The sequence below is a fragment of the Moraxella tetraodonis genome (assembly GCF_022359095.1).
GTDB lineage: Bacteria > Pseudomonadota > Gammaproteobacteria > Pseudomonadales > Moraxellaceae > Faucicola > Faucicola tetraodonis.
Map to the genome: position 1 here is coordinate 922,747 of NZ_JACSYB010000001.1, position 57,671 is coordinate 980,417.

Here is a 57,671-nt window from a genome sequence, read left to right on the forward strand (position 1 = left end):
CCCAAGCTGAAGTCGATGCCCTCAACCAATTTTATGAGACCCCAATGGGACAACGCATCTTGAGTAAACAATCGCAAGTTTCCAGTGAGTTTGTGCAGGTGATGATGCCGACCTTGATAGGTGACACAAGCCAATTTGAAAAAGCGATGCCAAGCTTGCAAAAAGATATCGAAAAAATCTTTAAATAACTAGTTGACAATCCATGACAAGTCTATATAATACGCGTCACTTCGATGATATTGAAGCAACTTGATTGGCTTATAGATTGCCTATCAGGGTCGTTAGCTCAGTTGGTAGAGCGTCTGCCTTACACGCAGAATGTCGGCGGTTCGAATCCGTCACGACCCACCAACCTATATCATCGCTATCAGCTACCGTGCAGTGGTAGTTCAGTTGGTTAGAATACCGGCCTGTCACGCCGGGGGTCGCGGGTTCGAGTCCCGTCCGCTGCGCCACTTATTTTAGTGGATTTAAAAACGAAATTTTTAAAGTTTTATACCTCAAATCTCCCCTGATTTGAGGTTTTTTTCGTCTTGGTATTTAGTTAAGTGATTGAATATAAAAAATATTATTTTTTCGATAAATCTTTTACTTATCAACTGTGTCTTGACTGACTGATTGTTAAATTACCAAACATGTTCTGAAAGATAGGTTAGTAAAACTAACATGACCAAATGCTTGTGACCAAAACGTGACCATTTTGTGACCAAAAATTTTGGCTGACGGCTTGCAAGGTCACAAGACTTTGTGAAAACACAAGATGCTTGGATGGGCTATTTTTACGTATTCTGTGAGGCGTGCATATACTTGAACAGTCGTCTTAAGTCATTGGTTTCCCCAAATAATACTAAAACCGTATCAGGCTCAATGACAAAATCTGGATGTACAATGCCATCAATTTTGGACTTAGTTTGATTTCGACCAAAACCAAATTGGGTTTGGTGAAATGAAATGGTGGTTAACAGCATCACATTAAACTGATTGATTAAATCAAGCGCGTGAACTGTTTTACCGTAAAATGTAGGCGGCGTCTGTATTTGAACAATACTATAATCATTATCAAGCTCAAACGAATCAATTAAGCCATTTAAGGAGAGTTTCTTTGCCCAGTGGGTTGCCGCCTCGTTTTCAGGTTGGATGATATCATCAACCCCCAATGCTTGTAGCACTTTTTCATGCAGTGGGTTAATCGCTCGGCTAATGATATATTTGGCATTAAGATTTTTGAATAGGGCAGTGACCATCACGTTTTGCCCTTGGTCTTCGCCAATGGTAATGAGCACTACATCTGTCTGGGCGATGGGTAACCCTGAGACGGCGTTTTCGCTGGTAGAATCGATACAAATCGTGTGCGAAATGGATTCTTTGTAGCGCTCAACTTTATCCATGTCGATATCAATACCAATGACCTCATGCCCTTGACTGGTGAGTTTGGTGGCAAGTGATGAGCCAAAATTGCCTAGACCGACGATGATGTATTTCATATCTATACCTTATCAATTTATTTTTAGGTGATAATAATCTCTTCGCTGGGATAGCGATAGCTTTGATGCCTTGGGCGATTTAATAAGGCAATTAAGATGGTCAACGCCCCAACTCGTCCACAAAACATCAGCCCAATCAGGACGGATTTGCTAAACGCACTTAAATGCGGGGTGATGCCTAAGCTTAACCCTGTGGTAGTGTAAGCAGAAACACTTTCAAATAACACTTCTGTCATACTCATGTTGGGCTCTGCCCAGCGTATTAACGTACAACCAAACGCAATGATAATCACTGACAAACAGATAATCGCAAATGCCCGTTTCACTGAGATATCCGCAATTTCACGACGAAATACTTCGATACGAGAATAGCCGCGTGCCAGTGACACAATATTGAGCACAGCGACCGCAAAGGTCGTGGTTTTGATACCACCGCCTGTAGAGTTTGGGGCTGCCCCGACCCACATCAGTGCAATGGTAAGCATCACAGTCGGTGGCGCTAGCTGTGCCATGTCTACCACGTTGATTCCTGATGAGCGCGGTGAAGCCGCCACAAAAAACCCTGTCACAAGTTTGCCTATGACACTGGTATGCTCAGTTAATGTGCCTTGCCACTCAAATACAAGCACACTGACAAAGGCAAGCACTAGCAAGGACAGGGTCGTCACTAAACTAATGCGACTATTGATACTCAGTAGCCACGGCTTGGCACCATATCGTGAGCGGTTAGGAAACAACAGGCGCATCACCTGATGGCGCAAATATTCCACGACATTGGCAACTATCGCAAACCCCAATCCCCCAAACAAAAATGTCACCGCCACAACCATTTGTAACGGATAATTAAAGCGCAGTTGTAACTCATATAAGCTATCACTCATCGTTGAAAAACCTGCATTACAAAATGCAGAGATGGCATGAAAAACCGAAAAAAAGATGCGGCGATGGATACTCATAGGGACATCAAGCATACTGAGATAAATCGCTATGGCTGCCACGGACTCCACCGCAAACGTGACTGCAAAAATTACTTTGAGCGTCTTTAGCACATCACTCATACGATTGGCTGAGGTCACATGCCCAATCTGTAGCTGTGTCTGATAACTGATGCGCCCTCGAAAAAAATAGCTAAAATAGGTAGCAAAAGTTAAAATCCCTAAGCCGCCCAATTGAAACAAACACATGATAATGATTTGACCCAATGGGGTAAAAAAAGCGCCGGTATCTTTTACCGCCAGACCTGTGATACACACCGCACTCGTGGCAGTAAATAAAGCATCAACAAACGCAATATGACCATACGTGGCATTTGGCATCATCAGCAAAAACGTGCCGAGCAAAATAAGCAATAAAAAACTTAAAATAAACAATTGGGCAGGATGGGCAACGACTATCTTAAAGCTAAACTCCATCACCAATAACTGACGAATAAAAGAAACCAACAACGCAATTTTTATCAGCGATTTTTCAAACAAGAATTTGTATAAAAAAGAACTATTATCGGCAAAAAAATGTGTCACCAATAACGCAATGACTAATAAAGCAATGGACAAATCAAACGTTAGCACAAGCTTTGAACGTATACCTTTTTGCACATATTGACTCAATAATTCAATAAAATTAAGCCCAAGCACGATTAAATAAAACGTCGAAGCCACGCCATGCAACCAAACTTTAAAATCAAATCCCGTCTCAATAACCGCAAGCAATACAGCGAATAAACTGCTATAAAATACCAGTTTATTAAACACACCCGATGGCTTGTCATGCAGTGAGTCCAGCGCATTTTTTTTATTTTTTTTCAATATAAAATCAAACATCGTAAAATTGACTTCCGTTTTACCCAAGCATAGTTGTTGTACTTTATACCGCAATTATACGTTTGAGAAAACTAGATTGAACAATGATTTAAAAAAGCAGCGATGATTTGACAAAATTACGTTGTTTTTGAGGCAGACTAAAACACCAAGGTTACCGTTAAGCCTTGGGTGGTGGCAGTGGTTTGGGCGTTGTTGTCAATCACTTGCGTAGGACTCAGATAAATATCGATATTGGCTTGTTGGCAGATTTGATAAACAATCGATAAACCCAATCCCGTACCACCAATCACCGTCAAACCTGAATGGGCGCTTGTGTCTTTGGTAGGAAAAGATTTTTTGGCAGTATCGCTATGGGTTTGTGTGCTACTTGTTTGTCCTTGTGCTAGTGACGCGCTAGACGCATTTTGATTGACGCGGTAAAAGGGTTGAAAGACGTCTTGATAATGGGCTGCATCAATGCCAATGCCGGTATCAGCAACTTGGACGATGAGTCGTTTTGCGCGATGATTAATTGCGTTGCTAGCGTTGTTAACCAACACAGGGGTCGGGGTCAATGCGTTGGCTAAATCGGTATGGGTGTTGCTTGATGGCTGCGTTAAGTCATCGATAGTCATCTGGTCAATAACAACAGCGATATTGCCTGTGGTTGGGGTGTATAAAATCGCATTTTGCAGTAAATTTTTGAGGAGGATAAACAAGGCGGTTTCATCTACACTGACCTGCGTCGCGGACGCCCCCAGCGCGGCGAGATGGTTGTCAACCGACAGGGTTTGGTCTTTGCTATCGGCAATCGGAAATAGCAGTTTGATGGCTTCTCGTAGCACTGCGATTAAATCGGTGGGCGTGTTGGTGCGCTCGGTCAGCTGTGATTGCTGGGCTTCCATACGGGCAAGGGTGAGTAGCTGTTCGACCAAATGTTGATTGTGTTCCACTCTCACAGCGAGCTTATGAATATTTTGTTTGAATTTTGCTTGCCTTGCAGGGTCGCTATACATCGCCGCGTCTTGACTGTATTTTTGCAGTTGTTGCACTTGCAGTGAGATTGCGGTCAATGGCGATCGTAGCTCATGTGCTGCATCCGCGATGAAGCGGTTTTGGTTTTGGATATGCGTGTCAACCCGTTGTAACAACGCATTGATTTCAATGACCAAGGGCATCAGCTCGCTAGGCAGAATTGAGCGATGTTGGCTGTCAGTGGGTAGCTCGATCAAGCTGAGATCTTGACCATGACGTTTTGCCATTTGCTTTGCTAATAACTGAATCGGACGCAATACGCGCTTTAATACCCAAGGCAATAGTGCAAGCAGCAATAGGGTGGTTAGTAAAATTGGAATAATGGATTGCCAAGCCGATTTTAAGGCAATTTTTTTCTGCCATTCGACAGGTTGACGCACAAAAATCGCCCGCCTTGGGGTGTCTTTACGAAAGACTTTCCAGATTTCACCATCAAGGGTTAATTCACTAAAACCGATAGGGGTGTTAACCAATTGCGGGTGAGCCACTGGTTCAATAAAATTGGTGTCAATTTTGCCAAAACGGGCTGGGAAAATATCAACTTGCACACCGTCTTTAACGCCTTGATACTGTAGTACGTTGCTTTCATCATTGGGCGAGAAAACAGTGGTCGGCGTGCTACTGCTAGGGGCAGAAGCTATCATAGCTGGTATAGACGGTATAGGCGGTGGTAAGTCATGCGGTAAAAGATTGTTATCTAGGTTTCGCCTATTGGGAATTAGTTCATGCGGGGGTGGTCGCACCGTTGAGCGCGAGCTAACCAGCTCAGCAAGATAGCTAAGATTGGTTTCTTGTGAGGTGTTAAACTCTTGATAGGTATAGCAAAATACCGCAATTTGTACCAAAATGCCAATCGATAATAACGTGCCAAGTATCCAAACCAGCAATTGTTTTTGTAGTGATTTTTGCAACGATTTTTGCAAGGGTAGGGCGGTTTTTGTAGGGTTAGCCATGGTCATTTTCGTGGGTACTTGGCGGTCATTGTCTGGATATTTTTGAGCCTTTTTTCTATCGCTTTTTGTTAGTCTTGGGATTCGGCGCTGATATACCAGCCCAAACCACGGATGTTTTTAATCCGTTTTTGACCAATTTTTTTGCGCAGTCCATAGATTAAAAATTCAATGGCATTGCTCTCAGTCCTTTCACGCGGTCTTTGATTTGGTCTCGGGCGGTCAGCACCAGTACAGGCGTATCGATTTTGGCACTGCGAAGCGTCTCTAACACGCTCATGCCGTCAATTTCTGGCAAGCCCAAATCTAGCAAAATCACGTCATACGATTCGACTTTGAGGGTCAAAATCGCTTCTCGCCCATCTTTTGCCCAGTCTACCGCATAGGCTTCTTCTTCTAGACTATCAATCAGACTGTCGGCAATGAATACGTCATCTTCGACGAGTAATACTCTCATTGGGTTACCTTTATACACGAATACTGTTCAATAAATAGACTATAACACAAAAAACCGCCATTCTAAGAATGACGGTGTTGCTCATAAGCAAGGTTGCCATTTGGCACTCAATTATGGCTGAGTAGGCGCACGACGGTTGAAGTCTTTGAATGATTTGACATCGCTCACGGCACCTGTTTGGGCATCAACTTTGACATGATAGACTTCTTGACCTTTCACCACTTCAATCTGATAGCTTGGAGTTCTAGGTGGTTGATTTTGCGCAGGGTTTGGTGCAGGCGGCATGCCTGTATTGTCCATTTGTGGGTCTCTGTTAGGGCGGCGGTGACCGTCACGAGAACCATGACCACCCATTTTACCCCCTTTATCCCCACCCAAATGGGCGCCAATGGCTTCACCACCCACTTGGTTCGCTGCCAATTGCATGGCGCGTTCTAGGCTGATATTGGTGGCAGGCGGCGCAGTTAGTTGATTGTTGGGGTTGCCGATGTTGTTGGGGCTATTAGGGTTATTGGGGGTATTGGGTTGTGGCGGACGCGCTGTGCGTGATGGCCGTGATGGCCGTGATGGCATAGTTGCTTGGCTCACTTGACCATTAGACGCATTGACGATATACAGTTGTGGCTGACCATTCGCACTGAGGGTCATGACCCGGTAGCCGACAATGTTGTCATCGGCGTTGTTGCTGGTACGCGCAGGGTTTGGGTTGGGTCGGTTGCTACTGTCATGATAGCGTACGCCAACGATGCGTGTGTTCGCGGTTTGTTTTTGTACCAAGGCGATCGCTTGAGAGGCACTGATGCTGGCATTGGCGGCTGCTTGGGCGTTGGCTTGCATGGCTTGTAAGCGTTGCTCAAAGTTCTTGGCATTGGCTGGATGGCGTTTTTGCATTTTTTGCGCTTGTGGTGCCGCTGAGGTGCTCGCACAGGCGGTGACTGTCGCACCTGTAACGACACTAAGCAGGGCTACACTAAGCCCAGTGGCTAAAAATGAGGGGTTAAATTTTGCTAAGTTCATAGGTTTTCCTGCGGTTGTTAATATAGTTGTTGATAACCCTTGATTGGATAGTACTATCATACAAAAATTAAGACAGCAGAAACTTAGCGATAACGCAGAATCAGGCTAGGTAGGTTATAGCAATCGGATTAAACAATCTGCTTTGCATAAACGCCTGCAGCAATGTTCAAAAATGTTTGTTTCAATTTTTTCGGATATCGAATCATTTTTTTAAATGAAAACATCAGGCTCAGGTAATTGCACAATATTAATTGGTTGGTCAATTTGCCAAAGATGGTGGGTGACAATGATTAAAATGCCTTGCTGCTGATGCTGTACCAGCATTTGCCACAGTGCTTCACGGCTTTTTTTATCAAGTCCCGCAAACGGCTCATCTAGCAGCAAGATTTTTTTTGGGCTAAGTAATAGCCGTGCCAAGGCAATGCGTCTGGCTTGTCCACCGGAAATAGCTTGCCCGTATTCCCCTAGCGGGGTCTGTAATTGTAGCGGCTGACTGCGCGCCCAGTCTTTGAGTCCAACCTTACCCAGCACTTGCCAAAGCTGTTCATCACTGGCATCGGCGTTGCCCAATCTTAAATTGGTCGCCAAGGTCTGGTCAAAAATATCAATCTGCTGCCCCAGATAACCTGTGAGCGCGGGCGTATCGTGTAACGCTAGCCAATCCCTACCATTGAGCTCTATGCTGCCTTGTTGCGGTGCTAGTTCACGAGCCAGCACTTGTAACAGTGTTGATTTGCCCGCGCCCGAGCGCCCAGTAATCAATACAGGGATGCCTTGGGTGGCAGTCAAGCTGATAGCTTTGAAACCGACAATCGCCTGCGGCATTTTGGCAGCTAGCTGATGGATGGTGAGTGTGAGTGGTGCACTTAGGCGCGCAACATCGATGGGTAAAGGGGCTAAATCATGGTTTAAGTGATTGGTTAAATCAGGCGTTAAATGATGGCTAGGTTGTAGCGAAGGATTGAGTAATTCATTGAGTTGGTGTTTTGCTGCCAAACTATTGCCAAGGGCTAGCGAATGGGTGACTAACGGTGTTAGCAAGTCAGTCATGCCCATGATACCGAGGGATAGCGCAAGCAACATCGGCACACTGATGACAAGGGGCGTGTGATAAAAACCCACTAACAAGCCGACCAAAACCGCTGCAATCAGCCACTGCATGATTAGCATGACCAATGATTGGGCGCGCTGGATGCGCTTTTGCTGATGCGTATGTTGAGTGTCGACGCTGTTAAAAGCAGTCAATTCGGATTGCCAGCGCTGCCAAATCAATAAATGGGTAAGCGCCGATAGTGGATTGAGCAAACTGACACGCCTAGACTCTGCCAATGCCTGATGAGCGCGGGCGTGCTTGATACTGCGCCATGTCAGCATGGCAGGCAGCATCAAACCTGCGATTAAAAATATGGCAATCAGCATGGGGTTAACCTCATACTGATAAAGTAAGGTGGCTACTAGCAAGCTCGCGGTGGTAGCGACTAGCCAAGGCGATACCACGCGCAGTGGCAACTCATTGAGTACCTCAATATCATGGGTTAAACGGTGCATGACATGGGTAGATTGTAGGGTGCTTGATAAATTTGCCAGTGGCAGGCGTGCAAACTGGTTAAAAAACCGCACTCGCAGCCGCTGCAACAAACCAAACACCGCATGGTGGGACACCATCATTTCACCATAGCGTCCTGCGGTACGTACCATCGCCATCACACGGATAATCGCTGCCGGTACCAGATAATTAAAACTGTGTGAGCCTAGCGCCACCATCCCCGCCATTGCTGCCGCAGAAATAAACCACCCTGACGTCATCAACAGCCCAATCACCGATAACGCAGTCATTATGCCTAATAAGGCAGCAATGAGCCATTTATCTAGCTGCGTGCTAAACAGCTGGGATAAACGGAAGGTTTGATGACTGTTTGCTCTTTTTTGCGGGTGAGTTTTGACAAGGCTATTTTGATTAATAAGCCTATTTTCACTAGCAAGTTTATTTTCACTATTGTTTTCACTATTAGGGGCTGTCATACCGTTACGCCTTCGCCAAAGTAGATGCAATATCAAGGCTTATTTGCCGATCCAGCCAAGGCAGGTTTGTGGCATCGTGCGTCACCCATAACACGGTTTTACCCCTCGTCACTTGTTGTAATAGCGCATTAATCTCGGCTGCGGTATCACTATCTAAATGCTCAGTGGGTTCATCGAGTAGCCAAAGCTGCGCGTCTTGCAACAGTAACTGGGCTATTGCCAGTCGTCGCTGCTGTCCACCCGACAAGCCGCTACCACGCTCACCTAACTGAGTATCTAGCTGATTTGGCAGTGCCTTTATCAAAGGTTTTAACCCCACTTGCGCAAGAATTTGCCATAGTTTGTCATTACTGGCGGTTGGGTTTGGCAGGCGCAAATTATCGGCGATACTCATCGGCAGTAGCATGGTTTGCTGTGACAAATAGGCGATTTGGTGGCGAAATTGCGTGGAATTGATGGTGTTAAAATTTTGGTTGTCAATAAAAATATCGCCTTGGTAGGCACAAAAACCCAAAAAAATTTGCAATAGGGTGGATTTGCCGCTGCCACTTTGACCGACAATCGCTAATCGTTCCCCTGCGGCAATAGCGAAACTTAACGGCGCGAGCCGTGTGCGCTGCTGATGATTGACCCAAATATTATCTGCGTCAATGGCAGGGGGCGCAGTTAATATAAAGGGGTTAGCTTTTGTTTTTTCCGCTGACGCAAACGCTAACAACGGTGATAATTCAGCAATCGCACCTTCCGCTTGCGCTTTAACATGATAATCCGCGCCCAACTGACGTAGCGGGGCATAAAATTCGGGTGCCAACAGCAGCAAAAATAGCGCCGACTGGTAAGGCACAGGCACCGTGTTTTTTTGCCAGGGTAAAATACCGATTAAACCAAAACCCAAATACACGGCAAGTAGCGCAATCGACAGCGCGGCTAACAGTTCTAGCGCTGCGGTGTTTAAAAACGCAATTTTGAGCACCGACATGGTGCGCATACGGTAGGCTTCGGCTGAAGCATCGATATCTTGACTGGCGTGCCCAACAGCATCCAGCCGTTGCAGTGTCGCTGTACCACGTAACCAATCCAAAAATCGCCCGCTTAGCTGTGCCATCGCGGCAAATTGTTGCCGACTTTTACGGGCGGTGGCATGACCAATTAATACCATAAATACAGGGACTAGCGGTGCAGTTAGTAGTAAAATCAGCGTCGCTATCCAGCTTTGGGTCGCAGCGGCGACTAATAGCATGATAGGCGTGGTCACCACAATCAGTCGCTGCAGATAAAAACGGCTGACATAGCCCGTTAAGGCGTCACATTGCTCAATCACCATACTGGCAAGCCCACCATCACTGCCATACTGGTCGCGCGCTGCACCTACTTGTGCCAGTTTTTCAAGTAGCGTTTTTCGCAGGATGCTGGCTACTTGTAGCCCTGCGTCTAAGGCCAGCTGGTCTTTGCAAAAATGCAGTAAAGGACGTAGCAACAGACACCCTATGAGCCACGGCAGATAATCAAAAAATACGTCAGTGGCAGGGCGGTGATGGGCGATTTGCGTTAACCAATTTGCAAAGATGACCGCAATCAGCCAAGACTGCACAATCAATACCAGCGTGGACACAACTGACAGTCCCCATGCCATATAAATCGGTCGCTTTGCCATAGCGGCATAGTGACGAAGGGTTTGGTTGACAGCAGAAGTTTCAGACATGGTTGGTTAACAGTAATGACAAGATCAGTGGACATATCATAGCGTATCAAACGCAGGTTAGGTATTACAAATCATGTTCATCAAGGCAATGAGACAAAAAAGTGTAAACACCGTGCCCACCAATGAGGGTTGATAAAACCTTGATAAAGGCATATAAAAAGCCATATAAAAGACAATTAAATAAGTAAAGCGATGAACGACCGAGCCACTTTAAACGATTACCTTCAAAAGACACATAAACTATCACTTATTCAATTATCACCATTTTTGACAGGGTATGAGAAAATGGTAGCAGCAACGCCATACTAATCCTAGTATTTTGTAGTCAGGTGCGACATTATGCCGCATGACAAATAATTTATAGATTTATATAATGTTTGTAAATAAAAACATTACCCTTTTTTAACCACGCATGAGGGTAATTGACATCTGAATTGGTTGTCAAACCAAGGAGTCAACATGATAACAGAACATCTCGTCGATATTTCCCGTCTGCAGTTTGCAGTCACGGCGTTATATCATTTTTTATTTGTGCCACTCACACTGGGCATGGTGTGGCTGCTGGTCATCATGGAATCCATGTACGTGATGACAGGCAAAGAAGTGTGGAAGGACATGACGCGTTTTTGGGGCAAACTGTTTGGCATCAACTTTGCCTTGGGCGTCACCACAGGCATCACCATGGAATTCCAGTTTGGTACCAACTGGGCATATTACTCACAATATGTCGGCGATATTTTTGGGGCGCCGCTTGCCATTGAAGGCTTGATGGCATTTTTTTTAGAATCAACCATGGTTGGACTGTTTTTCTTTGGTTGGGATAGACTGTCACGCGGACAGCATTTACTGGTGACTATGTTGATGGCGCTGGGTACCAATCTATCCGCGTTGTGGATTTTGATTGCCAATGGGTGGATGCAAAATCCGGTTGGCGCGGAGTTTAATTACCAAACCATGCGCATGGAAATGACCGATTTTGCGGCAGTATTATTTAACCCTGAGGCGCAAAACAAATTTGTGCATACCGTCTCTGCCGGCTATACGGTGGGGGCGACCTTTGTGCTTGCCATCTCAGCGTGGTATCTGCTCAAAAAACGCGATGTCGAATTTGCCAAACGCAGCTTTCAAGTCGCGGCGGCATTTGGTTTTGCGTCAATTTGTAGCACCATCGTGCTGGGTGATGAGTCGGGTTATTCTATTGGCTTGGCACAGCAAACCAAAATGGCAGCGATAGAGGCGATGTGGGAAACCGAGCCTGCGCCTGCCAGTTTTAATTTGATTGCAGATATCAACCAAGCCGAGCAAAAAAATAACTGGGCAGTACAAATTCCGTATGTGATGGGCTTGATTGGGACGCGCTCACTAGATACCCCGATTTTGGGCATCCATGACATCAAAATCATCAATGAAAAACGCATCATTAATGGTCAAAAAGCGGTGGTACTACTGGATCAATTACGCAGTGCGCCCCCAGGTTCAACCCCAAATCCTGTCACAGTGGCGGAGTTTGAAAAGGTAAAAAAAGACTTGGGCTTTGGGTTATTGCTCAAACGCTATTCGCCAGATGTCAGCAAAGCCACGCCTGCAATGATTAAACAGGCCACCGATGCCACTATTCCACCTATTATTCCGATGTTTTGGTCATTTCGTGCCATGGTGGGCTTGGGTTTTTTATTGTTGGCATTGTTTACTATTAGTCTTTGGTCAAGTGTCAAAGGCAACTTTATCCAAAAACCTTGGCTGTTACGTTGGGCATTATTGATGCTGCCTGCGCCTTGGCTTGCTGCGGAATTTGGTTGGTTTGTTGCCGAGTATGGGCGTCAACCTTGGACGATTTATGGCATGTTACCGACCTATTTTTCAGTCTCCAACATTAGCGTGGCGAATGTGTATGCCTCGCTGGCGGGATTTGTTGGTTTTTATACGGTGCTGCTGATGATTGAAATGTACTTGATGGTGAAATATGCCCGTAAAGGACCCGCAAGTCTAGGTACAGGCAAATACTACGGCGAAGATACTCACAAGGTTCATGTGAGTCCTGCATTAAATTTGCCCCATGATACAGCCGAGGTGAATCATGTTGTTTGATTATGAAACACTCAAAATTATTTGGTGGTTATTAGTCGGTGCGCTGCTCATTGGGTTTGCTATCATGGATGGGCATGATATGGGCGTGTGTTCGTTACTGCCTTTTGTCGGCAAAGATGATGAAGAGCGGCGGGTGATTATCAATACCATTGGTCCGCACTGGGAGGGTAACCAAGTATGGTTTATCACGGCAGGTGGCGCGATTTTTGCGGCATGGCCGATGGTGTACGCCACTGCCTTTAGCGGTTTTTATTGGGCGTTGATGGCAGTGTTATGGGCGTTATTTTTCCGCCCGGTGGGGTTTAAATATCGCAGTATGATACACAATCCAACCTGGCGCAAAGCGTGGGACTGGGGGTTGTTTGTCGGTTCATTTATCCCGGCTGTGGTGTTTGGCGTGGCATTTGGTAATTTGTTTTTAGGCGTCCCCTTTAGTTTTAACAACCATTTGGTATCGACTTACACAGGCTCATTTTGGGCATTGCTTAATCCATTTGCCCTACTGTGTGGCTTAATCAGTGCGTCTATGTTGATTATGCAAGGGGGAGCGTATTTGGCGCATCGCACCCTTGATGAGGTACAAAATCGTACCCTTAACTACGCTGCTATCAGTAGTATGGTGATGGCGGTGCTGTTTGTGCTCGCGGGAGTATGGATACAATCGATTGACGGCTATCATATCACCAGCCACATTGACCCCCAAGCCTTGCCAAATGTGCTCAATAAAGAGGTGACGCGTCAAGCGGGCGCATGGATGGCAAATTATCATCAGTATCCGCTTGCATGGGCATTCCCTGTGCTTGGTGTCATCATGCCGCTTGTCACGGCGATATTGTTAAAAGCGCGTAAAACCTTGACCGCATTTATTGCCTCCAGTATTGCTGTGCTTAGTGTGATTATGACCGCAGGTGTGGCGCTGTTTCCGTTTGTCATGCCATCCTCTAGCGACCCACGTTCAAGCTTGACGGTTTGGGACAGTGTATCGAGTCATCTCACCTTGATGATTATGTTGTTTGTCGTGGTGGTGTTATTACCGATGATTGTAGGTTACACCAGCTGGGCATATAGCGTGATGCGCGGTAAAGTGACCAAGGCTTATGTTCGAGAGCAAGAGCATTCACTTTACTGACCCAAATCAAGGCAACTTAATAGGAGAACACAATGTGGTATTTTGCGTGGATATTAGGATTGGGGTTTGCGGTATTATTGGCGATTTTAAACGCGCTGTGGCTTGAAAATGCCGATGCGCGTAATAAAGCTTTTAATCCAAAAGCTAAGGACGATAATCCCACCAATGATGGTACGGTGACAGAAGGCAATCCCACTGAAGATATCCATAAAACAGGTAAGACTTCAGATAACGAGTCCTTATAGCCATCAACCTCAACCATTAGCGCTTTAAGTCATCACGGCTTAAAGCGCTTTTTTATGCATTTTCAAAACCCGCTATTTTTTAATCATTTTCTTATTTGGTACACAATTTGCATTCCCTGTCTTGGCAAAACTGATTAATACTTGAGCGATAGTTTTTTATCGAGGGCATAAGAGCATAAGGGCAAAAGCTTCATGAGAAAATTAAACAATACGGTTCAACGGCATACCAGTAAACGGTTTAAGAAAGCCTATAAATGGCTATTATCCGTGATGGTTTTTTATCAACATTCCTCGGTGTACGCTGCGACGCCCACCAATGAGCAGCTATATGACTACCAAAATGTGATGTGGGTAGTTATTGGTGGTTTGCTGGTGTTCTTTATGCAGGCGGGCTTTGCGCTCATTGAAGCAGGCTCAGTGCGTAGTAAAAATACCGTGAATGTGTTGATGAAAAACTACACCGACATGGCGATTGGCGGGTTAATTTTTTATATCTTGGGCTATGGTTTGATGGCAGGCAACAACCCCACAGGTTACGTGGGCCAAAGCGAGTTTTTACCAGAACAGCTTAGCAATATGCAATGGGCACATTTGTTTTTTCAGATGATGTTTGCTTCCACCGCCGCCACCATTGCCAGTGGTGCGATGGCGGAGCGCATTAAATTTTCAGGGTATCTGATTGGTACGTTGATGACTTGCGGATTGATTTATCCAGTCGTAGCAAGTTGGGCATGGGGCGGCTATTATGGCGGTCAAGGCTGGCTCACCGAGCTTGGATTTATTGATTTTGCCGGCTCTTCGGTGGTGCACTCTGTCGGTGGGTGGTTAGCGCTCGCGGGTATTATCGTCCTTGGACCGCGTATTGGTCGCTTTGGCCCTGATGGCACGCCGCGTTTGATTGCCGGTCATAATCTCACGCTTGTCACCTTGGGCGGCTTTATTCTATGGTTAGCGTGGTTTGGATTTAACGCAGGTTCTACACTGACCAGCTCAGGTAATTTGGGCAAAATCATGCTAAATACCCACCTAGCAGGGGTGAGTGCGGTGACGGCTTATCTGCTGATTTCAGGGGTGATGCGTAAGGCGATTTTATTGAGTGATACGGTCAATATCAGCCTTGCAGGGTTGGTCGCTATTACCGCAGGCTGTGCGACCATGTCGCCTGTGTATGCGATTGTTACCGGTGTGGGTGCATGTTTGGCGTATTTGGCGGTGAAGCGGTTGTTGGATAATGTTCAAATGGATGATGCGGTGTATGCCGTTGCCGTGCATGTGGGCGGCGGTGTGTGGGGTACGCTGGCAGCAGGGCTGTTTTATGAAGGTGATTTATTCAGCACCCAGCGTATCATCGTACAGCTGATGGGCATCGGGGCAATGTTTGTCTGGTCATTTGGACTGGGTATGGTGGTGTATTTTGTGATTGAAAAAACCATCGGTCTTCGGGTACTTGCACAGCATGAGCAACGCGGGCTCGACTTTACCGAACATGCCGAAGGGGCTTACCCTGAATTCCAAGAGAGCTTATTTAGTCAGCAAACGCTAACTGAGCGGCACTAGTTTTAAATTTTTGCGGTGCCTGTCTGCTCTGTCGTTACAGGTACCCGACCCACCACAGTCATTTGCGTCAATTGTACTTTTATTAACTTTAAATATTTGGCACCGTCATGAACAAAGAAGCTACTATCAAATCTGCGTTAACACCGTTTTTAAAAGATGCTGATATACGTAAAGCCATGGACATCTTTCATAAAGATTATGCCGATATTACGCCTTACCAAATCCAGCGTTTTGTCCATGAAATTACGCAAGACAACGAAACCAAACAATATCGCTCAAATATCCGTCGAAGTTTGATGAAAGCGCTGAGTGATTACCAAATGGGTGCAGCCAACCCCCAATCGATGACCCATGATATCCCTAATTTGGGGCAAAATAGCCCAGTTACTTACCCATCATCCAGTCAATTAGCTATCGCTAACCAAAAACCTGACTCAATATCTAAACCAATATCTAGCCAAATAGCCGCCTTTGAGTTACTGATTGATAGTTTTACGGCGCAATTTTCACCATTATTGGGCAGCCAAATTTTAGACAGTGTCAAGCAGACGATTCATCAGCATCATAACTCATCAAAATCCCGTGGTTTTGGGCTATTAGGTCGCAAGGCAGAAACCAATCAGGCTTTAACTTTAACCATGATTCACTTTTTTGATCAGTTTTTTGGTGGCGATAAACAAAATGCGTTGACAATGTCCTTGACCGATGCGGATACAGCAGGATTTAGAACTATCTTATCGTTATTTTATCAGCAAGCGTGTCAATGGGCGGGACCTACGGATGCAGATATGGCTTTGGCGCAGGCAAACAAGATTACCAAAGCTAAGTTTGACGTATCTTTGGTTGAAAAATTTATGTAGAATGCCATTTATATAAAATACTACGGATTGACAGTATCATAGTACAATTTTTATGCAGACCTAAAGATGCTAAATGGCAAGTTCCAAGTCCATTTTAGCACTGCGCTTGATGCTGTATTCTAGCTTAATTTTATGAAACTAATTATAGGTTTTATAAGGTTAAGCTTTTTTTAACCGATGAAAATTTATTGCAACTGGCTTCCCTCACAAATTTTCGGAAAATGTCATGAATCATCAAATTCAGTATTATGTTTACGCCAGTAAAATAAATTTGACCCAAATTTTTGACCACAATTTATTCACTGATATTCGCGAGCAAGCCCAGTCCAACAATCAACACCATCATATTACGGGGTTTTTATTGTTTAAGGATGGCAAATTTTTGCAGTATATTGAAGGTCAAAAAGCGGTATGTGAACAATTATTTAACACCATAAAGCAAGACCGACGACATAAAGAGATAGTGGTGTTAGACCAGGGACAGTTAGAAAAACGCTATTATCAGCAATGGCTGATGAATTGTTATAACATGGATGAAAAAACCCAAACCCTTGAACTGCTTAATCTTCCAGATATGGTGTACGACTTTGATATTTATCATTGGAGCCAAGCTCACGTACATGAGGTGATGTCACTAATGGCAAAAAACCATTTGCTTGGCATGACACCCCAAACAGGCAGTTTTTTCTCGGTGGTTTATCGCCGCTTTATGCGGCAGAATAAAAAATATTTAATCATTCAACTGCTGATACTAGTTATGTTTCTCATCAGTTTATTGTTCTTAAAAAGCAACTATTAATAGCAAACATTGATTAACTAATAGCAAACGTTGATTAACGCGATAGGGTACAAACCAACAGTGACGATTACCAAATACCCCATAAAGGCAACGGAAAAATTGAGTTTAAAAAGCCCATCGTTACCTTGCGCAACGTTTGATGGTTAGCCTTTTTTACTATCAGATTGGCAAAAATCTACAGCTCAATTAACAACATAAATATCACCAACCATGGCACCGTGATGACAGTAAGCGTGAAAAAAAGGTGTTTTTTGACATGGTGTTTGATGATGGCGCCGATATAGCTTCCTGTTTTGACTTGGTAGGGGGCAATATCAGCATCATCGCGCTCATAGAATGCGACCATGTCATTGAGTAATTGCTCGACCTGTTCGGTCTGCCATTGGTAGGTTTCAAACTTTGCTAACAGCTCGCTAATTACCGGGACTGTATGGGATATGCCGGGTGTCACACATAGCATATCGCATTGCTTAAAGCGTTTAGCAGGGGTGGTACCTTGATGGATAAGATGAATTTTATGGTGGCGTTTATCATGGGTGATAGCGAGGTACAAATTCGCTATATACATTTCACTACCTTCCATAAAATGCAGAAAGCGACCATCTTTGAATAGGATAAAACCCATGATGCCTGTTTTTTGATTATTATCTCTGGCACTGTGATAAATCTGGGTAAATGTGCTGGGCTTTAAAGCGGCTGACCAAGTAAGCGAACTGGTATAAGTCAGGTAGTAAGTAGGGGGAGACATCATCGTAGAACTCCTCAGCCATACTCTTTATATGTTACTTTGAGTGTAGCATAATAATTTTTTAATGTTATGATTAATTTAGCATTTTTTATTAAAACTAAAGTATAACCCTTAATTCATACAAAAATAAATTAAAGTTTATAAATTTTTTTAGGGTAAAAAATTTAATTATTTTTATGGTGCTGTGTTTGCATATCTGTGATTAGCTCGTTTACTTCCGATGACTGCCAATAGGTTGGGGTAAACGCTTGAAATAGTCGGCTAATGGATAAATTATTCACATCCTTATCAATGTCAATACAGTACATATCCCATTTTTTGAACCGCGGCTGCTCCCGATAACCCTCGGTAATTATTTTTAAATTTTTATGGCGATAATCTTTAAGTAAATCTTGGTACAGGTGAGTGACCAATGCCTTATCCCCTTCCAAGTATTGAAAAAAATGCCCATTTTTAAATAGCAAAAATCCCGTGATGTGTTGGGTATGATTGTATTGCCTAGAAATCCGCTCGATAGTTTTGAAAGTAAACGGATTAATCGCGCCTAGTAAGGTGATTTTACTGGTGTAGGTTAAATAATAAATGGCATCACACATAACGATATCCAACATAAGGTTACCGCTGTTACCAATTCACTACAGCGGGCATTTGATTAACGCTTATAAGCGATTATACTTAACAAAAAGACATTTTCTTACATAAATATTTAATCATTTCAAATTTAACGTTCTGACTTAAAAACTTAATTGCTTAAAAAAGAGAAACCCTTAACAAAGAGAAACCTATGCCAAATTCATTGACCTACGCTTCAAAAAACCCGCCATCCGCCACCGTCCGCTTGAATAAATACAAACTTGGAGCTGCTGCGGTTATAGCCCTTGTGGGGTTAAGTTTGACAGGCTGTCAGGCCATGGCGACAAAAAACGCACCAATCGCCGCAAAAGCTGATAGCACTAGCACAGTATCAAATGGTATTAAAACCACAAAAAATATTGCCTATGGCACAGATACCCGCCAACAACTCGATATTTATACCCCGGCAGACGGTCAGCGTCACCCTGTGTTGATATTTGTATACGGGGGCAGCTGGCAACATGGCAAACGCCAAACCTATGGCTTTGTCGGTAAGCAGTTTGCCAAGTCGGGCTACACCACAGTGGTGGTGGATTATCGCTTAGCCCCTGCAAACGTATTCCCAGATTATGTGCTCGATACAGCCAGCGCCATGGGTTGGGTGTATCGCAATATTGACCAATATGGCGGCAATCCTAATCAGCTGTTTGTCATGGGGCATTCGGCAGGGGCGTTTAATGTGGTATCTGCGGTGGATGATAACCGTTTTTGGAAAACCACCGGCATTCCCAACAAGGCAATATTAGGCGTGATTGGACTAGCAGGGCCCTATGATTACGATTTTCGTAACGGTACTACCAAAGTTGCCTTTCCAGCTGATAGTACCCGCCAGCAAGTGATGCCTGTGTATCATATCCGCCAAGATGTACCCCCACATTTGTTGGTGACAGGTAGTAAAGATATGCTTGTCTACCCACAAAATGCTGATAGCCTACAAAAAGCGCTGACCCAAGCAGGCGGCAACGTGGAACGGGTGCAAGTTCCTGCCACTCATGCAGGCGTCGTCATTGGTTTGGCAACACCGTTACAGTCTTTTTATCCCACCTTTAATAAGGTCAATGATTTTATGCAGCGGCATTTGCCAAAAGCGCAGTGAGAAAAATTTCCAAAAAAAACTTTTAAGCAGCCGCAATTTTCACAGACGCATGCAATCAAAGGCATACCGCTGCTGAGCCACTAGCCTCAAATGCGATGAAAGAATCACAACCGAGTTGAGGTAACCGACTCGGTTTGTGTTTCTATGCAATTATTTATACAATTTTCTATCCAGTCTTTGTTGCAATTTTTACTGCCTAGACAGCTGCTGCAACATAATGACGCTATTGCCGACAGATGCTATCCGCTTATAATAAACGGCATTGACCTGCTTATCATAAAAAAGTTTACAATATCCTCATAACAACATAACGAACAGGACATCCTGATGCTACCACTTAAAGACCCAACCTTACTCAAAACCCAATCCCTCATTGACAACCAATGGTTAGATGCAACGGATCGTACTACCATTGATGTCACCAATCCATTTGACAACCAAGTGATTGCCACCATACCCAGCCTAGAAAAATCCCAAGTCGTCGACGCCGTCGCCATTGCCCACAAAGCGCAAATAGACTGGGCACAAAAAACCGCCAACGAGCGCGCAGCTATTTTAAACAACTGGGCAGATTTAATCGACCAAAATAAAGAAGACTTAGCAACCATCATGACCGCTGAGCAAGGCAAGCCAATCACCGAATCGCGCGGTGAAATCGGCTATGCCAATAGCTTTATCCGCTGGTTTGCCGAAGAAGGTAAACGCATCTATGGCGATGTCATCCCTAGCACCAACAAAGACCTACGCTACGTGGTGTTAAAACAACCCATCGGTGTCTGTGCGGCGATTACCCCGTGGAATTTCCCCGCCGCCATGATTACCCGTAAAGTGGCACCGGCATTAGCCGCTGGCTGCAGCATAATTGTCAAACCTGCCACTGAAACACCATTGACCGCATTAGCACTGGGCGAACTTGCCATACGAGCAGGCTTACCTGCAGGCTTGCTACAAATCGTCACCGGCAAGTCATCCGTCATTGGCGAAGTGCTCACCCAAGATGAACGTATCCACAAATTGTCATTCACTGGCTCTACTGAAGTTGGTCGCGTGCTGATGTCACAATGCGCATCCACCGTCAAAAAACTTTCGATGGAGCTTGGTGGCAACGCCCCCTTTATCGTCTTTGATGATGCGGATTTAGAAAAAGCAGCAACCGGTCTTATCGCTTCCAAATACCGCAATGCCGGACAAACCTGTGTCTGTGCAAACCGCGTCTATGTGCAATCAAGTATCAAAGACAAATTTTTAGCCATCTTCAAACAAAAAGTCGAAGCACTAAAAGTCGGTAATGGTATGACAGAGGGTGTAAATATCGGTCCGCTCATCAACCAAGGCGCACTGGACAAAGTCGAGCAGTTACTTGCAGATGCGGTCAACAAAGGCGCGACAATTGTAACTGGGGGTAAAAAACATGCAGCATCGGCGTTAAGTTTTGAGCCAACTGTTATCACGGGAATTACCGATGACATGGACATTGCCAGCCAAGAGATTTTTGGTCCGATTGCGCCCGTGTTTGTGTTTGATAGCGATGATGAAGTGATTGCTCATGCCAATAACACGATTTATGGACTAGCGGCGTATTTTTATACCCAAAGCGTTGCGCGCTCGTGGAAAGTGTGTGAAGGACTCGAATATGGTATGGTCGCCCAAAACACCGGGCTGTTATCAACCGAAGTTGCACCATTTGGGGGTGTCAAACAATCCGGTTTTGGGCGTGAAGGCTCAAAGTATGGGATTGAAGACTATGTGACTACCAAATATTGGTGTATTGATGTGCAATAAATAATAGTTCAATCGTCCAAATTCATGGCATACATTGCCATGATTGGGCGTGAGATTGAACGCGCTGATTTAGCTTATTGGTTTTTGCAGTTAGCGCTTTAGGAATTTTACTCAGCGATATCAAATACTTGGCGCAGATATGCCAAAAAGGTATCGTTGTCGGTCATGGTTTTGCCCGGGCTGTCGGATATTTTGGCAACCGATTGCCCGTTACATTCAACCAGTTTAAGGACGATGTTGAGCGGTGTTTGCCCCATATCATTGGTCAGGTGAGTCCCGATACCAAACCCTAGTTGAAAACGGTCGTTAAAATGCAAGTACAGTGCCCACGCCTTCTGCAGCGTCAACCCATCGCTAAAATTTAACATTTTGGTTTTTGGGTTGATTTTGAGTTGTTGGTAGTGCGCGTAGGCTTTTTCGCCCCATTCATACGGGTCACCACTGTCATGACGCAGTCCATCAAATAGCTTGGCAAAATACAAGTCAAAATCGCGCAAAAAGGCATCCATTCCGACCACGTCTGTCAATGCAATACCTAAGTCTCCTCGATATTCTTGAACCCAAGCTTCGAGTGCCGCTTTTTGGAAATTACGCAAGCGCACATCGAGCGCCTGAAAGGCTTGCAGAAATTCATGAGCCATTGTGCCAATTGGGGTGATATCGAACTGTTTGGCAAAATACACATTGCTCGTACCGCGAAATATTTCCGGCACTGCCATCAACCGCTCAATCACTTGTTCTTGCCAAGCGACACTATAACGTCGACGCGTACCAAAATCTGATACCAAAAACGGGACGTCATAAGCCGCCATTTGGCGACGATAATCTTGTAACAGTAGCAGTTTATCGTTTAGCCGTTGTTCACCGACTTGCCAAGCCGATTGCTGGTCAAGGCGACTAAAATACAGTTCATTGACAATCGCCAACACAAAGATTTCAAACATCATCGCTTGAATCATCGGGCCTTCAATACGAATGTCTAACCGACCTTCGGCATCAAGGGTCGCTTTGATAAAACGCCGTTTGAGTTGAAATAATTCCAGATAATCAACAAAATCACTTTTGATAAAGCGCAGACCACGAAGGTATTGCAGCTCATCAGCTGTAAAGCGTAGTTCACAAAGCGCATCGAGCTCGGCATTGACTTCATCGAGTAGCGTTGATAGGGGATAGGCGGTGTCTTCAAGGTTGCGACAGCGAAACGCATATACGCTATGCGTCTGTGGAAACTTGTGTAGTACCACTTGGAGCATGGTAAATTTGTATAAATCCGTGTCCAGCAAAGACTTAATAATCGCCATCACTCATCCTAAATTCTGTAACTATCGATATGAGTGACTACTTTAGCATTAATTCGCTTGGATTGTACAAAATCTGACTCTGTGCTTGGCATTATGGTTGGTTGGGCGTTTCGACTTTAATTTTATTGACGGCATGGTATTCACGATTAAAATACACCAAGCCTGTCTGGTCTTTGCCTTGTTGTATGGCTTCGATACGACAAATAAAAATCCCGTGTGTGCCGACTTCCTGGATTTGCTCGATTTGGCAATCAAAGCTCGCCAAGGCATTGTCCAAAATCGGTGATTGGGTCATCAAGGTATGCCATGTGCCATGCTCAAAGCGCGCTTGCGCTTCAAGTTTGGAGGCAAAAACCGCAGATAATGGTGCATGATGGTCGGCCAGCACATTCACTGCCAATACCTTGTTTTGCACGAAATATTCATACGAGCGTGAGGCGGTATTCATGCATACAAGCAAGGTCGGTGGGGTATCGGTTACACTGCACACCGCCGATGCAGTAAAGCCATGACGACCCGCAGGGCCATCGGTAGTGACCACATTGACCGCAGCCGATAACATCGACATGGCATTTCTAAAATCAGTAACGTCAACCATTGTTTTTTCCAAAGTACTTTTTAAATTATTAGGTCGTCCAATTGATGCGTGGCTAAATAGTCATTTCGGATGAGCTTGGCGCCTTGTGCTAAGGCAAACAGCTTGGCTTGTGCCACATGACGGGGGAGCGGCGCCATCCCGCAATTGGTACAAGGGTACAAATTTTCGGCATCCACAAACTGCAAGGCTTTATGCAGCGTTGCTGCCACTTGCTCAGGCGTTTCTATCTGATGCGTCGCCACATCAATCGCGCCCACCATCACTTTTTTGCCACGAATCAATTCGATAAGTTCCATCGGTACGCGCGAATTGTGACATTCTAGCGACACCATATCAATCGCCGATTGTTGTAGTTTGGGGAAGATGGCTTCATACTGTCGCCATTCACTGCCCAAGGTTTGTTTCCAATCAGTATTGGCTTTGATACCATAACCATAACAGATATGGACGGCAGTGTCACATTTCAACCCTTCGATGGCACGTTCGAGTGCCGCAATGCCCCAATCATTAACTTCATCAAAAAATACATTAAAGGCAGGCTCATCAAATTGAATAATATCAACCCCTGCCGCCTCGAGTTCTTTGGCTTCTTGGTTGAGTAGGGTGGCAAATTCCCAAGCCAGTTTTTCACGGCTGCCGTAGTATTGGTCACTGAGGGTATCAATCATAGTCATGGGTCCAGGTAGCGCCCATTTGATAGGTTTGTCTGTGTGCTGATGTAAAAACTTGGCGTCCTCAGCAAATACCGATTGCGGGCGCGACACCGCACCCACCACAGTCGGCACACTCGCTTCATAGCGATTGCGAATTTTTACCGTAGCGCGATTGGCAAAATCAACCCCATCTAGATGCTCAATAAAGGTGGTGACAAAATGTTGGCGGGTTTGCTCGCCATCACTGACAATATCAATGCCTGCCGCTAGTTGCTGCTGCAATGATACTAATAAAGCGTCTTGTTTGCCTTGGACAAGCGCGCTGTCTGTCAGCTTCCAAGGTGACCAAAGTTGTTCAGGTTCAGCAAGCCAGCTTGGTTTAGGCAGGCTACCTGCCGTTGATGTTGGAAAAAGTGTCGTCATTGTTTTCTCTTTAATTGTTTGGTGTTAGCAAAACTGCTTAAGCGACTTATTAAGCTACTTATTAAGCGACTTGGGAATTTAACCAGTTTTGTAATAAGGTTTGGTAGGGTTTGATAAAGTGGGTTTCTGTGTATTGACCTTGTTGAATCGCTAGTTGGCTACGTTCTTCACGGTCATACTCGATTTTGGTCAGTGAATAATCCTCATGATTTAAACTGGGTTGATAACTTTGACCTGCCACGGTATTGGCGTTATAAATCTCAGGACGATAGATTTTTTGGAACGTTTCCATCGTGCTAATCGCGCTGATAAGCTCAAGGTTGGTGTAGTCATTGAGCAAATCACCTTTAAAATAAAATGCAAAAGGCGCCACTGATTTTGGCGGCATAAAATAACGCACCGATAACCCCATTTTGCTAAAGTACTCATCTGTCAGCGAATACGCGTCTTGTACATATTCAGTGCCCAAAATCGGATGACAATTGGCGGTTCGGGTGTAGGTCTTAGTGGTCGATACACTGAGACAAATCACCGGGGGTTTGTTAAATTGCTCACGATAGGCAGGCGAGTTCAACACATACTCAAACAACTTGCCATGCAAATCCCCAAAGCGCTCGGGCACGCTAAACGATGGCTGGTTTTTGTTATGCGCCAACAGCCATACACTAAAGTCATAATCGCGCACATAGGAAGAAAAACTGTTCCCCACAATGCCATCGATTCGCTGCTGGGTCTGGGTGTCAAAGATAACGGTTTTTAAAATCTCAATAGCCGGAAAGCTGTCTCCCGTACCCGCTATCTCAAGATTGGCAGACACAATCTCAAGCTCGACCTGATAGCGGTCGCCAGTCACATTGTCCCAATGTGCCAAGTCATTAAATCGATGGTTAATCATTTGTAGGGTATTGCGTAAGTTTTGCTCGCGGTGTTCACCCCGTGCCAGATTGGCAAAGTTGGTAGTCAGCCTGGTATCTTTGGCAGGTTGGTAGTTTTCATCAAATGCAATGGTTTTGATATGACAATCAATCGGTAAAGTCATGTCTATAGTCTCCGTAACAGTCGCGCAAAAAAATTTTTCTTCTAGCACCCTACGATTACTAAAAATCGTCACTGCTAAAAGTACAAAGACAGTTATACGCTAAAATGAAGATGAATGAAAACGAATTAAAATTTAAAAATAATGAATTTTATTCATTTTAAGTTTTTCCTTGAATAAAAAATGGCTAGAGAGTATCTAATCGTTTTTTATTGGCAGCACTGAGATTAGGTATTAGCGACGTCAAATTCCCTAACATAGATTCAGCGAAGCTAGTGCTGCTGTGTATTTTTTGAGGTTGACAAAGATTAATTTTGTTAGAAGTTTTACAAATTCAATAAAAGTAGATAGTTAAAAAATAATTTATGCAACAAATTAATAAATTTTGTACGTATAAAACAGGCAATTTGCAATCAGAAAGGTCAACTTACTAATTACCAACATTACGCTACAAGTCTGTAGCATTAAAGGGTGAATAGCCCGCTCTATAATCACGGGAAAATAAGGAGGGTGATATGACAATAAGCAATCATCAAAATACACCCTCGTCAGCAATCAATACGGTAAAACCACCCTATATCACTATGGCGATTTTTGCCATTATAGGATTTGTATTATTGTTTGGCGGGATTTATCTCATTAGTTTGGGCGGCTCGTGGTACTACTTGGTAGCCGGTCTTTGGATATTAGCTACGGCAGTGTTGCTTAAAAACCGCGCTGCATTGGCGCTGTGGCTGTTTGCTGCCTTATTGGTTGTGACAGCGGTATGGTCGCTATGGGAAGTGGGCAGCGATTTTTGGGCACTCGCACCTAGACTTGATATTTTAACCTTTATGGGGATTTGGCTATGGTTACCACATATCACCCGCTATGCTAAATCTCATCAGCCAATTAACCAGAAGACTCCATCATTAACACCTCAATCAACGTTCTTTGATCATACTTGGCTTACCCCGGTTCGACATGGTTTAGGCTTAGTCATTTTATCAATTTTTGCGTTGATGGGTTATGCCGCTTTTCATGACCCCCAAGAAATCAATGGTACCATCACCCGTGCGCAGCCTACGCCAAAACCATTGGCAGGCATTGCTCCTGGCGATTGGACCGATTATGGGCGTACGCCTGAAGGTACGCGCTATTCACCTTTGACCCAAATCAATGATAGCAATGTCAAAAATCTTAAAGAAGCGTGGACGTTTCGTACTGGCGACTTTAAAACCGCCAATGATTCTGGGGAAACCACTAACCAAGTCACCCCGCTTAAAGTCAACAATACCTTATATTTTTGTACCGCGCATCAGTTTTTGATTGCGCTTGACCCTGCCACAGGTAAACAAAAATGGCGCTTTGATCCGAAACTCAAGTCAGACAAAACCTTCCAACATTTGACTTGCCGTGGGGTATCGTATCACGATGACGCCAATGTCAGTAAAAATGCTGCCAGTTTGCAAGCGCGCCAAACCAAATCGGCGCTTTGCCCGCGTAAAATTATTTTACCGGTCAATGATGGTCGCTTAGTCGCCGTTAATGCCGATACGGGTCAACGTTGTAGCGATTTTGGTACCAACGGTGAAGTCAATCTGCAACAAGATATGCCATACCCATATCCCGGTGGCTACAACCCAACGTCACCGCCTGTAGTGACAGGGACGACGATTGTTATCGGTGGCTCAGTGACTGACAACCTCTCTACCAAAGAGCCTTCGGGCGTTATCCGTGGCTATGATGTTAATACGGGTAAACTGATGTGGGTGTTTGACACAGGCGCAGAAGACCCCAATGCCATCCCAGCACCTGGGCAAAAATTTGTACACAACTCGCCAAATGCATGGGCGCCGCTTGCGTATGATAGCCAAGCCGATGTCGTATATGTGCCTGTTGGTGTTGGTACGCCAGATATTTGGGGCGGTAATCGTGACCGACTACAAGAGCGCTTTGCCAACTCGGTTGTCGCGCTCAATGGCACCACAGGTAAAGTGCTATGGAGCTTCCAGACCACGCATCACGACTTGTGGGATATGGACGTACCATCGCAGCCAACCATTGCAGAATTGACCGATCAAACTGGCAAAACCACGCCTGTGGTCTATGTCACCACCAAAACGGGCAATGTGTTTGTCCTTGACCGCCGCACTGGCAAACCTGTGGTACCGGTGACAGAACGTGCCGTGCCGCAAACGGTCAAACGCGGTAACCAAACCAAAGGTGAAAAATACTCCGCCACTCAGCCATTTTCTGAGTTAAACCTTGCTCCACCGAATCCGCTACAGGATAAAGATATGTGGGGCGCGACTATGTTTGACCAGCTATATTGCCGTGCGTATTTTAAATCACTCAATTATGAGGGTATCTATACGCCACCGTCAGAAAACGGTACCTTGGTTTTCCCAGGCAATTTAGGGGTATTTGAATGGGGCGGTATTTCAGTCAATCCCGATCGCCAAGTCGCGGTGATGAATCCTTTAGCGTTACCTTTCGTCAGTACTTTGATCCCACAAGATCCTAACCGTCCACAAAAAGAAAAAGGCGCAGGCACTGAACAAGGCGTCCAGCCTATGTATGGTGCGCCTTATGGTGTTGAAATCAAACCTTTCTTATCGCCCGTCGGATTACCTTGTAAACAACCTGGCTGGGGCTATGTGGCAGGGGTGGACTTGACCACGCATCAAATCGTGTGGAAAAAACGTATCGGTACTATCCGTGATAGCTTGCCAAAACTGATGCAGTTACCGCCATTAAAAATCGGTGTACCTGGACTGGGTGGTTCGATTTCGACAGCGGGAAATGTGATGTTTGTCGCGGCGACCCAAGATAATTATATCCGTGCCTTTAATGTCAGTAACGGCGATAAACTCTGGGAAGCACGTTTGCCGGCTGGTGGGCAAGCCACGCCAATGACTTATGAGATTAATGGCAAACAGTATGTGGTCATCATGGCAGGCGGGCATGGCTCGTTTGGCACCAAGATGGGTGACTACATGGTTGCCTATGCGTTACCTAATTAGTCATAGATGTTTTAAAAAAACCACGTTAACACCTTAACGTGGTTTTTTTATGAGCCTAGATGAAGGGGGAAGTGTATTTAGTCATAATTTATATCGGCAATTAAAAAACACTTAACGATAGCAATTACTTAACTGGTTTTTTAAATGCCTCAATCGCCATCGTTCGTGAGACTTTTGTTGGGGTGTCAAGCTTTGGATAGGCGATGTGGGGATGTTGTGTTAGGTAAGTTTGCAGTTTTTGCTCATCGTTGATGATGTTAGCTGGCACTGTTGCAAGCTCGGGCACCCAGTATTGGATATAGCTGGCGTCAGGGTCATGCGTTGCCGCCTGACTAAATGGATTCATCACCCGAAAATAGGGCTGAGCATCGGTACCGACGGAAGCTGACCATTGCCATCCACCATTATTACTGGCAAAATCACCATCTACCAAATGCTGCATAAAATACGCCTCACCCCAACGCCAATCGATCAGTAGGTTTTTGCTCAGATACATCGCCACCACCATACGCAGCCGATTGTGCATAAAACCTGTAGCATTAAGACAGCGCATCGCTGCATCCACCAGCGGCACGCCGGTCTTACCTTGATACCAGCTTTCAAAGTCGGCTAGGTCATAGCGCCAAGCCACAGATTCATCGAGTGGGGTCAAAAACGCCTTGCCTTTAACGATATCTGGACGGTTAACCATAACGTCATAATAAAAATCGCGCCAAGCCAGCTCGCTAATCCAGCGCATGATGTCTTTCTCGCTTCCCAGTCCTTGCTGACTGTTCAGCTTTTGTCTGGCTTTGAGATAGCATAATCTTGGTGATAGCATACCGATTGCTAAATAGGGCGATAAACGACTGGTCGCACCCAAGTGATTATTCAAAGCGGGCACGTCTCTGGCGGTATTGTAATCAGCGATATGTTTTTTTAAAAAATCATCCAGTCGTGATTGGGCAGCCGCTTCACCGGCAGGGTATAACAATTGTGCTAACTTACCCACGTGATTGAGCTGTTTATCGAGCGCAGGGGTGGGGGTAAGATAAGCGCGATAAAATGCATCAATCGTTATATAGTCATTGGTATTGGTATTGGTATTGCGGCTGTCTTTGGCAACTTGTGTGGTATTTATAGCCATGGCGGCAGGGGTGGGCGATAGGGTTAAGTCGGCGGTTTCAATCATCGCAAGCCAACGCTTGTAAAAAGGGGTAAAGACTTTGTACGGCATACCTTTGTCGGTGACGATACGCTGAGGGGCAATCACCTGACTATCATCAAACCATTGGGTAACTATGCCCAACGACTGCGCCTGCCGGGCGATATATTGATCGCGGGCAACTTCATTAACCGGGTACTCCAGATTGGCAAATACATGGCTAATAGAAAGCTGCTGGCAAAGCTCAAGCACATCCGTCGCCTGCAAGGCAAAATCATCCACCACTCTGATGATAATACCAATATTCAACTGAGATAAACTCTGCTCAAGTGCGCGGATTTGCCGCAGTATCAAGTCAATTTGCCACAGCGATTTGCGGTGGGATTGCCATTGCTTGGGTGTCAAATAAACCACGCCTATGACACCAGCATGGTTTTGCTGTGCATGCTCACAGCAAGCCGCAAAAGCGGTATTGTCAAAGGTGCGCAAATCTTGGCGAAACCACATCAAGTTCATTGTGCTGCTCATCATCTTTACCCCAATACAACAGTTTATCGTTAGGGTATTATGTCAACAAAAGGCTTGGCTTCCCAAGACATTTTTTCAGGTTTATTGTGCCATCATAACGGTAAAACACCACTCATGCCGTTGCAAAAATGTGCAATGACCTGCACCAAAAGTCGGGTAAACGTTGTGTTGGCTTTGCGATATACGCGCCTTAAATAGCAAACTAACTATTTGATTTATGGCACAATTATATTAAGATGGCAATATCATCTGCCATCATTCAAGCGTGCATCAAGCGATTTCCCTGTTATGCTATTTACCCCATCATCCGATAACAAATCGTCAAAACTATATATTAGTGTAGCGGTAGTTGGCATCGTTACCGCGTTGCATGGGCTGCTGCTATATCTATTTTTTCAGTACCAAACGCCATTAAAAATCAAACCGCAAACCACACAGCCGCTCGAAATTAGCTTTATCCAGCTGAAGCCTCAACACTCCTCGCAGACCTACCATTCACAACTGCAGCCTGTCGCCATTAATCATGCGAACCCTGCCAAACAAGCTTATCCTAGCGATAACACACAAGCAGCTGATATTAAGGAAAAACCGTTATCAAAACCAAACCCTACACCCGCTAAACTGGTGAATCACCAAGCAAAAGATAATACCCACAAGCCAATCGAACTCAGACCAACGATAGATAATTCGACTAACCAAAAAAAAGCCAGTCAACCTAAAATTTCGTTATCTACAGCAAGTCAAATTCAAACTGAAAATCAAGCAAAAACCCTGGATATTCCTAGCCAGCCATTACTGAACGCGCATGAAAATAACGCCCACTATAAACAACAGCAAGCGGCGCAAATAGAACGCAACATAAGTTCAAACACTAGCCAATCTCTTACTCAACCCAAATCAGCTACTATCACAAACTCAGCTAATACCAACCAAAGCCATACCAATGCCGATAATGCTTTAAAACCTATAACTCACGATGAGCGTCCTAAATCATCTGAAGAGTCAATGCGTCCTCAAATACGAAAAACGCCAAATCAGCCCGTTAGCCCAGTTATTTCAGCTATCCCCGCTGTCCCAGCTAGTAATTCGTCACCAAAACCAGCAACACCCATCACCTTTGGCAATGCGGATGCAAGTTGGCAGAAAAAACCTAACACGCAGTTACCCCCCAATTTATCCCGTATTGTGACACTAAAACAGCTATCAAGCCTGCAAGTAAAACTCAATGTCAACGCGCAAGGTGGCGTGGAAAAATGCAGGATTACGCAAACATCGGGTGATTCAGAGGTGGATAAATTTATTTGCCAACAAGTGCAAAAAGCCAAACTTTACCCAAAAAAAACCAATGGCGTCACGGTACCAAGTATTGGTAATCTCACCATAGCACTGACCAATCTTGCAAATTGAACCATACAATATGTTGTTGAAGCGGCACCTATGTAATAATCATAAAAGGCTTACTGTATCAACAATTGATTAACTAGACACATAAAAAAGCCAACCTGATGAACAGATTGGCTTTCATGTTATTGAAAGTTAGCTTATTTCTTTTGGTAAGATAAACGTACACCGTATACCCAGCCATCATTGTCTTGGAAATCGCCAACAATGCTACCATCGGGTAGTTTCGCTTTGGCATCACCAAACATCAAGTATTTAACGCCACCTGAGACAGCCCATTCAGGTGTCAAATTGTATTTTGCGCCCAAGCCCACATTCCAGTTACCCTCCACAGGTCCTAGAGAAGTGATAGGATTGCCTGCACCTGAGTCATAACCCACAGCGCCCGAAATAGCTAATTGTGGCGATAGTTTCTTACCTAGACCGACTTCAGCAGTCCAAGCGTCATCGTCATAAGAAACTAAATTTAAACCACTTGCGCTACCATAGATTTTTGGTTTAATCGCAAAATCGCTCCAAGGTACCCAACGTGCTTTTGCGGTTAAAAGAGTTGTTGGATTGATACCTGTTTGGAAATCTAAATTAACAGATTTTGGCGTGGTGATAGTAATTTCATTGGTGCCGACACCCGTTGCACCAAGTGCAGGAAGATTTTCCGTCATATTGACGTCGTGGTCGATTTCAGAGCGATAAGTTAACGCGGCTTTGAGGGCAATTTCAGGTTTTAAATAAGCAATCCCAGCCATCCAGCCATAAGCCGTATCACGCGTAAAATTTGCATCATACCCAGAGGCAGTTTTATAAGCGTTACCACGTAATTGAACATCACCTTCTAAACGCTGAATCGTAGGACCACCATAAATTTGAATATTTTTCTTTTCACCCAGTTTTACCCCCAACAGTCCTGTGAAATTTTGGCTGCTGATAGAAACGTTGGTGGCACCTGTGACTTTAGATAAATTTTGTGAAGCTGCTTGTGCGGTAGATAAAGTCTTAACTGCTTGGTTACCAGCCGCAACTTGGGTAGTACCTGCAGCAATCCCTTGTTGAAGTGCAGTAATTTGTGGCGTTAAAACAGGTGCTAATGCAGGGTTAGCAGCCAAAGCAGCTTGGGCTCTCGCTAATTGGGTATTTGCTGCATCTAATCGCGCTTGCCCTGCAGTAACTTGATTTTGGATGGTTGAGATAGCGGTTTGCAGTTCTGTGGCATTGGTCACAGGGAGCGCAATACCTGCACTTTGCAATCCTGCTGCTGCCTGAGCATAGATACCATTTACTATAGAAGTTGGTGCACCAACAAAGTTGTTATCGCCAGAAAACTCAACATCTGCGCCCCAAGGTTGATCAAAAAATGCCCCTACGCTGATGGTGTCATTGACATCGGCTTTTGCGCCAAAGTTTAAAAACTGGTAGTCATCCGCCATATCAGGGACATTGCGACCAGCGGTAAAGTTTGCGTCAGTTGTCGCAACCTTTGCGTTATCTTTACCCTCGATTGTTGGATCGATGGTAATGTGCTCAACATAGGCAAAAGTACCTTGCTCGGTAAAAGCCCAGCTTGGTTGGGTAGAGCGGTCTAGACCGGCGGCATTTGCGATGGAAACAGTAGAAAGCGTAGCAACAGCTAGCGCAAGAGAAGAAATTTTAAATGACATGTGAAGCTCCCTGTTTGATTTTAATCATCACGTCTAACAGCTAATTTAATAAAAACTTATCAGTAAATTAGAATTGACGTAGTACCTTCCTTTGGTTAGGTAAAGAATAATCAAAATTTTAACAATTGACAACCGTAGAATCACATTTTTGTAAGAATTTATTGACCTGAGCAGTCACGAAAAAAAGAGGGTGTTAACTCAATGAGTTAACACCCTCTTTTTACTGACTATATCTAGCTAAACAACTATCGACCGCGGTAAGTGATACGTCCTTTCGATAAGTCGTAAGGTGTCATTTCAACTTTAACTTTATCGCCCGTTAAGATACGAATATAGTTTTTACGCATTTTTCCAGAAATATGCGCAATAATTTCATGCCCATTTTCTAAACGCACTTTAAATAATGTGTTAGGTAAAGTATCGACCACTTCGCCTTCAAATTCAATTACATCGTCTTTTTTTGCCATAATACCTATATCTATGAGTCAAATGTATAAATGCAGATTATACGCTGATGCGTGTGTTATCGCAACTTTTAAGCCCTAAATCAATCAATTGAAAAAAACAGCTAAAAGATTTGCGCGCATTGCGCTGTCATTCAGGCAAATTTAGCCAAATAGGGGATAGCCTTGTTGCCGGTAATAGTGATTGAAATTGGGGTGGATATAGCGCGTTGATAAAGTATAACCCATCGGCAGAAGCCGTCGCTGCCGCAAGTGACCGATTTTTGCTCAGTAGCAATGCTTCAATCCATGCGACTGGCTTTTCACCGCGCCCAATTTCAAATAACGTACCCATAATATTTCGCACCATGTGATGTAAAAAACCATCGGCTTGGATATCCAGTACCAATAGCTCACCATGCTGAATCAATTTGGCAAAATGGACATGGCGCACAGGCTGATTAGATTGGCAGGAAGCGGCACGAAAACTGGTAAAATCATGAGTGCCTTCCAGATAGGTCGCTGCCTGCTGCATCAGTTGGACATTAAGCGGGGCGTATTCATGAGTAATTTGCTGATTGAGTATCGCAGGTCGAAAGGGGTGATTGAGGGTAATATAGCGGTAGCGTCGCGCAATGGCAGAAAAGCGCGCATGAAACTCAGCGGGCATCACTTGTATCCAGCGCACCGCGATATCATCAGGTAGCAGAGAATTTGCGGCACGCAGCCAATTATAAGGCTGACGTTTGGCACTGGTTTGAAAATGGGCAATCATATTTGACGCATGGACGCCGGCATCAGTACGACCCGCAGCGATGACTTCTATGGGTTCATTAGCTATCTTTGATAACGCTGCTTCAACATGCTGCTGAATACTATCAACTTCTTGTTGTCGTTGCCAGCCGCGATAGCGAGTACCAATAAATTCAATGCTGATCGCATAAGTATTTACAGTCATAAAAAAGCCAATTTTGCCAAAACCTACGATAAAAAAGCCTAGTATAACAACTAATCAGTTATTAGGCGACGGTGTGGGTATCTTTTAGACAATGCGCCCAGCGCTGACGGCGGCGAGCAGGGTTATCATAACTGCCAATCAACCAAAGCAGACGGGCAAATATGGCAGGTAAGGTCAATCGTCCCGTCATCAAAACCTCACATTGAGCCAGCCATGCCCCCGCTTCATACGCTTGGCTCACGCCACCATACGCGCATTGGGTGGTCACTGCAACCAGACAGCCTTGTTTTTTCGCCTGTAATAATTGGTTTTTAATGGATTCGGTATACGGCACATTGCCTGCACCAAATGCCAAAATAATGATGGCATCAGGTTTTTCAGACAATAAATTACCCAAGCGAGCAGCGAGCAAATGCGTATCCACTGGCGTTAAATAGAGTGTGGCAATATTGGCATGGGACAAGCTGTCAAAGACTTGCGGCAATTGACTCAACCGATCTTCTAGCCACAGTTGATGCTGAGCTTGGGTGATTTTTGCGGTATAGCTATTGGCAGGATAACCAGCACGATGGTGCCCCACAAACGCCATTAAATCATGGCTATGAATTTTTTGCACCGTTTGCGCAGGCCAATCTTCACCAGAAAAACACACCCGCACCCCAGGCTCACCATGACGGGCTAGTTTGCAAGCATCAAATAAATTCTGCGTGGCATCGCTCTGCGCGTCGATGCGGTAATCGGTTAACACATTGCTATCAAGCAAAGGTCTCATCGCCCCTGTCACCACAATACTGATATGACTACCCGCAAAACACTCTGCCAAAAAAGCCGCCAGGTAGCTGAGCGTATCCGTGCCTGTTAGCACCACAAATTGGCGAAGCCCTTGCGCAATGGCTTGTAGTATCAATTGATAAAAATGCGCGAAATCAGCAGGCGTTAACTGGCTACTGTCTTTAATGACATGGTTATCCAATATCCGCCAATTCACAGGGTCGTGTGCATGGTTTGGGTAGGTGGCAAAATGGGTCTGTAAAATCTGTGATAACACAGGTAAAAAAATATCAGCATCTAAGCTAGCAAGCGGTTTGCCATAACTGCCAAAAGTGCCGCCCGCGTAGATGATGCCAATACCTGATTTGGTGATAGATTTACTCAATTGAAATTTTACTCATAAGGGTTGGCAACGGATAACTTATCAAGGACAGCGATTTCAATCGCTTCCATTTCATCTTGCTCAGCTTGCCCAAGTTCATGGTCAAAACCCAGCAAATGCAGCATACCATGCACCAGCAAATGGGTCAGATGCTGCTCTACTGTCTTGCCTTGCTCAGGGGCTTGACTGACCACCACCGCATGGCAAATCACTAGTTCACCTAGCGGCAGTGCGGGCAGTAATTCTAGTACAGCTTCAGGCAACTCACTGGCATAGGATAAAATATTGGTGGCGTAGTCTTTGCCACGCGCATCTAAATTGATGGCGCGAGCTTCCACAGGCTCCGTGACATAAATTTCTAATTCAACGGTTTTTTGAAAGATAAATTCGCCCAGTTGACTAGGTATCTCGGTAGTGTCTTGATGGGTTTGAAAATACTGCAGAACTTGCTGCAAAATAGCGGCAATCTTGTCTTGTTGGTACAAGACTTCAAGTTCGCCAAAATTTGGCAGTTCAAGTAAGTCTTCGGCAAAACTAATTATCACTTGACTCATCGGCACTTGACCAAGCGGCGCTTGCGGCAAAGCGCCAGCTAAATCACCTGCTAAATCAATTTGGGTTGGCAAAGCTGATGACATAAGCTACTCCGCGATACCTATATCAATGGGTGTGTTATCAATCGGAGCTTTATCATTCGGTGCTTTATCAATCGGAGCATTGTTATCCGTCACCCCGATAGCCGAGCTTGCGGCTTGGGACTGTGCTTGGCTTTGTTCAAGTAGGCGCGATTGCTTTTTGGCTTCTTTAATCGCTTCTTGCGCTTCATCGTATTTGTCGTAGGCTTGCACGATTTTTTGAACCAATTGATGGCGTACCACATCTTTGCTATCAAACCGCGTCACATGAATCTCTTCAATATCCGCCAAGATTTCTAGCGAATGCCGCAAGCCTGACTTGGTACCGCGAGGTAAGTCCACCTGTGACATATCGCCCGTGATGACCGCACGTGAGCCAAAACCCAAACGAGTCAAGAACATTTTCATCTGCTCAGGAGTGGTGTTTTGTGCTTCATCCAAAATCACAAACGAGTTATTTAAGGTACGACCGCGCATGTAGGCGAGGGGGGCTACTTCAATGACTTGTTTTTCAATCAGTTTTGCCACTTTTTCAAACCCTAGCATTTCATATAAAGCATCATAAAGTGGGCGTAAATAAGGGTCAATTTTTTGGGTCAAATCCCCCGGTAAAAAGCCCAGTTTTTCCCCGGCTTCTACCGCAGGGCGCACGAGCAAAATACGCTCAATCTCATTGCGCTCTAGCATATCCACCGCACAAGCCACCGCCAAGTAAGTCTTACCCGTCCCTGCAGGCCCTACGCCAAACGAAACATCAGACAGTAAGATTTTTTTGACATATTGCTGTTGGTTGTAACCGCGCGGGATGATTTTTCCTTTACGGGTTCTCAAACTAATCGGGGTGAAATCAGTACTATCGGCGCGCTCGCTGCCATTTTCGCTAGCGGCATCATTTTCTAGCGCTAAATCTTGCTCACGGCTAAAACTCGTTTGCACGAGCAGGTGCAAATCTTCTGGCGAGATGACGTCGTTGCTTTGTGCTTCATCGGCAAGCTGTGCCAAAATACGCTCAGCACGCGCGACTGAATCAAGCTCACCTGAAATCACAAAATCAGTTTTGCGTTGGTGAATGTGCACTGACAGGCGATGTTCAAGGTACTTAATATGGTTATTGTATTCGCCCAATAGGGTTTTGAGTTGATGGGCTTTTAGAGATGATAAATCGACCGTTCTGCTGATGGTATCGCTCAAGAGTGCTTCCTTTTATGGGTTTTTATAGTTTTGATAAATCATAAGGTTGAGAGATTAGGGGAGTGTGACAGTAACCAATATTATATTTTGGCACGTTGATACTATTATGGTAAATATATGCAAAAATTCAAGTGACGTTAACGGGTTTTTGTCATTTCAAGTGATTTTGAGGTCGACACGGAGCCAATGCTCAGCCACGACGGGCAAAAAATTAAATTTTGAGAAAATGAAAAAAAATGTGACAAAATGCTTGACGACATAGGGTTAAATACGCATAATATGCACCCCATGACAGGCAAGAAATAGTTTCAAAATTCTGCCTAAATCCTGCAAATTTGCCAAACATGGCGATGTAGCTCAGCTGGTTAGAGCGCACGACTCATAATCGTGAGGTCAAGAGTTCAAGTCTCTTCATCGCCACCATTTGCAAATAAATTAACGCCCAGGATTTTGACAAGTCCCGTATTTTGCTAAGCCAAGCATTTTGATGTTTGGCTTTTTTGTTGTTTTTCATTTGACAATAAAAATGAAAATAAAAAACAAAAAAAGGGCGATAGCTGTATCACCCTTTTGTCATTTAAATTACTGTTTAAATTGTCATTCAATATTATCGAGCTGCGTTAAAGGCTTTATTGGCATCATCAAAACGTGCCATGACTTTGTCAGATGCGGGCGTTAACAGCGACACCACATAGATGGCAATCATGCCTAAAATAAAGCCTGGTACGATTTCATAAAGACTACTACCGGTTAATGGTTTCCAAGCGATGACTGTCAACGCGCCTACAAGCATACCCGCCAATGCACCTGTGCCAGTCATACGTCGCCAAAATAATGACATCAATACCACAGGACCAAACGCCGCGCCAAAACCTGCCCAAGCATAAGAGACCAATCCCAACACTTTGCTGTCTGGGTTTTGGGCAATGACAATGGCAATCGCTGAGACCAAAAGCACCATGAAGCGACCAATCCAAACCAGCTCTTTTTGCGTGGCAGTAGGGCGAATAAACCCTTTATAAAAATCTTCTGTAATCGCGCTTGAGCATACCAATAGCTGACAGCTGAGGGTACTCATGACCGCCGCCAAAATAGCCGACAATACCACACCGACAATCCAAGGGTTAAATAACAATTGTGCCAAACCGATAAAGATACGCTCGTTGTTATCTTTTAAGATGGCAGTTTGCTCAGGATGCACCGTCATATAGGCAAGCCCAAAATAACCGACCGCCACCGCGCCTGCTAGGCATAAAATCATCCAAGTCATACCAATACGACGGGCACTATTTAGTGATTTGACCGAATTTGCTGCCATAAAACGCGCCAAAATATGTGGCTGACCGAAATAACCCAAGCCCCACGCAGCCGCACTGATGATACCGACGAATGACGTACCAAACAGCAAGTTACCGTAGTTTTTGTTATTTGCCTGTGCCGCCATACTGACTGCCGCATGAATTTCATCCATACCGCCTAAGTTTAAATAAACCATGATGGGCGCAAATACCAGCGCAAAAATCATCAAACTTGCCTGAATAGTATCTGTCCAGCTTACCGCCAAAAATCCTCCAATAAAGGTATAGATAATGGTGGCAAAAGCCCCTAGCCACATAGCCGTGGCATAGTCAATTTCAAACAAGCTTTCAAATAGCCGCGCACCTGCGACAATGCCTGAGGCGCAATAAATCGTAAAGAAAAACAAAATAATCGCCGCCGAAGCAATTTTAATCAATTTATTGTTGGCGCCAAAGCGGTGGTGAAAGTATTCAGGCAAAGTCAGCGCATTGTTATTAAACTCAGTATGCACCCGCAGTCGACCCGCCACTAAAAGCCAGTTAAAATACGCACCAATCACCAAACCAATTGCAATCCAAGATTCACTCAGCCCCGATACATAAATCGCCCCAGGTAACCCCATCAGCAGCCATCCTGACATATCTGACGCACCCGCCGACATCGCGGTCACAAAACTGCCCAGACTACGGCCACCCAAAATATAGTCATCAAAGTTGCGCGTAGCAAAATATGCCGCAAACCCGATGCCTAACACCAAAATCAAATACAACGTAAATGTAATATAAACGGGTGTCATCCCATCACTCCTAAGGTCATCCCGATTCAAGGTAATAAAACCACTAAAAATTGATAGCAGTCATAGAGATTTTACGTGGCATCACACGCTAATCGACATCCTGATAGATACCATCTAATAACGAAAAGTCACATTGTAGAAAAATTTTAGGTATAAAAAAAGGATAATCGCTGTGATTATCCTGTTTACGGCATAAAATTGTCAACGCGCTAAACTTTGCGATACATAATATCGTAAATAGCGCGACCTTCCTCCATACCGCGTTTTTCAAATTTAGTCAGTGGGCGAAAATCGGGACGTGGCAAAAAGTTACCTATACCTTCGCTGTTTTTGCCTTCGACATTTGCAAACGCGGATAAACTATCCATGACTTCAATCATCCAGTGGGCATAATGTTCCCAATCGGTGGCAGCATGAAACATGCCGCCTTTTTTCAGCACCCGTTCCACCACCCTCATGCGATCAGCACTGACAAAACGGCGTTTGTAATGGCGCTTTTTTTGCCAAGGGTCGGGAAAATACAACTGCAGCGTGTCAATATGCGCCGCCGGTAATTGCTGCATCAGCGCAATGGCATCGCCACTGATGAGTTTGAGGTTATTTAGACCCAGTTCGCCTGCCAAAAATGCACAATTACCCAGTCCTGCCTCATGCACTTCAATACCGACAAAGTTTCGTGTTGGGTCATTTTTTGCCATTTCCACCAAGCTTGTGCCCATACCAAAGCCGATTTCAAATGTCAAAGGTGCATCAGGGTTTGAAAATAGCTCACGCAAATTGGTTATGCCGCCGATATCCATCGCTTGTATTGCGTCCAAATTGGGCTGGACAAAAAAATGGGCAAAGTCTGACTGTAACCCAGCTTCTGCCTTTTTGCCCACATGGGTTTTGCGTTTCATAAAAGTTTGAATGGCGCGATAGTGCGGGGATGAATCAGGGTTTTCATCATTTGGTTGTAGGGCAGTGGATGGATTGGAAGAAAACAATGGTGTATCGTTGCTAGCTGAAGTGACTGTCTCAGAAGTTTGGGTATGTTGGGGTGTCATCATTTGCAAAAATCGTAGTTGGTGTGATAAAGGGTGGTTGTGATAAAATTCGGCTATTATAAGTGAAAACCCCAAAAAGTGAAAACAACCAATGGATAATCCCTAATCGCCATGTTATTTCTTGAAAAAACATCACCGCCGCCATTTTGGCAGCCACAGCTAACTGATAAACAGCGTCTGATGTATGACAAAGCCTTTATCGGCAATCGTTCTCAGGCGTATTATCTCAAGCGTTTTGCCCAGTTTGATCAGGCAGGGCGATTGACGGCAAAGTGGCATTGGGCAGGGTTTTTGATGACGTTTCCTTGGCTGTTATACCGTAAGCGATTCTTAGATAGCATTGTCTATTCGGTGGCGGGATGGTCATTTATTCAGCTCAATGTCACCATCATTTTGGTGGCGATAGAGTACTTATTGATACGCAATCTTGATGAAGCGATTCGTATGCCGCTACGTATTGGCATTGGGCTTGTGATTTGGTTATTTTGGTCGGTGATGGTGGCACGTTGGAGCGATGCTTATTATTATCGGATGGCGCGCCGTGAAATCGCCGATGCCATTGAAATGTACCCGCGTGATGAGGAAAAACAGCTGGCGCATATCCGCAGGCACGGCGGTGTGAGTTTGGTAGGTTTGGCGCTGGCTTTTGGGTTTTATGCGTTTTCTTTGTTTGTGATACAAGTGCAGTTTTTGCCGATTTATGCCAAACAAAAAGCCAATGCCACGCTGTTTGAAGTGCTTGATATCGTAGAAAGCGCACAGGGACGAGTCGATGCCATTTACAAAGCCACCGGTCAATGTCCTGTCAATACACCGCTAAGCACAGATAACCAAAAAGTGGTGTTAAAAGTGCTCACACAAGCAGAAAGCATCCCAACTGACAGTCATTGTATGATTCAGGCGACAGTACGAGGGGTGCCGTTTCCCAATCGCTGGCTCAATGGTCAGACGCTGACCATGTACCGCATTGGTGATAGCAAAGTCGATGGTAGTTGGGGATGTATCACCTCACTCAATCGCAAGCAAATTCCCAAACAATGTATGCTTGCCGAGCGCTGATAAAATAGTGGATCTTACAACCACTAGCCGATGCGATGGCGGTGGTTTTCAAAAAAAACCGAAGCCTAAGCAACAGCCTAGGCTTCGTTTTTTATTTATCAGTTTTATTTTGAAGTCAGCAAAATAACTTACTTCATCAACAACGCATTGATGCGTTTTAGATAAGCGGCTGGGTCTTCAAGCTGACCGCCTTCGGCAAGTAATGCTTGGTCAAAAATCACTTGCGCAAGGTCATCGAACTGCTCTGCGCTTTCCAATTTTTGAATGAGCGGATGGTTTGGGTTGACTTCCAAAATTGGCTTGCTCTCTGGCACAGGTTGACCCATTTGTTTGAGCATTTGCATCATCTGTGGTGATAGTTCACCATCAGCCGTCACTAGCAAAGCAGGGCTATCGACAAGGCGATTGGATACGCGCACATCTTTAGCCCGGTTACCCAACACGCCTTTGAGTTTTTCTACCACAGGCTTGAAGGTTTCTTCCGCCTTTTTGGCTTCTTCTTTTTCGGCTTCATCGGTCAAATCACCCAAGTCTACCGCGCCTTTGGCGATGTTTTGTAGCGGTGTGCCATCGTACTCAAACATAAAGTTCATTGCCCATTCATCAACCGGGTTGGTCATTAAGATGACTTCAATGCCTTTTTTCTTGAACACTTCAAGTTGCGGACTGGCTTTGGCGGCGGCAAGGTTTTCAGCTGTTAGATAATAAATCGCCTTTTGACCGTCTTTCATACGACCTTTATAGTCGTCAAAGCTGGTGACCACATTGTCATCAGTGGTAGTGGCATAGCGCAATAATTTGGCAATTTTATCCTTATTGCTTTGGTCTTCACCCAAGCCTTCTTTTAAGACGTTGCCAAATTCAGCATAAAACTGTCTATATTTTTCTTGTTTTTCGGCTTCATCGCTATTGGCTAGGCTAGCTAGCACAGTCAATATACGGCGAGCGTTACCATCGCGAATAGATTTGACATCGCGAGACTCTTGCAGGATTTCACGGCTGACATTGAGCGGTAAATCCGCGGTATCAATCACCCCTTTGACAAAACGCAGATACATCGGCAATAACTGCTCGGCATCATCCATGATAAATACACGTTTGACGTACAGTTTTAGACCGTGTTTTTGCTCACGTTGGTACAGGTCAAACGGCGCTTTTTTAGGGATATATAGCAGCTGGGTATATTGGAGACGTCCTTCGACACGGTTGTGCGTCCAAGTTAGCGGTTCATCATAGTCATAGGTAAGATTTTTATAAAATTCTTGATACTCTTCGTCTTCAATTTCTGAAGGTGAGCGCGTCCATAGGGCATTGGCTTGGTTGATGGTTTCCCATTCGTCAGTGGTTATCATTTGACCTTGGGGCATCTCATCTTTGGCAGTTTCGTCCCCTGCTTCTGAATTAGCAGTTTTTTGCGCGTCAGTGAGTTCTTCTTCTTGCCAAACTTCTTTGCGCATTTGGATGGGCAAGCTGATATGGTCAGAATATTTATTGACTAAAGATTTGATTTTTTGGCGGTCAAGGTATTCACTGTGTTCATCGGTGATATGCAAAATCACTGTCGTGCCACGGGTAGGCTTTTCGATGGTTTCGGTGGTGAATTCACCGGTACCGTCTGAAACCCAGCGTACGCCTTGGCTGGCAGGTTCACCTGCTTTACGAGATTCCACCGTGATGGTGTCCGCTACGATAAAACCTGAATAAAAACCCACCCCAAATTGACCAATCAAATTACCGTCTTGTTTTTGTGCATCGGATAATTTTTCTAAGAAAGCTTTGGTGCCGGACTTGGCAATAGTACCCAAATGTTCTACGGCATCGGCTTCATTCATACCGATACCATTGTCAATAAAGCTGATAGTTTTGGCATCTTTATCAATATCAATGCGAATGCGTAATTCACTGTCACCTTCATACAGCGCGTCGTTTTGATTGCCTTCAAAGCGCAACTTGTCACAGGCATCAGACGCATTTGACACCAGCTCACGCACAAAGATATCCGCATTTGAATAAAGCGAGTGGGTGACTAGATGTAATAGTTGCGCGACTTCAGCTTCAAAGCTATGTTTTTTTGGCTCAGGTTTGTTTGAATCTGCCATAGTAAGTAACTCCTAAAAATAAGAATAACAATAAAAATAATTAACCCAATTTATGATGGTTCGTTGTCATAGTTAGGGTGAGTCTAAAACTATTTCAAGCACAAGCGGCACAATTTTTTAATTTTTAAATAATGAAAAAATGCTGCAAGCATTCTTTAAATCACCAATAATTAAATGACCAATAAAAAGCCGAGCATACTTATACCCGGCTTTACTTGCCATCTGTCCGATACTATATCTCTGTTAAATCTTGGATTCACTAGGATTAGGCAGTTGGGGTGAGCGTAACGCTTTGGGCAAGCTAAAGGTCACGTTTTCCAAAATACCTGATAATTCTTCAGGTTTTTCGCCGCCCCAAGATTGTAAGGTATCTAACACTTCTTGAATCAATACTTCAGGCGCGGACGCACCCGCAGTCACGCCTACCGTATCCACGCCTGCAAACCAGTCTTTTTGCATTTCGCCGGCATTATCAATCAAATGCGCTTTGGCGCCCAAGCGCTCCGCGAGTTCACGCAAGCGGTTAGAGTTGGATGAATTGGGTGAGCCCACCACTAACACCACTTGACAACGCGCCGCAAGCTCCTTGACCGCATCTTGACGGTTTTGGGTGGCATAACAAATGTCATCTTTACGAGGCGCATGGATTTTGGGGAATTTATTTTTTAGCGCATCAATCACTTCTGCGGTGTCATCCATCGATAGGGTGGTTTGGGTGACGAAAGCCAAATCAGTATCGGTCGGTAGGTCAAGATTGGCAACATCCACCACATCTTCAATTAAGTGAATACGTCCACCGTATTGTGGATCGAAGCGCCCCATCGTGCCTTCTACTTCTGGATGACCGGCATGACCAATCAACACCGCGTCTACGCCTGTTTTGGCAAATTTATTGACTTCGATATGGACTTTGGTAACCAGTGGGCAAGTGGCATCAAACACTGTCAAATCACGGCGTTCGGCTTCATCTTCCACGGCTTTGGAGACGCCATGTGCTGAAAAAATCACAATCGCCCCATCCGGCACTTCATCCAACTCTTCCACAAATACCGCACCGCGATTGGCAAGGTCTTCCACCACAAACTTGTTGTGTACCACTTCATGGCGCACATAAATAGGCGGTTCAAAGCGCTCAAGGCAGACATTGACGATTTCGATGGCTCTATCGACCCCAGCACAAAAACCACGGGGATTGGCGAGTAAAATTTTCATAATGCAGTTCTTCAGTCATTGATGATTCATGTAGCTAGTTTACCATGAGTTCATACACGCAAAATATGTTAAACGTAAAAAATCAGTGAATCGGTATTGAAAGGCTAAATTACGCAGAAATTGTTAGCAAAAATTGCTAAAATAGCCGATTCAAAAATGGCTACTACTCACTTCATCAAACCCCTAAGGAGATGTCATGACCAAAGGCTCATTATTTATCATCACCGCAGCAAGCGGTACTGGCAAAACATCGCTGGTCAAACAGCTGATTGCAACGACCAATGACTTGGCGGTTAGTATCTCGCATTCGACTCGCAAGCCACGCCCTGGTGAGATTGATGGGCAGCATTATCATTTTGTCAGCCGCGAGATATTTGCTGATATGATTAAGCAAGGTGAATTTTTGGAGCAAGCCGAAGTGTTTGAAAACTACTATGGCACCGCCCAGTCCACAGTAGAATTTATGCTGAGCAATGGCTTAGATGTCATCTTAGAAATCGACTGGCAGGGTGCGCTGCAAGTGCAAAAATTGCGTCCCGATGCCACGACCATTTTTATCCTACCGCCGGACCGCCAATCGCTGCGCCAACGGCTTTCCAATCGCGGACAAGACAGTCAAGAGGTGATTGAAAAACGTCTTGCTGGTTCGGTCAATGAAATGTCGCAATACGTGAATTTTGATTATGTGGTGATTAATGACAATTTCGACGTGGCATTAGCGGAGTTAAAATCAATCATCATCGCCAATCGTTTGACACTCGCTAAACAGCAAGAGCGTCACGCTGGCCGTATTGAGCAGCTATTGTCTGAATAGTCTAACTAGTTAAAAGCACTAAAAATCTGCTGTCTTAGCCAGCCATATAGGGGGTCAACCTGTTGTTGTTGGTGCCAATAGCCGTGTAACTCGATATGAGTCAACGCAATCGGCAAATCCAAAATCTGCCAGCCTTGGGCGGGTGGCAAAAATGTGGTGGCTAACTGGCGCGGCAAGGTAAGCAATAGTTTGTCTTGTTTTAGCAATTGAAAAGCAGTGGCATAATGTTGGCAACGGATTTTACTCTGCCGCTGCCAACCTGCTTTGGACAATAAACTATCTTCAATCGACAGACCTAGCCGCCGTGATGACACAGTAATATGTTGACTGGCAAAATACTGGGCTTGGGTGATAGTCGGTTCGTTCGCCAATTCAGCCGCAAAATTTGGCGCATACAGTACCAGCACAAACTCATCTCGCAACAACGGTTGATGCACAATCTCACTATCCACCACCCGCGCCACATCAATGGCAAAATCCAGCTGTCCAACTTTTAGTTCATGCGCAAGCGCTGAGCGATTGAGCCGGCTACTGGTGATTTGGCAATTGGGCAGGACTTGATGAATTTGGCTGACCAATTTGTTAAACACAATCAATTCAATTTCATCGTGCATGGCAATCGTTAACGTGGCAAAGCTCTGCTGCGCCAGCTCGCCAAGTTTGCTGTCGCTCAATAAATGGTTAGTTTGAAATATTTGTTCGAGATTTTCAAAGCTTTGTTTGACTGTGGGATAAAGCCGTTTGGCATACAGAGTGGGGTGCAGCTCACCTTTTTCCCGATAAAAAAGTTCGTCCCCGAGCGCCTGACGAAGACGACCTAACGCATGGCTAATGGCAGATTGGCTCAAATGCAAAGCTTCTGCAGTATGAGTAAGATTTTTAAGCTCAAAAATATAAATAAATAGCCTAAGCAAATTTAAATCAAGCTGCTTTAACGGGTTTTTATGCAACATTTGGATAATACCTTACAAGTAGAGGGCGGTTGTTTGCTCAATAATTTGGCTAAGACATCTCAGTCGTATGAATTTTATTCATAGTATTTTACTAATTAAAATCATTTTATTCATGATAATAAATCCGTTAAGCTGATTCAATAATTGTTTTAGCCGAAAAAGGACAATGCCTAATGGAATTCCAACTTAGCGATAAAGCAAAAGACTACATCGCCCGTACCAAAGCATTTATTCAAACCGAAATCGAACCGATTGAAGCAGAATTTTGGCAAGCGGCGCATAAGCTTAATCCCACAGGCGATTGGACGACTTGGCAATGGCCTGCCAAACTTGAAGAATTAAAAACCAAAGCCCGTGCGCAAAATTTATGGAATATGTTTTTGCCAGACGAGCAACTCGGTCAAGGATTAAGTGTTCAAGAATATGCCCATATTGCTGAGTTGTCTGGCAGAAGTCTTATTGCCCCACATGTGTTTAACTGTAATGCGCCAGATAGTGGCAATATGGAATTGATTTGGCGCTACGGTAACGACGCCCAAAAACAGCAATGGTTAACGCCGTTATTAGCAGGGGAAATTCGCTCTGTGTTTGGCATGACAGAGCCTGCAGTGGCCAGTAGTGATGCCACCAATATGCAAGCCACGGCGATTGTTGAAGGCGATGAAATTGTGCTCAACGGTCGCAAATGGTGGTCTTCAGGTCTAGGTGATCCAAACGCTAAACTCATTATTTTTATGGCACACACCCCAGATGAGAGCAAAGATCGCCACCATCAGCACACCATGGTACTGGTACCTATAGATGCCAAAGGCGTCAAGATTGAACGCATGCTCAAAGTATTTAATGATTATGATGCACCGCATGGACATGGCGAAATGCATTTTGACAACGTGCGTGTGCCGCTTAGCAATGTCATCGGCGGGGCAGGCGAGGGATTTGCGATTGCCCAAGGGCGCTTAGGACCGGGTCGGATTCACCACTGTATGCGCTGTATTGGCGCGGCAGAAAAATCGCTGGAGCTTGCCGTCGATCGGGGGCTAAGCCGTAGTGCATTTGGCAAACCGCTGCTTGATTTAGGTGGCAACCGTGAACGTATCGCTGACGCCCGTGTCAAAATTGACCAAGCGCGTCTGTTAACCCTGTATGCCGCCTATAAAATGGATAAACTTGGCACCAAAGCAGCGTTAACCGAAATCTCAGCGATTAAAGTGGTCGCCCCAACGGTACTACAAGAAGTCGTCGATATGGCGATTCAGCTGCATGGGGGTATGGGTGTAAGCCAAGATACGCTGTTGCCGATGTTTTTTAACCAAGCCCGCAGCCTACGCCTTGCCGATGGACCTGACGAAGTGCATAAAGGCATGATTGCCAAACTGGAAGTGAAAAAACGCCAACAAGCGACGACCAAATAACTAGCAAATAACTAATAGCTAGTTAACAAAAAAGATAGCTAGCTAACAAAAAAGACGTAATGTCAGGTTACGTTGTTTTGCTATTTGACCTCGTTAAAAATACAAGTTAAAAAACAAGATAAAAAACAAGGATGAAATTATGCTTGATACTGCAAACCCAGTACGCAAAGGCGAAGAGATTGACAGCGACGCGGTCACCGAGTATTTAATGAGCCAAGGCATCGCTTTGCAAGGTCAGCCAGAAGTCACCCAGTTTTCAGGGGGCGCATCCAACTGGACATACCGACTAAAATATGCCAACCGTGATTTGATTTTACGCCGGCCGCCCAAAGGTACCAAAGCCAAATCCGCCCATGATATGGTGCGTGAGTACAAAGTGCAAAAAGCACTGCAATCACAATACCCACGAGTCCCCAATATGGTCGCCCTGTGTACCGATGACCGCGTGATTGGTTGTGATTTTTATGTCATGGATCGCATCGAAGGCATTATTCCCCGCGCCAATTTGCCCAAAGCGTTGACGTTAAGCGAACAGCAAGTCAGCGAGCTGTGCCGGCAGGTGGTCGATGCGTTGATAGATTTACATAAGGTCGATTACACCCAAAACCCTGATTTGGTAGCACTTGGCAAAGGCGAAGGCTACTGCGAGCGTCAAGTCATGGGCTGGGATAAGCGCTATGAGCAAGCCCGCACGCCTGATGTGCCTGATTTCGCCGATGTGCGCCAGTGGTTAAAAGCCAATACCCCAACAGATGTCAAAACTAGCGTGATTCATAATGACTGGCGTTTTGACAATGTGATTTTAGACCCAAACAATCCAACCAACATCATTGGTGTGCTCGACTGGGAAATGGCAACGATAGGCGATCCCTTGATGGATTTGGGCTGTGCGTTAGCTTACTGGATTCAAGCCGATGACAATGCGGTGATGAAAGCTACGCGCCGTCAGCCGACCAATCTGCCAGGCATGATGACCCGTGGCGAAGTGGTCGAATATTACCTGCAAAAAACAGGCTTGAAAGTGGATAACTGGCGCTTTTATGAAGTGTTTGGGGCGTTTCGTTTGGCAGCGATTGCACAGCAGATTTATTACCGCTATTATCATGGGCAGACCGACAACCCGGCGTTTAAAGATTTTGGCGTGATAGTCAACGCCTTGCACGACCGCTGTATCGAACTTATCGAAAAAAATAACAATAAATCATAGGGGTTTTCATGAAGCTCATCAGCCTTGTCCGTCATGGGCAAGCGTCATTTGGCGCAGACAATTACGACCAACTGTCCCCAAAAGGTATCGCTCAGACCCAGTGGCTTGGTGATAGTTTTCGCCAGTCCGGTCGGCAAGTGCACGCGCTGATGTCAGGCAGTATGGCGCGGCAAAAGGACAGTCTCAAGCATTTTTTAAGCCATTATTATGTGACCCGTGAAGGCATTGAACTAACCGAAATCACTCACCATGTGCAAAACGCTTTAAAAAATCAGGCAAATCCGAGTGTCACCATGCCATTGTTGCTGGGTGAAGATAGCAGTTTTAATGAGTTTAATCATGAGCAAATTCTTTATAAAGCGGGATTGCCATTTGCGGATAAAGCCAGTTTTATGGCGTATTTGTCCAGTCAAACACACCCTGAAATTAGCTTTACTGATATTTTTACCCAAGCCATGAGCCGTTGGCAAAGCGGTCAGTACGACAGCGATTATGATGAAAGTTGGCAACACTTTTTGCAGCGCACTTGGAACGGTTTTGAGCGTTTGATGGCGCAAACTGGCGAGCATGAACATGCAATGGTATTTACCTCAGGTGGCGTGATTGCCAGTATCATGCAGCAAGTGATGAAACTATCAGATGTCCAAGCTTTTGATTTGAACTGGCATATCGCTAACGCCAGTGTTCACCAATTTCGCGTGAGTGACCAAGGTGTTTTTTTACAGACCTTTAATGAGTTTAGCTATTTGTATCAACAAGGTGAGCAGATGGTGACTTGGCGCTAAAATTTAGCTTAGCAGTTTAACGTTTAAAAAAATTTAACAAATAATTAAGGATGAAATAATGCAAACACTACCGGAATTACTGCAGCAAGTTCAAACCACAATGACACCCCCGAACACTGACTTATCTGGTTTTATAGATAACCAAGTGGGCAAGGGTAAAACCATTTTGATTACTGGCGCAAGCTCGGGGCTGGGGGCAGGCATGGCGACCCATTTTGCTCGCATGGGCTATAACCTGGCAATTTGTGCGCGCCGCACCGACCGCCTAGAGCAACTCAAAGCCAACTTATTAGCGGATAATCCGACGATTAAAGTCAGTGTCAAGGCGCTCGATGTGACTGATTATAATCAGGTTTTTAAAGTGTTTCATGAATTTGCCCAAGAGTTTGGCAGGCTTGATCGTATCATCATCAATGCAGGGGTCGGTGAGGGTCGCCGGATTGGTAAGGGTAATTTTGAGATTAATCGCAAAACTGCCGAAATCAATTTTATCTCAGGTCTTGCCCAGTGTGAAGCGGCGATGGAAATTTTTCGCGCCCAAAATAGCGGTCATTTAGTGGTTATCTCAAGCATGTCGGCGTTCCGTGGTCTGCCAAAACACATGTCCGTGTACGCGGCAAGTAAATCAGCGATTGCACAGCTTGCTGAAGGGATTCGCGCCGATATGCTGCTATCTGAGTTACCGATTAAAGTGTCAACGATATATCCAGGGTATATACGCACTGAGATTAACGAAGGCGCTAAACCGTTACCCTTTGAAGTGAGTGAAGAAATCGGCACCAAAGCATTGGCAATCGCGATTGAAGGCGAGCCTGATGAAGCGTGTGTCCCTGAACAACCGTGGGCACTGATGAGTGATTGGATGAGAAACGCTCCACTGACCTGGGTCAATGGTTTGGCATAACCCAAAAATTTCTAAAACAACCCAAATGAGACTTTGCGCTGATTTGGGTTTTTTATTGTCTTCACATTGGGTGTCTTGATATAGGGCGTCCTAATATAGAGCATCTTAATATAGTACATTGCCAGGCTTTACATTTGCTTTTGGCGACAGATTTGACATCACCGAGTAGAAGGCTGTTATAAAAATAATGAGTTTAGAAGGCTAATCAGTATGAAGGGCTAAAGGGTGTCAGTCATCATTAACCATGCACCTATACTGTACCTATAGTTTTTCATGTGAGGCATTTAACGCCTATAGCGATATTTGCAGTAGGCTAAACAAGGGTCGTAATGATAAAATCAGCGACTCTTTGATGATTTTTTATTTATTGTTACGATAACTGAGTGGTACAGGCAACTAAACGATGAAAAAACTTGAAAACGCGCTACAAAAAATTGATAAATACGGTCAATTTGTGATGAAAAAACTGGTCAATCGCCGCTCATTAGCTGAGCTAAAAGGTATCGGTCAAGGCAAAACCGTATTGATTACCGGTGCTAGTTCAGGGATTGGCGCGATGATGGCACGCCGTTTTGCTTATCTAGGCTATGATTTGGCAATTTGTGCCAGACGAGAAAAGCGATTAAATGCGTTAAAGCAAGACATTGAAAGCAAGTATCCTGTCAAAGTCTCTGTCAAAACTTTGGACGTCACCGATTATAAGCAGATTTTTACGGTATTTGATAGCTTTGTGAGTGACTGCAAAACCCGAGGGAAAACCATTGATAAAATTATCGTCAATGCAGGGGTGGGCGATAGCCGCGTCATTGGTCATGGACGCTTTGAGACCAATCGCCATACCGCGGAAGTCAATTTTATCGCAGCGATTGCCCAGTGTGAGGCGGCGATGAAGATTTTTCGCCAGCAAAACAGCGGTCAGTTGGTGGTCATCTCAAGTATGTCAGCGGTTCGTGGTTTGCCCCGTCATCTTACCACCTATGCCGCTGCCAAAGCGGGACTGGCAAATTTAGCCGAAGGCATTCGCGCTGATATGATGCAGGAAAAACGTCCGATTACCGTCACCACGATTTATCCCGGTTATATCCGTACTGAGCTTAATATCGGTGCCAAATATTTGCCGTTTGAAAGCACAGAAGAAGAGGGCGTCGAAGCAATTGTCGAAGCAATTGAAGCCAAAGTGGATGAAGCCTTTGTCCCGGCATGGCCTTGGCTGCCGATTGGGATTGGTATGAAAATATTGCCGCTCAGGGTGATGACCAAATTTTTATAAGCGCATTTTTAAAAAAATTTAAAGTCTCAGCATAATCAAAAACGCCTTGGCAGCTGATGGCTTGTCAAAGCGTTTTGATATCGATACCAGTCAACGTGCCGCCTAGTTGACTGGCTATTTGACCAATGGCATAAGTGCGCCATAGCCTGCCGCTTGCATGTCTGCCAAAGCGATAAATTGTAGCGCATCGCCATTGATACAGTAGCGTAATCCGCCTTTATCCTTGGGACCATCATCAAACACATGCCCCAAATGTGAGTTGGCGACCCGTGAGCGCACTTCCGTTCGTGTCATGTTAAAACTGCTATCGGTAGAGGTGGTAATGACGTTTGCGCTAATGGGTTTGGTAAAACTCGGCCAACCGCAACCCGAATCATATTTATCCGTGGATAAAAACAACGGCTCGCCACTGACGATATCCACATATAAACCTTTAGCAAACAAATGGTCATATTGATGGCTAAAGGCGCGCTCTGTAGCTGCGTTTTGGGTGACGTCATACTGCGCTTGAGTCAACCGACTTTTTGCATTTTTATCGTAGTTTTGATAGCGGGTAGGATTGAGCGCCTCGGTGACCGTCGTGGCAGGCGCTAAGGCTTTGATAACGGGGATTTTTTGATTAGCAAGGCTAATATCAATATGGCAGTAGCCATTGGGATTTTTGCTCAGATAATCTTGGTGATAATTTTCTGCGTCATAAAAATTCGCCAAGGGTTTATTTTCTACCACAATTTTTTGCGGATATTTTTTTGCCAAATCGGCAAGGGTTTTATCAATGATTGGCTTATCATTGGCATCGGTATAATAAATGCCGGTACGATATTGCGCCCCGCGGTCATTGCCTTGTTTATTGAGACTGGTCGGGTCAATCACCCGCACGTAGTACGCCAAGAGGGTCTCAAGATTGGTTTGATCGATATCATAAATAACTTTGACGGTTTCTGCGTGCCCTGAGCCTGCTATCACCTGCTCATAGCTCGGGTTCGCGCTATTGCCATTGGCATAACCCGATATCGCATCGACCACGCCATCCACGCGCTCCATATAGGCCTCTAGCCCCCAAAAACAGCCACCCGCCAGATAGATAGTATGCGTGCGAATCGGGGTTTTACCATCTGCTTGATAATACACACCGTTATGGTTAATCGGTGCTAAAGCTTTGATGCTAGCGGCTTGCTTGCTAGTTTGGTTATTAGCCTGCTCATCAGCTTGGTCAGACTGGCTAGGCGGATTTTTTGCTTGATTCATGGCTTTGAGTTCTGCAAAGTCGTTGCTAGCATTGTCTGATAAGGCTTGTATTTGTGCTGGGGTAAGATTGCCTTTGACCAGTTTTAATAAATTGCCTTGTTTATCTAAAATCGCAAAACTGGGATAGACTTGCACGCCAAATTGTTTAATCAGCTTGCCATAGTTATCCATAAGCACCGGTAGGTTAGCATAGTCTTTAGTAAGCACTGTGTACCAAGTTTGAAAATCTTGCGGGGATTTTTCACTCAAATGACCTGGACTGACCACGCTGACGACATTCATATTGGGATACTGCCGTGCCCATGCGTCGCTTTCTTGGAGCGTTGCCAAACACAGCGGGCACCAGCTTGCCCAAAATTTCACCACAGTTGGCTTGTTGGGATCGATCACATGACGACCCATTTTACCTAATTTTGGGTTAATTTGGCTCAAACCTTGTAAGGTCGCTAACGTATCAGTCGGCAATAAATCCGCTTTGCTAGTAGCACGCGCAGAGCCAGCGTTTTCTTTGGCATTCATTTTTTGACAGCCAAGCAACAGCAGGCTGCTGATTAATAGGGTAACGGTTAAATTCTTAGCACTTTGAGGAAAATTGACCATGGTACATTTCTCATCTATTTATAAAGCGTCAAAGATAGCTGTGAGTTGGCACTCAAATAAATTTTTGATTACAAACATAAAGTGAGCCTTTATCTGATTGTAACTGAATCAGCAAATAAGCACACTTTAAAGTTTTAAAAATTAACATTAAAAAAATTATGCCATCATCCATAGGGTTTAAGGAGAAAACTTTTGGTGCATTTGTAGTTATCCTAGTATTGACTAGCCATTGATTTACTTTTGACACGTTAATTCGCTCAAAGTTCGCTCAAAGTGCGGCTGCTTCATGCTAAAATCTTGTTTTATGGTTCGTCAAAAGTTTGCCCATGCATCAAGCCATCAAGAACGTCGCAAAAGCCCCCATGATTGCTCGCTATACCTGGTTAGCTATTATGGTCGCCGCCATGATTTGTGCCGACCAATGGGGCGTTGCCAAACAGCAAATCAATCATCTGCTCACGATTACCATTATTTATGGGATAAGCGTTGAACTGACTAAACGCTTAATGGTTATTCGACAATTTAATCCCCAACACTCTTGGGTCACAATGGCGGGGTTTATCGGGGATTTACTGGCGTGGTCAGCCTTTATTTATTATTCGGGTGGGGCGGCCAATCCGTTGATTACCTTGTTTTTGACGGTGATTGCCGTGGCGTCTATGGTGATGAGCACCGTGCACATCATCGGCTTGTCAATGCTGTCAGTTGGGCTATATACGCTGTTATGGTATTGTTATGTGCCGCTGACCCTTAACCACCATGATCATGCGGTGGGTCAAAAACTCCATTTACTGGGTATGTTTGGGGTTTTTATTTTTGCGGCAATCATGTTAACCGCCTTAACGGTTTATTTTAAACAGGCGATGAGCCGCAGTTATCAGGCGCTTGAGCAAGCGCAGCAAGCCATTCACCAACAACGTCGGTTGCTTGCCATCAGTAGTCTTGCGGCCAATATCGCCCATGAGATGAGCACGCCGATTGCGTCGATGCAATTACTGAGCGATGATATTGCCCAGCAATTAGAGGAAGACGACGAACTGTTGGATGACATTAAACTGTTACAGTCACAAATCGACGTCTGCCGCCAATCGCTGCACAAGCTCAAATCCCATATCCAATCCAATGCGCTCCCGCCAGCGCAATCAGAGCCATTGGCATGGGTAACGTCATCAAATTTACCAACGCTACTCCCCAAAGTCGTCAATGATTGGCAATTTATCAACCCCCATGTTAAAGTATTGCTTAATGTACCACCACAACCGATAGTTGTGCCCTTGAGTGAAGAACAGCTGTATTCTATTGTGATGAATACGCTCAATAATGCCATGCAGGCACAAGCCACAAGGCTTGGTATTAGCGTACAGCTTGCTCAAAACGTGATGATTATAATTGAAGACAACGGGCAGGGTATCGACAGTAGCATGGTACAGCATATTCAACACCAAACTGCTATCGAATCTGATCATGGCTTAGGGCTTGGCTTGACGATTGCCAAAACAGTTATAGAATATGTTGGCGGACACCTTGAGCTGACCAATAAGCAAAATTCACCCCTGCAAAAAAGGTTAAATGATTCAGGTACGTGCGTGAAGATAACGTTACCAGTGATCCATACGCCCGCCAGTTTGTTGTAGGAGACTAGATTGCAACACCCACCCCTGTTAGCAGAGACATGGCTTATCATTGATGACGATGAGGTGTTTTGCCGTATCTTAAAAAAGTCGTTGGAAAAACAGGGCAATCAGGTATTGACTGCCAGCAATGCCGATAGCGCGCTACAACTGGCAAAGGAGCAGTTACCCAAGTTTATTATATTGGATCTCAATATCGGTGATGACAACGGCATTCATCTGATTGAGCCATTACTCGCTATTACCCCCACCGCCAAAATTTTAATGCTTACTGGCTATGCCAGCATTGCGACCGCCGTCAGTGCGGTCAAATTGGGCGCGTATCATTATTTGCCTAAGCCGTGTAGTCTGGATGAAATCTATAAAGTATTGGACATCGTAGTAGCCCCTACAAAGTCAATCGGTAGTGCCACAGATGAACGTTTGTCACTTGAACATCACGAATGGGAATACATCCACCAAGTATTAGATGAATGCCAAGGCAATATCAGTGAAGCCGCGAGGGTACTAAAAATGCACCGGCGCACACTACAGCGCAAACTACAAAAAAAACGTAAAGTGGATGCACAATAACCTTTTTTAACCGCACACAGCAGCCCACAAATTATCGGCCGAGTCAGCCAAAGAGTTGGGTGAGCACAAAACACAAAAAAAGCGCTTATAATAAATAAGCGCTTTTTTGATATCTATTTTCTGATATCTATGCAAATGGCTAATCAATCAATGCAGCGTTATTCACGCCACGCGTTATCAGACCATTTACGATAGTAGGCTTAGCTAACCTTAAGCTTAGTTAATCTTAGATAGCAACGATATTGCTAGCTTGGTCGCCTTTTTGACCTTGGGTCACAACGAAAGATACGCGTTGACCTTCCGCTAAGGTTTTGAAACCTGAGCTTGCGATTTGGCTATAATGTGCGAAAACGTCTTTGCCGCCATTGTCTTGTTCGATAAAGCCAAAGCCTTTTGATTCGTTAAACCATTTTACGGTGCCGTTTACAGTATTTGACATAAGATTGTCCTTGATTAGATAGATTTTAAAAGTGGTCATCTGACCCTAAAGCTGGAACTAAGCCACAACACGATTCTATTCAGTATGAAAGAATTGCGGCAGTTTTGATACACGATTGACTTAAAATCTAGGACACAAGCGTAATGGAAACGAACTTAGAATAGACTTAATGTAATGCGATTGAAACTTCTGACTGCTTTCTAGCTGTTGTCCAGTATATAGTAATACCGGCAGATAGCAAGGAATATCACAATAGTTTTGTAAGTGAACTGTGTTAAACCCAACTTTTTACCTTTATTTCATTCAAAAGCTGATTCTCATTTAAGCCGAAGGCTGATTTTCTAAGTCCCTTAAAAAATGGGCAAACCCTTCGTCAGCACGGGCATTAAGGCGACTGCTAGTCACCACACGTACCAAATTACTCCAAATAATGGGTAAATTGGCTTGCTCAAATTTTTTCACCAAACCCACATCTTCATGGCAAGTTAATTCATCAAAACCACCCACCGCCAAATAATCTTGACTGGCAAAGCTCAAATTTGCCCCATGAATATGGCGATGATTCATACAATCTTGATAATGGGCGAGATATTGCTGTTTGGTACTCTCTGACAATGCATCCCAACAATCGATGCTCACTACGCCACATATCATAGCTGTGGGCATAGTTGTGGATTCGGCTCTTAGATGTTTGATTTGTGCCATTAACCAATCAGCTTCAACCATACTATCGGCATCGGTGCAAGCAATCCACTCAGCCCCCTGTTCAATCAAGTAGCGCACGCCCAAATCCCTGA

Annotated in this window: 48 protein-coding genes and 3 tRNA genes (2 of these 51 only partly in view); 23 read left to right on the top strand and 28 right to left on the bottom strand. The window is 44.8% G+C overall.

Annotated elements, in window-relative coordinates; all coding sequences use genetic code 11:
- From H9W84_RS04175 to H9W84_RS04185, 3 genes are all read left to right on the top strand, one after another.
- Positions 1-188 carry the end of a DUF2059 domain-containing protein gene (locus H9W84_RS04175; RefSeq protein WP_239741843.1) on the top strand. It extends 487 nt beyond the left edge of the window, so 188 of the gene's 675 nt are visible here — the last part of the coding sequence; its start codon lies beyond the left edge, outside the window; its stop codon occupies positions 186-188.
- A gap of 87 nt (positions 189-275) precedes the next feature.
- Positions 276-351 (top strand) — tRNA-Val (locus H9W84_RS04180).
- A 27-nt stretch (positions 352-378) separates the two neighbouring features.
- A tRNA-Asp gene (locus H9W84_RS04185) sits at positions 379-455 on the top strand.
- 324 nt (positions 456-779) lie between these two features.
- Here H9W84_RS04185 and H9W84_RS04190 read toward each other — a convergent pair.
- The 7 genes from H9W84_RS04190 to cydD form a co-directional block, all read right to left on the bottom strand.
- The gene (locus H9W84_RS04190; RefSeq protein ID WP_239741846.1) at positions 780-1,484 is read right to left on the bottom strand and encodes a potassium channel family protein; all 705 of its coding nucleotides are present in this window, start codon (positions 1,482-1,484) and stop codon (positions 780-782) included.
- Between the two features lie 23 nt (positions 1,485-1,507).
- Complete coding sequence (locus tag H9W84_RS04195) at positions 1,508-3,289, bottom strand: TrkH family potassium uptake protein (protein ID WP_239741848.1); 1,782 nt, start codon at positions 3,287-3,289, stop codon at positions 1,508-1,510.
- Between the two features lie 152 nt (positions 3,290-3,441).
- Entirely contained in the window at positions 3,442-5,271 is a 1,830-nt protein-coding gene (locus tag H9W84_RS04200) for a sensor histidine kinase (RefSeq protein ID WP_239741849.1), read from the bottom strand.
- Between the two features lie 157 nt (positions 5,272-5,428).
- Entirely contained in the window at positions 5,429-5,725 is a 297-nt protein-coding gene (locus H9W84_RS04205; RefSeq protein ID WP_409950572.1) for a response regulator, read from the bottom strand.
- Positions 5,726-5,836: 111 nt separating this feature from the next.
- Positions 5,837-6,742, bottom strand: a complete 906-nt coding sequence (locus tag H9W84_RS04210; protein WP_239741851.1) for a PepSY domain-containing protein — start codon at positions 6,740-6,742, stop codon at positions 5,837-5,839.
- Positions 6,743-6,952: 210 nt separating this feature from the next.
- Positions 6,953-8,764, bottom strand: a complete 1,812-nt coding sequence (locus tag H9W84_RS04215; RefSeq protein WP_239741853.1) for an amino acid ABC transporter ATP-binding/permease protein — start codon at positions 8,762-8,764, stop codon at positions 6,953-6,955.
- Positions 8,765-8,768: 4 nt separating this feature from the next.
- Positions 8,769-10,466, bottom strand: coding sequence for a thiol reductant ABC exporter subunit CydD (gene cydD, locus H9W84_RS04220; protein ID WP_239741855.1), 1,698 nt, complete (start codon positions 10,464-10,466; stop codon positions 8,769-8,771).
- 459 nt (positions 10,467-10,925) lie between these two features.
- Here cydD and H9W84_RS04225 point away from each other — a divergent pair, with 459 nt between their 5' ends.
- The 6 genes from H9W84_RS04225 (at position 10,926) to H9W84_RS04250 (ending at position 17,144) form a co-directional block, all read left to right on the top strand.
- Positions 10,926-12,554 carry a cytochrome ubiquinol oxidase subunit I gene (locus H9W84_RS04225; protein WP_239741856.1) on the top strand — a complete coding sequence of 543 codons (1,629 nt, stop codon included), beginning with the start codon at positions 10,926-10,928 and terminating at the stop codon, positions 12,552-12,554.
- Positions 12,547-13,683 carry a cytochrome d ubiquinol oxidase subunit II gene (gene cydB / locus H9W84_RS04230; RefSeq protein ID WP_239743649.1) on the top strand — a complete coding sequence of 379 codons (1,137 nt, stop codon included), beginning with the start codon at positions 12,547-12,549 and terminating at the stop codon, positions 13,681-13,683. The genes H9W84_RS04225 and cydB overlap by 8 nt, the downstream gene beginning before the upstream one ends.
- A gap of 32 nt (positions 13,684-13,715) precedes the next feature.
- Positions 13,716-13,928: a cytochrome bd-I oxidase subunit CydX gene (gene cydX / locus H9W84_RS12235; RefSeq protein ID WP_007116301.1), complete on the top strand. Its 213-nt coding sequence runs from the start codon at positions 13,716-13,718 to the stop codon at positions 13,926-13,928.
- 270 nt (positions 13,929-14,198) lie between these two features.
- Positions 14,199-15,485, top strand: a complete 1,287-nt coding sequence (locus H9W84_RS04240; protein WP_420846664.1) for an ammonium transporter — start codon at positions 14,199-14,201, stop codon at positions 15,483-15,485.
- A 107-nt stretch (positions 15,486-15,592) separates the two neighbouring features.
- Complete coding sequence (locus H9W84_RS04245) at positions 15,593-16,345, top strand: hypothetical protein (RefSeq protein WP_239741860.1); 753 nt, start codon at positions 15,593-15,595, stop codon at positions 16,343-16,345.
- A 226-nt stretch (positions 16,346-16,571) separates the two neighbouring features.
- A complete protein-coding gene (locus H9W84_RS04250; protein ID WP_239741863.1) occupies positions 16,572-17,144 on the top strand; it encodes a BLUF domain-containing protein in 573 nt (190 codons plus the stop codon).
- A 175-nt stretch (positions 17,145-17,319) separates the two neighbouring features.
- On the opposite strand, the gene H9W84_RS04255 is transcribed toward H9W84_RS04250, so the two are convergent.
- Together H9W84_RS04255 and H9W84_RS04260 are read right to left on the bottom strand one after the other, a co-directional pair.
- Complete coding sequence (locus H9W84_RS04255) at positions 17,320-17,895, bottom strand: BLUF domain-containing protein (protein ID WP_239741865.1); 576 nt, start codon at positions 17,893-17,895, stop codon at positions 17,320-17,322.
- Positions 17,896-18,056: 161 nt separating this feature from the next.
- Positions 18,057-18,488, bottom strand: a complete 432-nt coding sequence (locus H9W84_RS04260) for a BLUF domain-containing protein (RefSeq protein ID WP_175405713.1) — start codon at positions 18,486-18,488, stop codon at positions 18,057-18,059.
- A 188-nt stretch (positions 18,489-18,676) separates the two neighbouring features.
- Here H9W84_RS04260 and H9W84_RS04265 point away from each other — a divergent pair, with 188 nt between their 5' ends.
- Together H9W84_RS04265 and H9W84_RS04270 are read left to right on the top strand one after the other, a co-directional pair.
- Positions 18,677-19,621, top strand: coding sequence for an alpha/beta hydrolase (locus tag H9W84_RS04265; protein WP_239741866.1), 945 nt, complete (start codon positions 18,677-18,679; stop codon positions 19,619-19,621).
- A gap of 327 nt (positions 19,622-19,948) precedes the next feature.
- Positions 19,949-21,403, top strand: coding sequence for an NAD-dependent succinate-semialdehyde dehydrogenase (locus H9W84_RS04270; protein WP_239741869.1), 1,455 nt, complete (start codon positions 19,949-19,951; stop codon positions 21,401-21,403).
- A 107-nt stretch (positions 21,404-21,510) separates the two neighbouring features.
- Here H9W84_RS04270 and pncB read toward each other — a convergent pair whose 3' ends face one another.
- From pncB to H9W84_RS04290, 4 genes are all read right to left on the bottom strand, one after another.
- On the bottom strand, positions 21,511-22,704 hold the full coding sequence (gene pncB, locus H9W84_RS04275) for a nicotinate phosphoribosyltransferase (protein ID WP_239741871.1): 1,194 nt from the start codon (positions 22,702-22,704) through the stop codon (positions 21,511-21,513).
- A 91-nt stretch (positions 22,705-22,795) separates the two neighbouring features.
- Complete coding sequence (locus H9W84_RS04280) at positions 22,796-23,302, bottom strand: flavin reductase (RefSeq protein ID WP_007116291.1); 507 nt, start codon at positions 23,300-23,302, stop codon at positions 22,796-22,798.
- Positions 23,303-23,322: 20 nt separating this feature from the next.
- Positions 23,323-24,378 carry a methionine synthase gene (locus H9W84_RS04285; RefSeq protein ID WP_239741874.1) on the bottom strand — a complete coding sequence of 352 codons (1,056 nt, stop codon included), beginning with the start codon at positions 24,376-24,378 and terminating at the stop codon, positions 23,323-23,325.
- 61 nt (positions 24,379-24,439) lie between these two features.
- The gene (locus tag H9W84_RS04290) at positions 24,440-25,417 is read right to left on the bottom strand and encodes a DUF1852 domain-containing protein (RefSeq protein ID WP_239741876.1); all 978 of its coding nucleotides are present in this window, start codon (positions 25,415-25,417) and stop codon (positions 24,440-24,442) included.
- A 512-nt stretch (positions 25,418-25,929) separates the two neighbouring features.
- Between H9W84_RS04290 and H9W84_RS04295 the strand changes: the two genes are divergently transcribed.
- Positions 25,930-28,419: a glucose/quinate/shikimate family membrane-bound PQQ-dependent dehydrogenase gene (locus tag H9W84_RS04295; protein WP_420846645.1), complete on the top strand. Its 2,490-nt coding sequence runs from the start codon at positions 25,930-25,932 to the stop codon at positions 28,417-28,419.
- 124 nt (positions 28,420-28,543) lie between these two features.
- Here H9W84_RS04295 and H9W84_RS04300 read toward each other — a convergent pair whose 3' ends face one another.
- A complete protein-coding gene (locus H9W84_RS04300; RefSeq protein WP_239741878.1) occupies positions 28,544-30,094 on the bottom strand; it encodes a cryptochrome/photolyase family protein in 1,551 nt (516 codons plus the stop codon).
- A gap of 285 nt (positions 30,095-30,379) precedes the next feature.
- Between H9W84_RS04300 and H9W84_RS04305 the strand changes: the two genes are divergently transcribed.
- Positions 30,380-31,498 carry an energy transducer TonB gene (locus H9W84_RS04305; protein WP_239741879.1) on the top strand — a complete coding sequence of 373 codons (1,119 nt, stop codon included), beginning with the start codon at positions 30,380-30,382 and terminating at the stop codon, positions 31,496-31,498.
- A 134-nt stretch (positions 31,499-31,632) separates the two neighbouring features.
- Here the strand turns inward: H9W84_RS04305 and H9W84_RS04310 are convergent, their stop codons facing one another.
- The 6 genes from H9W84_RS04310 to H9W84_RS04335 form a co-directional block, all read right to left on the bottom strand.
- On the bottom strand, positions 31,633-33,147 hold the full coding sequence (locus H9W84_RS04310) for an OmpP1/FadL family transporter (RefSeq protein ID WP_239741881.1): 1,515 nt from the start codon (positions 33,145-33,147) through the stop codon (positions 31,633-31,635).
- 245 nt (positions 33,148-33,392) lie between these two features.
- Positions 33,393-33,614, bottom strand: coding sequence for a translation initiation factor IF-1 (infA, locus tag H9W84_RS04315; protein WP_007116282.1), 222 nt, complete (start codon positions 33,612-33,614; stop codon positions 33,393-33,395).
- Between the two features lie 127 nt (positions 33,615-33,741).
- Positions 33,742-34,548: a tRNA pseudouridine(38-40) synthase TruA gene (truA, locus tag H9W84_RS04320; protein ID WP_239741884.1), complete on the bottom strand. Its 807-nt coding sequence runs from the start codon at positions 34,546-34,548 to the stop codon at positions 33,742-33,744.
- Positions 34,549-34,609: 61 nt separating this feature from the next.
- Positions 34,610-35,704 carry an asparaginase gene (locus H9W84_RS04325; protein ID WP_239741886.1) on the bottom strand — a complete coding sequence of 365 codons (1,095 nt, stop codon included), beginning with the start codon at positions 35,702-35,704 and terminating at the stop codon, positions 34,610-34,612.
- Positions 35,705-35,712: 8 nt separating this feature from the next.
- On the bottom strand, positions 35,713-36,339 hold the full coding sequence (gene ybeY / locus H9W84_RS04330; RefSeq protein ID WP_239741887.1) for an rRNA maturation RNase YbeY: 627 nt from the start codon (positions 36,337-36,339) through the stop codon (positions 35,713-35,715).
- Between the two features lie 3 nt (positions 36,340-36,342).
- A complete protein-coding gene (locus H9W84_RS04335) occupies positions 36,343-37,527 on the bottom strand; it encodes a PhoH family protein (RefSeq protein WP_239741890.1) in 1,185 nt (394 codons plus the stop codon).
- 346 nt (positions 37,528-37,873) lie between these two features.
- Between H9W84_RS04335 and H9W84_RS04340 the strand changes: the two genes are divergently transcribed.
- Positions 37,874-37,950, top strand: a tRNA-Met gene (locus tag H9W84_RS04340).
- A gap of 184 nt (positions 37,951-38,134) precedes the next feature.
- On the opposite strand, the gene putP is transcribed toward H9W84_RS04340, so the two are convergent.
- A complete protein-coding gene (gene putP / locus H9W84_RS04345) occupies positions 38,135-39,622 on the bottom strand; it encodes a sodium/proline symporter PutP (RefSeq protein ID WP_099807835.1) in 1,488 nt (495 codons plus the stop codon).
- Between the two features lie 209 nt (positions 39,623-39,831).
- Positions 39,832-40,671 (bottom strand): tRNA (guanosine(46)-N7)-methyltransferase TrmB, encoded by an 840-nt coding sequence (gene trmB / locus H9W84_RS04350; RefSeq protein ID WP_239741891.1) that lies wholly within the window; start codon positions 40,669-40,671, stop codon positions 39,832-39,834.
- Positions 40,672-40,779: 108 nt separating this feature from the next.
- Between trmB and H9W84_RS04355 the strand changes: the two genes are divergently transcribed.
- Complete coding sequence (locus tag H9W84_RS04355; protein WP_239741893.1) at positions 40,780-41,727, top strand: pilin; 948 nt, start codon at positions 40,780-40,782, stop codon at positions 41,725-41,727.
- Positions 41,728-41,855: 128 nt separating this feature from the next.
- Here the strand turns inward: H9W84_RS04355 and htpG are convergent, their stop codons facing one another.
- Both htpG and ispH read right to left on the bottom strand, forming a co-directional pair.
- Entirely contained in the window at positions 41,856-43,826 is a 1,971-nt protein-coding gene (htpG, locus tag H9W84_RS04360) for a molecular chaperone HtpG (protein WP_239741894.1), read from the bottom strand.
- 243 nt (positions 43,827-44,069) lie between these two features.
- On the bottom strand, positions 44,070-45,038 hold the full coding sequence (ispH, locus tag H9W84_RS04365) for a 4-hydroxy-3-methylbut-2-enyl diphosphate reductase (protein ID WP_138019062.1): 969 nt from the start codon (positions 45,036-45,038) through the stop codon (positions 44,070-44,072).
- Positions 45,039-45,234: 196 nt separating this feature from the next.
- Between ispH and gmk the strand changes: the two genes are divergently transcribed.
- Positions 45,235-45,852 carry a guanylate kinase gene (gene gmk / locus H9W84_RS04370; protein WP_239741896.1) on the top strand — a complete coding sequence of 206 codons (618 nt, stop codon included), beginning with the start codon at positions 45,235-45,237 and terminating at the stop codon, positions 45,850-45,852.
- Between the two features lie 5 nt (positions 45,853-45,857).
- Here the strand turns inward: gmk and H9W84_RS04375 are convergent, their stop codons facing one another.
- Positions 45,858-46,805 (bottom strand): LysR family transcriptional regulator, encoded by a 948-nt coding sequence (locus H9W84_RS04375; RefSeq protein WP_239741898.1) that lies wholly within the window; start codon positions 46,803-46,805, stop codon positions 45,858-45,860.
- Positions 46,806-46,978: 173 nt separating this feature from the next.
- Here H9W84_RS04375 and H9W84_RS04380 point away from each other — a divergent pair, with 173 nt between their 5' ends.
- The 5 genes from H9W84_RS04380 to H9W84_RS04400 all read left to right on the top strand — a co-directional run bounded on the left by H9W84_RS04380 (position 46,979) and on the right by H9W84_RS04400 (position 52,383).
- A complete protein-coding gene (locus tag H9W84_RS04380; protein WP_239741899.1) occupies positions 46,979-48,217 on the top strand; it encodes an acyl-CoA dehydrogenase family protein in 1,239 nt (412 codons plus the stop codon).
- Between the two features lie 139 nt (positions 48,218-48,356).
- Positions 48,357-49,424: a phosphotransferase family protein gene (locus tag H9W84_RS04385; protein ID WP_201664381.1), complete on the top strand. Its 1,068-nt coding sequence runs from the start codon at positions 48,357-48,359 to the stop codon at positions 49,422-49,424.
- An 8-nt stretch (positions 49,425-49,432) separates the two neighbouring features.
- On the top strand, positions 49,433-50,209 hold the full coding sequence (locus H9W84_RS04390) for a histidine phosphatase family protein (RefSeq protein ID WP_239741902.1): 777 nt from the start codon (positions 49,433-49,435) through the stop codon (positions 50,207-50,209).
- 100 nt (positions 50,210-50,309) lie between these two features.
- On the top strand, positions 50,310-51,113 hold the full coding sequence (locus tag H9W84_RS04395; protein ID WP_239743654.1) for an SDR family oxidoreductase: 804 nt from the start codon (positions 50,310-50,312) through the stop codon (positions 51,111-51,113).
- 457 nt (positions 51,114-51,570) lie between these two features.
- Complete coding sequence (locus H9W84_RS04400) at positions 51,571-52,383, top strand: SDR family oxidoreductase (protein ID WP_239743656.1); 813 nt, start codon at positions 51,571-51,573, stop codon at positions 52,381-52,383.
- 114 nt (positions 52,384-52,497) lie between these two features.
- Here H9W84_RS04400 and msrAB read toward each other — a convergent pair whose 3' ends face one another.
- Positions 52,498-54,231, bottom strand: a complete 1,734-nt coding sequence (msrAB, locus tag H9W84_RS04405) for a bifunctional peptide-methionine (S)-S-oxide reductase MsrA/peptide-methionine (R)-S-oxide reductase MsrB (protein WP_239741904.1) — start codon at positions 54,229-54,231, stop codon at positions 52,498-52,500.
- 326 nt (positions 54,232-54,557) lie between these two features.
- On the opposite strand from msrAB, the gene H9W84_RS04410 reads away from it, so the two are divergent.
- Together H9W84_RS04410 and H9W84_RS04415 are read left to right on the top strand one after the other, a co-directional pair.
- Complete coding sequence (locus H9W84_RS04410) at positions 54,558-55,865, top strand: sensor histidine kinase (RefSeq protein ID WP_239741905.1); 1,308 nt, start codon at positions 54,558-54,560, stop codon at positions 55,863-55,865.
- Positions 55,866-55,874: 9 nt separating this feature from the next.
- The gene (locus H9W84_RS04415) at positions 55,875-56,435 is read left to right on the top strand and encodes a response regulator transcription factor (protein WP_239741906.1); all 561 of its coding nucleotides are present in this window, start codon (positions 55,875-55,877) and stop codon (positions 56,433-56,435) included.
- A gap of 226 nt (positions 56,436-56,661) precedes the next feature.
- On the opposite strand, the gene H9W84_RS04420 is transcribed toward H9W84_RS04415, so the two are convergent.
- Together H9W84_RS04420 and H9W84_RS04425 are read right to left on the bottom strand one after the other, a co-directional pair.
- Positions 56,662-56,874, bottom strand: coding sequence for a cold-shock protein (locus H9W84_RS04420; protein WP_050324216.1), 213 nt, complete (start codon positions 56,872-56,874; stop codon positions 56,662-56,664).
- 321 nt (positions 56,875-57,195) lie between these two features.
- Positions 57,196-57,671, bottom strand: the 3' portion of a protein-coding gene (locus tag H9W84_RS04425) for a glycosyltransferase family 2 protein (protein ID WP_239741909.1). 244 nt of this gene lie beyond the right edge of the window; only the last 476 of its 720 coding nucleotides appear in the window; its start codon lies beyond the right edge, outside the window — the gene reads right to left on this strand; its stop codon occupies positions 57,196-57,198.

Bases quoted from the DNA above. Each gene is read 5' to 3' on its own strand.
- H9W84_RS04190 (WP_239741846.1), bottom strand. From the start codon at position 1,484: ATGAAATACATCATCGTCGGTCTAGGCAATTTTGGCTCATCACTTGCC.
- H9W84_RS04200 (WP_239741849.1), bottom strand. From the start codon at position 5,271: ATGGCTAACCCTACAAAAACCGCCCTACCCTTGCAAAAATCGTTGCAA.
- H9W84_RS04205 (WP_409950572.1), bottom strand. From the start codon at position 5,725: ATGAGAGTATTACTCGTCGAAGATGACGTATTCATTGCCGACAGTCTG.
- H9W84_RS04210 (WP_239741851.1), bottom strand. From the start codon at position 6,742: ATGAACTTAGCAAAATTTAACCCCTCATTTTTAGCCACTGGGCTTAGT.
- H9W84_RS04215 (WP_239741853.1), bottom strand. From the start codon at position 8,764: ATGACAGCCCCTAATAGTGAAAACAATAGTGAAAATAAACTTGCTAGT.
- cydD (WP_239741855.1), bottom strand. From the start codon at position 10,466: ATGTCTGAAACTTCTGCTGTCAACCAAACCCTTCGTCACTATGCCGCT.
- H9W84_RS04225 (WP_239741856.1), top strand. From the start codon at position 10,926: ATGATAACAGAACATCTCGTCGATATTTCCCGTCTGCAGTTTGCAGTC.
- cydX (WP_007116301.1), top strand. From the start codon at position 13,716: ATGTGGTATTTTGCGTGGATATTAGGATTGGGGTTTGCGGTATTATTG.
- H9W84_RS04240 (WP_420846664.1), top strand. From the start codon at position 14,199: ATGGTTTTTTATCAACATTCCTCGGTGTACGCTGCGACGCCCACCAAT.
- H9W84_RS04245 (WP_239741860.1), top strand. From the start codon at position 15,593: ATGAACAAAGAAGCTACTATCAAATCTGCGTTAACACCGTTTTTAAAA.
- H9W84_RS04250 (WP_239741863.1), top strand. From the start codon at position 16,572: ATGAATCATCAAATTCAGTATTATGTTTACGCCAGTAAAATAAATTTG.
- H9W84_RS04255 (WP_239741865.1), bottom strand. From the start codon at position 17,895: ATGATGTCTCCCCCTACTTACTACCTGACTTATACCAGTTCGCTTACT.
- H9W84_RS04260 (WP_175405713.1), bottom strand. From the start codon at position 18,488: ATGTGTGATGCCATTTATTATTTAACCTACACCAGTAAAATCACCTTA.
- H9W84_RS04265 (WP_239741866.1), top strand. From the start codon at position 18,677: ATGCCAAATTCATTGACCTACGCTTCAAAAAACCCGCCATCCGCCACC.
- H9W84_RS04270 (WP_239741869.1), top strand. From the start codon at position 19,949: ATGCTACCACTTAAAGACCCAACCTTACTCAAAACCCAATCCCTCATT.
- pncB (WP_239741871.1), bottom strand. From the start codon at position 22,704: ATGGCGATTATTAAGTCTTTGCTGGACACGGATTTATACAAATTTACC.
- H9W84_RS04280 (WP_007116291.1), bottom strand. From the start codon at position 23,302: ATGGTTGACGTTACTGATTTTAGAAATGCCATGTCGATGTTATCGGCT.
- H9W84_RS04285 (WP_239741874.1), bottom strand. From the start codon at position 24,378: ATGACGACACTTTTTCCAACATCAACGGCAGGTAGCCTGCCTAAACCA.
- H9W84_RS04290 (WP_239741876.1), bottom strand. From the start codon at position 25,417: ATGACTTTACCGATTGATTGTCATATCAAAACCATTGCATTTGATGAA.
- H9W84_RS04295 (WP_420846645.1), top strand. From the start codon at position 25,930: ATGACAATAAGCAATCATCAAAATACACCCTCGTCAGCAATCAATACG.
- H9W84_RS04300 (WP_239741878.1), bottom strand. From the start codon at position 30,094: ATGATGAGCAGCACAATGAACTTGATGTGGTTTCGCCAAGATTTGCGC.
- H9W84_RS04305 (WP_239741879.1), top strand. From the start codon at position 30,380: ATGCTATTTACCCCATCATCCGATAACAAATCGTCAAAACTATATATT.
- H9W84_RS04310 (WP_239741881.1), bottom strand. From the start codon at position 33,147: ATGTCATTTAAAATTTCTTCTCTTGCGCTAGCTGTTGCTACGCTTTCT.
- infA (WP_007116282.1), bottom strand. From the start codon at position 33,614: ATGGCAAAAAAAGACGATGTAATTGAATTTGAAGGCGAAGTGGTCGAT.
- truA (WP_239741884.1), bottom strand. From the start codon at position 34,548: ATGACTGTAAATACTTATGCGATCAGCATTGAATTTATTGGTACTCGC.
- ybeY (WP_239741887.1), bottom strand. From the start codon at position 36,339: ATGTCATCAGCTTTGCCAACCCAAATTGATTTAGCAGGTGATTTAGCT.
- putP (WP_099807835.1), bottom strand. From the start codon at position 39,622: ATGACACCCGTTTATATTACATTTACGTTGTATTTGATTTTGGTGTTA.
- trmB (WP_239741891.1), bottom strand. From the start codon at position 40,671: ATGATGACACCCCAACATACCCAAACTTCTGAGACAGTCACTTCAGCT.
- H9W84_RS04355 (WP_239741893.1), top strand. From the start codon at position 40,780: ATGTTATTTCTTGAAAAAACATCACCGCCGCCATTTTGGCAGCCACAG.
- htpG (WP_239741894.1), bottom strand. From the start codon at position 43,826: ATGGCAGATTCAAACAAACCTGAGCCAAAAAAACATAGCTTTGAAGCT.
- ispH (WP_138019062.1), bottom strand. From the start codon at position 45,038: ATGAAAATTTTACTCGCCAATCCCCGTGGTTTTTGTGCTGGGGTCGAT.
- gmk (WP_239741896.1), top strand. From the start codon at position 45,235: ATGACCAAAGGCTCATTATTTATCATCACCGCAGCAAGCGGTACTGGC.
- H9W84_RS04375 (WP_239741898.1), bottom strand. From the start codon at position 46,805: ATGTTGCATAAAAACCCGTTAAAGCAGCTTGATTTAAATTTGCTTAGG.
- H9W84_RS04380 (WP_239741899.1), top strand. From the start codon at position 46,979: ATGGAATTCCAACTTAGCGATAAAGCAAAAGACTACATCGCCCGTACC.
- H9W84_RS04385 (WP_201664381.1), top strand. From the start codon at position 48,357: ATGCTTGATACTGCAAACCCAGTACGCAAAGGCGAAGAGATTGACAGC.
- H9W84_RS04390 (WP_239741902.1), top strand. From the start codon at position 49,433: ATGAAGCTCATCAGCCTTGTCCGTCATGGGCAAGCGTCATTTGGCGCA.
- H9W84_RS04395 (WP_239743654.1), top strand. From the start codon at position 50,310: ATGACACCCCCGAACACTGACTTATCTGGTTTTATAGATAACCAAGTG.
- H9W84_RS04400 (WP_239743656.1), top strand. From the start codon at position 51,571: ATGAAAAAACTGGTCAATCGCCGCTCATTAGCTGAGCTAAAAGGTATC.
- msrAB (WP_239741904.1), bottom strand. From the start codon at position 54,231: ATGGTCAATTTTCCTCAAAGTGCTAAGAATTTAACCGTTACCCTATTA.
- H9W84_RS04410 (WP_239741905.1), top strand. From the start codon at position 54,558: ATGCATCAAGCCATCAAGAACGTCGCAAAAGCCCCCATGATTGCTCGC.
- H9W84_RS04420 (WP_050324216.1), bottom strand. From the start codon at position 56,874: ATGTCAAATACTGTAAACGGCACCGTAAAATGGTTTAACGAATCAAAA.